Source organism: Streptomyces sp. NPDC001880 (assembly GCF_053594575.1).
The window spans coordinates 1-43,321 of record NZ_JBSFET010000053.1; the positions used below are offsets into that span (position 1 = coordinate 1).

The window sequence follows — 43,321 nt, forward strand, 5'->3', positions numbered from 1 at the left end:
AGGGACCGCAGCTCGGCGGGGGAGAGGGCCTCAGGCATTGGGGGCAAGGTCCGTTCCCGCGCCGCGACGGCGGACCGCCACCAGATCCGTACGGCCGGCCGGTGTGCGGTTGGGTGCCCGTAGCTGGTCGGCGTACATCCGGCGATCAGACCAACCGGATGCCGAGCTGGGAACCGAGCTCGCTGAAGCCCAGCGCGGTCGCCGCCTTCCTCGACGCAGGGATGCGGCCCGCCACTGCGGCAGAAGGTCCTGTGCGAGCGCATGCCGGACCGAGGCGGATCCACCCCGCCGGCAGCGGCGCATCCGGAGCGCGTTCGGCGCATTCGGATCAGTGCGCGCGCCCCTTCTCACCAGGGATGTTCCGCCCGGGGCTCAAGCCGCGAGGTCCGAGCGCTCTTTCCGAGGAAAGGGAGGTGGGCCACTCCCCACCCACCCACCCCGAGCGGCGAGTTGACCGTTTGTGACCGACTTGCCACCGACGGTGGCAACGCCCTAGCGTGCCGAATACGGAGCGACGCTCCACGACACAGAACGGCCCCTGCCGGTGCACGAACACCAAAAACAGGGGCCTGACCACTTCGATCGTTTCAAAGGAGCGATCTGATGGCTGACAGCCAGTCTAGTGCCACCCCGTGCGCGCCGCACGTATCCTCACCCGCACCGCCGACCCCGCATCCCATGGCCAATCCCGGCTACGGCAAGCGGTCCGCGCCCTCGCAACTTCCCCGTACCGACCGGGATTTCGCGCACCTTCCGGCGCGCGAGGCGTCCATCGCCGCGTACATCGACCGGCTGCCCGAGGGCTCCGACATCTCCGTGAAGACGCTCGCCAAGCACCTCCCGTACGGGCAGTGCGCGCTGCGCACCGCTCTCAACCGGCTGCAGGACGCCGGGCATCTGCGGCGCGGCAGCGAGTGTGTCGCCGACGACGAGGTGCTGCTCTGGGTGACCCGGACGTTCTTCTCCCGGACCGCACGGGACGACGAGTGGTGGGCGGCGTTCACCCGGGGCGACGTACCGGTCGAGCAGCCCCGACGCCCCACTCGATCCCGCGCGTTCGTGCTGCTCGCGGCGCTGGGCCGCACCGCCCCCGCGCTCACGCTGTCGGCAGCGGACTGCACGGCGCTGGAGCCGCAGGTCGGCGAGTGGTTCGAGCGCGGGGCCGGCGAGGCCGAGCTGCTGCACGCCCTCACCGACGGGCTCCCCACTCCCGTCCACCACCCGGCCGGCCTCGTCCGCAGGCGGCTCGCCGACAAGATGCCACCCGAACGAGTCGCTCCGGCACCGCGACGAACAGTGTTGCGCACCCTCGAATGCAGCGAATGCGGCTCACCGGGCAGCGCGGAGGCATTGATCGGCGGCCGGTGCAGGCCATGCCGGGGCGAAGCGGTCGCCGCACCCGCCGGGCCCGACGGAGCCGTACCGGCGAACGCCGTACGCGAGCGGATGAACGAGGTACGGGCAGGACTGGCCCGCCGGTCCGTCAAACCGCGTCACTCCAAGAGTCGGTGAGACCGCGCCTCCCCGACAGCCCATGAGGCCGCGCCGCCCCGACAGCCCATGAGGCCGCGCCGCCCCGACGACCCACGAGGCCGCACCCCCCTGGCGACCCGTGAGACCGCGTCGCCCCGGCGACCCGTGAGACCGCGCCGCCCCCACGGCCTGCGGGGCCGGACCGTCACCCGGTGTCCGAAACCGGCTCCCACCTGGGGGTGGTTTGATCCGCTTTCCCACGCCCGGGCGCTACGTTGCGTGTTCCTCTTGGCGCGCATCGTAATCAACCGGCCCAAAGGGGAACGAACCATGTCCGAACCGTCCCACGAGCAGATCGTTTCCGGACTCCGCGACAAACCCCCCATCGCTCTGGCTCCCGGCCCCCGCCTGGACGCCGAGAGGCCCAGCTCCCTTCCGTTGCCGCCCAGCGAGGTCTGGGATCTGCCGGGCGGTACCGCCTGGGTCTACTACGGCGAGGGGAACGCCGGTCTCGTACGGCCGGTCATCTTCGCCGACGGCTTCGGCTCGGGGCCGAGCGAGCTGGAATTCTCCTGGCAGATCATGGAGTTCGGTGACTACGCGTTCATCAGCGAGCTGCGCCGCCGTGGCCATGACGTCGTCCTTCTCGGCTTCCATGAGCGCAGCGCGTCGATTCTGGACAACTCCCGGACCGTGCGGGAAGCGATCACGCGGGCGATCGCGGAGCGGGAGAGCGACACGCCGCTGGCCGTCGGCGGGTTCAGCATGGGCGGGCTCGCCTCCCGGCATGCGCTGGCCAGGATGGAAACCGATCACATCGACCACCGGACGGCGCTGTACTTCTCGTACGACAGCCCGCACCGGGGCGCCTGGATCCCGGTCGGGCTCCAGGCGTTCGCCCACTACATCAAGGATCTCGACAGCCGGTTCTCCGACCAGATCAACAGCCCGGCCGCCCGCCAGCTGCTGTGGCGGCACATCGCGAAGTGGGACGACACACCGGACCAGAGCGACGAACGCGCCGCGTTCCTGGCCGAGATGGCGGCCGTCGGCGAGTGGCCGCAGCGGCCCCGGCGGATCGGCGTCGCCAATGGCGTGGCCGACGGCATCGGCACCGATGTGCGGCCGGGCGAACTGGCTCTGGAGGGAAAGGGCCTGTCGATCGTGGGGACCAAGCTCTACACCCAGGGTCCGGGGCGCGACGAACTCGCCGCGAATCTACGGGTGTTGACGTCGAAGACCAACGATGTCCGTACGAACGGACTCCCGTCGATCGACGGCGCACCCGGCGGCTCGCTGGAGGGCTTCGGCATCCTCGCCGACGCCTTCAACGCCCTGAATCCCTTCCTCGGCTTCAAGGCCGACGTACGCATCCGGTCGCACTGCTTCGTGCCGGCGGTCAGCGCGGTCGACATCCGCGATCTGGACACGGACGAGGAGCTGTACGCGGAGATCTCCTCGCTCCCGGAGGAGGACAGCGGACTCGACGAGTTCAAGCACGCTTCCCGCAACGAGGGACACACCCTCGTCACGGAGGAACTCTGCACCTGGCTGCTCGACCGCCTGCCGTAGGACCCCGCACCCGCACCACCACAGCCACAGAAGCAGTCACAGAAGCAGCCACGGCCACAGCTGTCATCAGAGCGGTGGAGCGGCGCAGTTCGGCGCAGTTCGGCGCAGTTCGGCGCAGTTCGGCGCAGTTCGGCGCAGTTCGGCGCAGTTCGGCGCGAAAACCGTATCGGCCCCCTGGACCAGCTGGTCCAGGGGGCCGATACGGCAAAGCTGTACAGGAACTACCGATCCGTCAGGATCAGAAGTCCATGTCACCGCCCGGCATGCCGCCCGGAGCGGCCGCAGCGGCCTTCTCCGGCTTGTCGGCGATGACGGCCTCGGTGGTGAGGAAGAGCGCGGCGATGGACGCGGCGTTCTGCAGGGCGGAGCGCGTGACCTTCGCCGGGTCGAGGATGCCCTCGGCGATCATGTCGACGTACTCGCCGGTCGCGGCGTTCAGACCGTGGCCGACGGCCAGGTTGCGCACCTTCTCGACGACGACGCCGCCCTCGAGACCACCGTTGACGGCGATCTGCTTCAGCGGGGCCTCCAGCGCCAGCTTGACGGCGTTGGCGCCGGTCGCCTCGTCACCCGAGAGCTCCAGCTTCTCGAAGACGGCCGAGGCCTGGAGCAGAGCCACGCCACCACCGGCGACGATGCCCTCCTCGACGGCGGCCTTGGCGTTGCGCACCGCGTCCTCGATGCGGTGCTTGCGCTCCTTGAGCTCGACCTCGGTCGCGGCACCGGCCTTGATGACGGCCACGCCGCCGGCCAGCTTCGCGAGGCGCTCCTGGAGCTTCTCGCGGTCGTAGTCCGAGTCGGAGTTCTCGATCTCGGCGCGGATCTGGTTGACGCGGCCCTGGACCTGGTCGCTGTCACCGGCACCGTCGACGATCGTCGTCTCGTCCTTGGTGATGACGACCTTGCGGGCGCGGCCGAGCAGGTCGAGACCGGCGTTCTCCAGCTTGAGGCCGACCTCCTCGGAGATGACGGTGCCACCGGTGAGGATGGCGATGTCGCCGAGCATGGCCTTGCGGCGGTCACCGAAGCCCGGGGCCTTGACGGCGACGGACTTGAAGGTGCCACGGATCTTGTTGACGACCAGGGTCGACAGGGCCTCGCCCTCGACGTCCTCGGCGATGATCAGCAGCGGCTTGCCGGACTGCATGACCTTCTCCAGCAGCGGAAGGAGGTCCTTCACGTTGCTGACCTTGGAGTTGACGATCAGGATGTACGGGTCGTCGAGGGACGACTCCATGCGCTCCATGTCGGTGGCGAAGTACGCCGAGATGTAGCCCTTGTCGAAGCGCATACCCTCGGTGAGCTCCAGCTCCAGACCGAAGGTCTGGGACTCCTCGACGGTGATGACGCCTTCCTTGCCGACCTTGTCCATGGCCTCGGCGATGAGCTCGCCGATCTGGGTGTCGGCGGCGGAGATGGAGGCCGTCGAAGCGATCTGCTCCTTGGTCTCCACGTCCTTGGCCTGCTCCAGGAGGGCGGCGGAGACGGCCTCGACGGCCTTCTCGATGCCCCGCTTGAGCGCCATCGGGTTGGCACCCGCGGCGACGTTGCGCAGACCCTCGCGGACGAGAGCCTGGGCGAGAACGGTGGCGGTGGTCGTACCGTCGCCGGCGACGTCGTCCGTCTTCTTGGCGACCTCCTTGACCAGCTCCGCACCGATCTTCTCGTACGGGTCCTCCAGCTCGATCTCCTTGGCGATGGAAACACCATCGTTGGTGATCGTGGGGGCGCCCCACTTCTTCTCAAGGACGACGTTGCGACCCTTGGGGCCAAGGGTGACCTTGACGGCGTCGGCGAGCTGGTTCATGCCGCGCTCGAGACCGCGCCGGGCCTCCTCGTCGAACGCGATGATCTTGGCCATGTGAAGTGGTCCTCCCGGACAGGGGTGGATTTCTCCGGACCGAGTGGCGCCCGCGACGGACGGCCTGCGTGACCGGTGGTTCCTTGCCCCACCGACCTGCGGGCCTCACCGGCCCGGTCCAAGTTCTGTCACTCTCACCTGGAGAGTGCTAACGCCAATGATTAGCACTCGACCCCCGAGAGTGCAAGCGTCCCCCTCGCGATGTGGACACCGCGCCGGGGTGCGCGGGGGGCGCGGGAGGCGCGGGCGAGGCACGCACGAGACGCACCGAGGGCCCGTACCCCCCGGGGTACGGGCCCTCAGCGCGTGAGTGCAGTGCGTGAGTGGTGTCGTTGGCCGACCGCTCGAACTCAGCCGACGGCGAGCTTGACCATGTCTGCCTGCGGCCCCTTCTGGCCCTGCGAGATCTCGAATTCAACTCGCTGACCCTCTTCGAGGGTGCGGTACCCGTCCATCTGGATCGCGCTGTAGTGGACGAAAACATCCGCACCACCGTCGACCGCGATGAAGCCGTACCCCTTCTCCGCGTTGAACCACTTGACGGTGCCCTGAGCCATGCCTAACTCCCCTATTACTGGCCCTTGCGCAGGACCGCACTTCGCGGACCCGGGTCAGAACCCACCCTCCGACAGGAGAGGGTGTGTGTGCGCCGGAACGCGTCGACCGCGGCTGAATGTATCTGCCCAACTGCCCTCTGCAACAGGTCAATCGGACGAGAATTCTCGGCAGCACCGAACGCCCGGATATGCGGAATTCATATGAATCCTGGGCAAGTCGGGCCAGGCAAAGGTGACTTATGCCTCAAGCGGATCGCGTACTTTGGCTGCATCTTGTCGTGGCCGGGCGCATTCTCGTATGCGGGCGGCACGGGCAGCTGGGGGGACTTCCCACACTCTACCGCGCTCAACCATGCAGAATTGCCCCCTCCGCGATTGAAGCGGAGGGGGCAATTCGATGGCGCGGTGGGCCGGACGGGGCGTCAGCAGCCGCCGGCCACGGCCGGGATGATCGAGATGCCGGCACCGTCCGGCGTGGCCGTCTCCAGACCGCCCTCGAAGCGCACGTCGTCGTCGTTGACGTACACGTTCACGAAGCGGCGCAGCTTGCCCTGGTCGTCCAGGACGCGGGCGGCGATGCCCGGGTGGTTCTGCTCCAGGGACTCGATGACCTGGGAGAGGGTCGAGCCCTCGGCCGGAACCTCGGCCCGGCCGCCCGTGTAGGTGCGGAGGATGGTGGGGATGCGGACCTTGACGCTCATGGTGGGTGTCCTTCCTGAAGTCTCGGGTGGTCAGCGGGTGGCGAGGCCGGCCGCGCGGAACGCGTCCAGGCTGGGACGGATCGTCGCGGTCGCCTGAGAGGTCTCGGCCACCGCGTCGAGGGTCTTGAGACCGTCACCCGTGTTGAGTACGACGGTGGTCAGCGCCGGGTCGATCAGACCGGCCTCGATGAGCTTCTTCGTCACGCCGACCGTCACACCGCCCGCCGTCTCCGCGAAGATGCCCTCGGTGCGCGCCAGCAGCTTGATCGCCTCGACGACCTGCTCGTCGTTCACGTCCTCCACGGCGCCACCGGTGCGGCGGGCGATGTCCAGGACGTACGGGCCGTCGGCCGGGTTGCCGATGGCGAGGGACTTGGCGATCGTGTTCGGCTTCTGCGGCCGGACGACGTCGTGGCCGCCCTTGTACGCGACCGAGACCGGCGAGCAGCCCTCGGCCTGGGCGCCGAAGAGCTTGTAGGGCTTGTCCTCGACCAGGCCGAGCCTGATCAGCTCCTGGAGACCCTTGTCGATCTTGGTGAACTGCGAGCCGGAGGCGATCGGGACGACCAGCTGGTCCGGGAGCCGCCAGCCGAGCTGCTCGCAGATCTCGTACGCCAGGGTCTTGGAGCCCTCGCCGTAGTACGGACGCAGGTTGACGTTGACGAAGCCCCAGCCCTCGCCGAGCGGGTCTCCGATGAGTTCGGAGCAGAAGCGGTTGACGTCGTCGTAGTTGCCTTCGATGCCGACCAGCTCGCCGCCGTACACCGCGGCCATGACGACCTTGCCCTGCTCCAGGTCGTGCGGGATGAACACGCAGGAGCGGAAGCCGGCACGGGCGGCGGCGGCACCGACGGCACCGGCGAGGTTGCCGGTGGAGGAGCAGGAGAGGGTGGTGAAGCCGAAGGCGCGGGCGGCCTCGATGGCCTGGGCGACGACGCGGTCCTTGAAGGAGTGCGTGGGGTTGCCGGAGTCGTCCTTGACGAACAGCTTGCCCTGCTCGACGCCGAGCTCACGGGCGAGGTTGTCGGCCTTGACGAGCTTGGTCCAGCCGGGGTTCAGGTTCGGCTTCTCGGCGACATCGGCGGGGACCGGCAGCAGCGGGGCATAGCGCCAGATGTTGGCCGGTCCGGCCTCGATACGCTTCTTCAGCTCTTCCGGGGAGCCGCTCGGCAGGTCGTACGCGACTTCGAGCGGTCCGAAGCAGGACGCGCAGGCGAAGATGGGGCCGAGCTCGAAACACTCGCCGCACTCGCGGCAGGAAAGGCCCGAAGCGGGACCGAGGTCGACGGCTTCGGCGTCGACGGAAGAATCGGTGCTTACTGCAACGGTCTGCACAGCCATGGTGGCGAGGCCCTTTCTCCTCATCTTCCTCGCGGCGCGTTTCGCCACGAGACGGAATTGGCACCTTCCTCACCGGACCTCGCGGTCGGTGGGGGGGTTGCCGGGACTTCAACGGGCCGTTCCCTCAGTCCCTCTGGATGAGCGCTGTGGCACCGGATCTTCGATCCGGGCATTTATCGGCGGACGGACCCCGGCATGCGATGGCCGTCCGCGTTGTTCAAGACTGTAACCGAAGCACCGGACTGTTGAGATAGCCGTCCGAACCGCGAGATGGATCACATACAGGGGAGTATCGACCGTGCTGGAAGAGGTCGAATGCTGGCTGTCCAGGCGTTCCTGGTCGGCCGCCGACCGCCCGCTGGACCACCTTCTGGCCGCCAGGGCCGCGGCCGGGGAAGCGGGCCGCGGGAGCGTCAGTGTCGTGCTGCCCGCGCTGAACGAGGAGGCGACGGTCGGCGAGATCGTCGCGACGATCCGGCGCGAGCTGATGGAGAAGGTCCGGCTGGTCGACGAGCTGGTGGTGATCGACTCCGGTTCCACGGACGCCACCGCGCAGGTCGCCCGGGAGGCCGGCGCCCGGGTGGTGCACCGCGACGCGATACTCCCCCGGATACCGGCCGTGCCCGGCAAGGGCGAGGTGCTGTGGCGGTCGCTCCTGGTCACCGGCGGTGACATCGTGTGCTTCGTCGATGCCGATCTGAGGGACTTCTCGGCGGACTTCGTCTCCGGCATCGTCGGCCCGCTGCTGACCGACCCGGACGTGCAGTTCGTGAAGGCGATGTACGACCGCCCCTTCGTCACCGGCCCCGACGAACCCGCCTCCGGCAGGACCACGGGTCAGGGCGGTCGCGTGACCGAGCTGGTGGCGCGTCCGCTGCTCAATCTGCACTGGCCGCAGCTGGCGGGCTTCGTCCAGCCGCTGGGCGGCGAGTACGCCGTGCGCCGCTCCCTGCTCGAACGGCTGCCCTTCCCCGTCGGCTACGGCGTGGAACTGGGCCTGCTGGTCGACGCGCTGCACACCGTGGGGCTGGACGCGCTGGCCCAGGTCGACGTGGGGGTGCGCAAACACCGGCACCAGGACGGGCAGGCGCTCGGCCGGATGGCGGCGGCGATCTACCGGACCGCGCAGCTCCGGCTGTCCCGCGGTCACTTGGTGCGCCCGGCGCTCACCCAGTTCGAGCGCGGCGCGAACGGCTTCGTACCGCGCACCCATGCCGTGGACACCGAGGAGCGGCCCCCGATGTGCGAGATCGAGGAGTACGTTTCGCGCCGCGCGGCCTGACTTCGCACGTTTGGGCGGTTCGTGATCCGGCTAGATTCCGCAACATGGTCTCCGAGCACGAAGCCCAGCTCTCCGCCCAGGTCCTCGTCGCCTCCAACCGCGGCCCGGTGTCGTACACCCTGGAGGCGGACGGATCGCTCGACTCGAAGCGGGGCGGCGGTGGTCTCGTCTCCGGGCTGAGCGCCGTCGAGGACAAGCTGTGGGTGTGCGCCGCGCTCGGTGACGGGGACCGGGAGGCGGTCCGGCGCGGGGTCGGTGAGCCGGGCGTGCGGATGCTCGACATCGACGCGGACGTCCACGCCGACGCGTACAACGGCATCGCGAACTCGGTGCTCTGGTTCGTCCACCACATGCTGTACCAGACACCGCTGGAGCCGGTCTTCGACGCGGAGTTCCGGCGGCAGTGGGCGTCGTACGAGAGCTACAACCGGGCCTTCGCCGAGGCGCTCGCCGAGGAGGCCGGGCGGAAAGCCGCGGTGCTGGTGCAGGACTACCACCTGGCACTGGTGCCGGGCATGCTCCGCGAGCTCCGCCCCGACCTGCGGATCGGCCATTTCTCGCACACCCCGTGGGCGCCCGTCGACTACTTCCGGCTGCTCCCCGACGACATCGCCGAGCAACTGCTGCACGGCATCCTGGGCGCGGACCGGGCGGCGTTCCTGACCCGGCGCTGGGCGGACGCGTTCATCGGCTGCTGCACCCAGATCCTGGGCGGCACCGGGCGGACCAGGATCGGGGTGCACGGGCTCGGCGCGGACGCGGACTTCCTGCGCCGCCGGGCGCACGAGGCGGATGTGGACGAGCGGATGGCGGTGCTGCGCGAGCAGGCCGGTCCAGGCCGGAGGACGATCGTGCGGGTGGACCGGACGGAACTGTCCAAGAACATCGTGCGCGGGCTGCTCGCGTACCGCGCGCTCCTGGACGAGCGGCCCGAATGGCGCGAGCGCGTCGTCCATGTCGCCTTCGCCTACCCCTCCCGGCAGGACCTGGCGGTGTACCGGGACTACACGGCCGAGGTGCGGCAGGTCGCCGACGACATCAACGCCGTGTACGGCACGGAGGGCTGGACGCCGGTCGTGCTGCACGTCAAGGACGACTTCGCCCGCTCGCTCGCCGCGTACCGGCTGGCCGACGTGGCGCTCGTCAATCCGATCCGGGACGGCATGAACCTGGTCGCCAAGGAGATCCCGGTCGTCTCCGACCACGGCTGCGCGCTGGTGCTGTCGCGGGAGGCGGGGGCGTACGAGGAGCTGGGCAGCGACGCGGTCGTGGTGAATCCGTACGACGTCTCGGCGACGGCGGCGGCGCTGCACGAGGCGCTGACGATGGCGGAGGACGAACGGGCCGCCCGCACCGAACGCCTGGCCGCGGCGGCGGTCGCGTTGCCGCCGCAGCAGTGGTTCCTGGACCAGCTGGACGCGCTGCGGCGGGAGTGAGCCGCCGGGGCCGGTCAGATCCGCCGGGCCAGTTCGGCCAGGAAGGCGACGACGTCGCCCGGTCCGCCGAGCAGCAGGTCGGCCCGCGCGGCCAGTTCGGGCACCTCCGCGCTGCCGCTGCAGACCAGCAGGCCGGGGATACCGTCGGGGCCCTCGGTCCGCAGCTTCTCCACCGCGGCGTAGGCGGCGAGGTCGCCGAGGTCGTCGCCCGCGTACAGCACGGACTCGGCGTCCGTCTCGCGCAGGTACTGGGCGAGCGCCACGCCCTTGTCCACGCCCGGCGGGCGCAGCTCCAGGACCATCCGGCCCGGCTCCACGATCAGTCCGTGCCGGGCGGCGAGCTCGCCGAGGGGGCTGCCCAGCGCCTCGAACGCGGCCTGCGGGTCGGCGGCCCGGCGGGTGTGGACGGCGATCGCCCGGCCCTTTTCCTCGATCCAGGTGCCGTGCCACGCGCCGGACCGGTCCAGCACGCCCGGGAGTTCGGCGCGGACCGCGGTGATGCCGGGGTGCGGGGCGGGGGCGTGGACGGTGCCGGAGGCGGCGTCCCAGCGTTCGGCGCCGTAGTGGCCGAGGACGACGAGGTGGTCGAGGCCGGACACTCCGGCGAAGCCGCCGTGCCGGACCGCGACGCCGGCCGGGCGGCCGGTGATCACGGCGATGGAGGCCACTTTCGGGGCGAGTGCGGCGAGGGCCTCGACGGCGCCGGGGTGGGCGCGGGCCTGTTCCGGGTCCGGGACGATGTCGGCGAGGGTGCCGTCGAAGTCGAGCGCGATGACGGCGCGGTCGGGGCGCGCGAGGATCGCGGCAAGGGCCTCGCGGCCGGGTCGGGTGGTGGGAGTCGGGAGCGCGGCTGCTTCGGAGTTGCTGCCCATGGGGGGAGCCTATAGCCGGGGCGGGGAGTTGGGGCGGTGCGGGCGTCCTCGGGGCGCGGTCCCCGGACCCCCGCTCCTCGATCGCCGAAGGGCCCTGGATTAGGGGCTTGGTCTTGCCGGAGGGCCCTGGTTCTACCGGAGGAGCCCGGTTCTGCCGCAGGGGCTTGATCCGGTGCTCAGCGGCGTCCGCGTTTCGCGTCTCTCACCCGGCGCAGCCGGTTGACCGTCACCGGGTCCTCCGCCAGGGCGCGACGGTCGTCGATCAGGGCGTTCAGGAGCTGGTAGTAGCGCGTGGGCGAGATGCCCAGCTGTTCGCGGATCGCCCGCTCCTTCGCCCCGGGGCCGGACCACGACTGCCGTTCCACGGCGAGCACGGCGCGGTCCCTGTCGCAGAGGCCGTCCGGTTCGTCGTCGTGGTCATTCGTGGGGGCGGTCATATCAGCCAACATATCGCCCGTCCGCAGGGCCGCCATCCGCCGGAACGACTCCCGAGGGCTGTCCGCCGCGGCCGCCGCGGCCGAATCACGCGCGATCTTCCCGAGGACGCCCTCGGGGCGGGGCACGTCCCGGACCACCCGCGCAACCTCTCGCGCAGCGTGATCCTTTCGCCCTGAGGCAGTCCGGGGCGGCCCGGTTCCCGTGCCCCTGCCATGCCGTGCATTTCATTTGCCGGGATTTTGTATGCATCCGCAACAAACCAGGATAGTGGACTAGACCTTTTTGGCTCCTCGGGCGAAACTGTTCCCCGTGAAACACGTCATCGCCCTCGATGTGGGCGGCACAGGAATGAAGGCCGCACTGGTCGGGGCCGACGGCGCCCTGCTGTACGAGGCACGGCGGGCGACCGGCAGAGAACGCGGCGCCGATGCGGTCGTGGAGTCGATCCTCGGTTTCGCCGCCGATCTGCGGGCGTACGGCGAGGAGCACTTCGGCGAGAGCGCCGTCGCGGCCGGTGTCGCCGTGCCCGGCATCGTCGACGCCGAGAACGGGATCGCGGTCTACGCCTCGAACCTGGGCTGGCGCGACGTACCCATGCGGCACCTGCTCGGCGAGCGGCTCGGCGGCGTTCCCGTCGCGCTCGGCCACGACGTACGCACCGGCGGGCTCGCCGAGGGCCGGATCGGCGCGGGCAAGGGCGCCGACCGCTTCCTCTTCGTACCGCTGGGCACCGGCATCGCCGGGGCCATCGGCATCGCGGGCACGATCGAGGCGGGCGCGCACGGGTACGCGGGCGAGATCGGGCACATCGTGGTCCGGCCGGACGGGCCCCACTGCAGCTGCGGACAGCGCGGCTGTCTGGAGACCCTGGCTTCCGCCTCCGCCGTCAGCCGCGCCTGGGCCGCCGCGTCCGGCGACCCCGAGGCTGACGCGGCCAACTGCGCGAAGGCCGTCGAGTCCGGCGACCCGGCGGCGGTGGAGGTCTGGCGGAACGCGGTGGACGCGCTCGCCGCCGGGCTGGTCACCGCGCTGACGCTGCTCGACCCGAGCACGCTCATCATCGGTGGCGGCCTCGCCGAGGCCGGGGAAACCTTGTTCACACCACTCCGTGCGGCCGTCGAGGAACGCGTCACGTTCCAGAAGCTGCCCCACATCGTCCCGGCGGCCCTCGGGGACACCGCCGGATGCCTGGGCGCGGGGCTGCTCGCCTGGGATCTTCTCTCCACGGAGGTATCCGTCTGATGGCCGGACGCGCAGACAGCACAGTTCTCGCAGGTGCCCGGGTGGTGCTTCCCACCGGGACCGTCGAGAACGGCCGGGTGATCGTCGAAGGCACCCGGATCGCGGGCAGCGCGGCCGAGGACGCCCGGACCCTCGACCTGAGCGGCCACTGGGTGGTCCCCGGCTTCGTCGACATGCACAACCACGGCGGCGGCGGCGCTTCCTTCACCTCCGGCACCGTGGACGAGGTCCTCACCGGCATCCGCACCCACCGCGAGCACGGCACCACCACGCTGGTCGCCTCCACGGTCACCGGCGAGATGGACTTCCTCGCCCACCGGGCCGGTGTCCTCTCGGAGCTGGTGGAGCAGGGCGACCTGGCCGGCATCCACTTCGAGGGCCCGTTCATCTCGCCGTGCCGCAAGGGCGCGCACAGCGAGGACCTGCTGCGCCACCCGGACCCGGCCGAGGTCCGCAAGCTGATGGACGCGGCGCGCGGCACCGCGAAGATGTTCACGCTCGCCACCGAACTGCCGGGCGGCATCGACTCGGTGCGGCTGCTCGCCGAGCACGGCGTCATCGCCGCGGTCGGGCACACCGATGCCACGTACGAGCAGACCGTCGAGGCGATCGACGCGGGCGCCACCGTCGCCACACACCTCTTCAACGCGATGCCGCCGCTCGCCCACCGCGAGCCCGGCCCGATCGCCGCGCTGCTGGAGGACGAGCGGATCACCGTCGAGCTGATCAACGACGGCACGCATCTGCACCCCGCGGCACTGGAGCTGGCCTACCACCACGCGGGCGCCCACCGCGTCGCGCTGATCACCGACGCCATGGACGCGGCCGGCTTCGGCGACGGCCTGTACCAGCTCGGCCCGCTCGCGGTCGAGGTCAAGGACGGCGTCGCGCGGCTGGTCGAGGGCAACTCGATCGCGGGCTCCACCCTCACCCTGGACACCGCCTTCCACCGGGCCGTGACCATCGACCGGATCCCGGTCGGCGACGTGGTGCAGTCCATCTCCGCCAACCCGGCCCGGCTGCTCGGCGTGTACGACCGGGTCGGCTCGTTGGAGCCGGGCAAGGACGCGGACCTGGTGGTCCTGGACGAGGACTTCGCGCTCAAGGGCGTCATGCGCAGGGGCGAATGGATCAAAGAGCCCAGGATCGGCTGATCTGCCCCGTTATTGACGGCGAGTCGAATACGTAACGAAGAGACGGCGGTTGGTCCACAGGTCTGGGCCGACCGCCGCCTCTTTGACATGATCGCCTTGAAAACAGCCAGCGAAAGCGCATTCCGCCCATGGTTTCGCGCTTCGGAGCAGGGATCGAGGGAGCGGCCGCGGTGATCCTCACGGTCACACTGAATACGGCACTCGACCTGACGTACGGCGTCCCGGCACTCGTCCCGCACGCCAGCCACCGGGTCAGCGAGGTGTCCGAGCGACCCGGCGGCAAGGGACTCAATGTGGCCCGGGTGCTCGCCGCCCTCGGCCACGAGACGGTGGTCACCGGCTTCGCCGGAGGCTCCACCGGGGCAGTGCTCCGCGAGCTGCTGGCCGGCCTGCCTACGGATGCCCCCGCGCCCGGAACAGCCCCCGCGCCGATCACCGACGCCCTCGTCACCGTCGCCGGGAACACCCGCCGCACCATAGCCGTCGTCGACCGGGCCACCGGCGACACCACCCAGCTCAACGAACCCGGCCCGCTCGTCGCCGCCGCCGAGTGGACCGCCCTCTTCGGCCGGTACGAGGAGCTCCTCGCCGGGGCCGACGCCGTCGCGCTCTGCGGCAGCCTGCCGCCCGGCATCCACGTCGGCGCCTACGCCGAACTGGTCCGCTCGGCCCGCGCCGCCGGTGTCCCCGTGCTCCTGGACACCAGTGGCGAACCGCTCCGCCGCGGCATCGCCGCCCGCCCCGACCTGATCAAGCCGAACGCCGACGAGCTCGCCCGGCTCACCGGCTCCCGTGAACCGATGCGCGCCACCCGCGACGCCCGCCGCCGCGGCGCCCACGGAGCCATCGCCTCACTGGGAGCGGACGGCATGCTGGCGGTCACCCCCGAGGGCAGCTGGCGGGCGGCGCCGCCCGCCAAGGTCCTGGGCAATCCGGCCGGCGCAGGCGACTCCGCCGTGGCCGGGCTGCTGTCCGGCCTCGTCGAGGGGCTGAGCTGGCCGGACCGGCTGCGGCGGGCAGTGGCCCTGTCGACGGCGACCGTGCTCTCCCCGACGGCCGGCGACTTCGACCGCGCGGCGTACGAGGAGCTGCTGCCGCGCGTCGACGTCGAGGAACACGCACCGGCGGCCCGAGAGACTGCCGGGTGACCTCTGATCGGGTGGCCACACACACCCTGGCACGCGCGCTTCCCGCGTTGCCGGGATGCCCTGGTAGCTCTGCTACGGGGCCATCCCAGCGCCTTGGAATCGCACGCACCAGACTGCGTCCGCTTTCCGATCGAAGGTCACCTGACAGCCTCTGAGAGGCCGCGCCCGCCCCGGACCGGCCCGCGGGCCGGTCCGAAAGAAGCAGCAAGAGGTCAGCATGCCGCTCGTCAGCACCGGTGAACTCGTCTCCGCCGCCCAGGCCCGGGGACGCGGGATCGCCGCCTTCAATGTCATCACGCTGGAGCACGCGGAGGCCATCGCGGCCGGTGCGGAGCGTGCCGGAGCCCCCGCCATCCTCCAGATCTCCGAGAACGCCGTGAAGTTCCACGGCGGACGGCTCTCCCCGATCGCCGCCGCGGCCGCCGCCGTCGCCCGCGCCTCCGGTGCCCCGCTCGCCCTCCACCTCGACCACGTCGAGTCCGTGGAGCTGCTCCACCAGGCGCACACCGAGGGCTTCGGCTCCGTCATGTTCGACGCGTCCAAGCTGTCGTACGAGGAGAACGTGCGGGCCACGGCCGAGGCGGTGGCCTGGGGTCATGAGCGCGGCATCTGGATCGAGGCCGAGCTCGGCAAGGTCGGCGGCAAGGAGGGCGAGGCCCCGCTCGACGCCCACGCCCCCGGTGTCCGTACGGACCCGGCCGAGGCCGCCGCGTACGTCCGCGACACCGGGGTGGACGCGCTGGCCGTCGCCGTCGGCTCCTCGCACGCGATGACCGAGCGCACCGCCGCCCTGGACCACGAGCTGATCGGCCGGCTCCGCGAGGCCGTCCCGGTCCCGCTGGTGCTGCACGGCTCCAGTGGCGTCCCGGACGAGGAGATCCGCCGGGCCGTCGCGTCCTCCGGCATGGTCAAGATCAACGTGGGCACGGCCCTGAACACCGCGTTCACCGGCGCGGTGCGGTCGTACCTGGCCGAGAACACCACGGGCGTGGACCCGCGCAAGTACATCGCCCCGGGGCGCGAGGCGATGGCGGCGACGGTGGCGAATTTTCTGGCGATCTTGGTGGATTCGGCCAACGCGTGACTCAAATGCGCGTTCGATTTTGATCAATCATGAAATAGGTTCGATTCATCGACACTTCAGAGAAGGAGCACAGTGAGAAAAACCATTCTGGGAGGGGCGATTCTGTCCGCCGCCCTGCTGACCGTCACCGCTGCAAACCCCGCCCAGGCCGCAAGCTCGGTCGCCTCGACGATCGTAGGTTGCAGCACAGCCGGTTCATCCGGCTCGATCACGATCGAAAACTGGACCGGCCCCGGCGCCACGGTGAAACTGACCATCAGCCTGTACGACACCGCGGCCGACGGTCACCACTCTCGGATCCGACTCGTGTCCAAGGACACATTCGGCAAGATTCATAACTGGTCGTGGCGGATGAACTATGACGGCCAAGGCAACGGCAATACCTGGACGACCACCGCTTCGCACACCAACGGCCTCTTCGAACTTGGTGTGAACGTGGCCACGTTCGAAGGCGACACGATGCTGAATGCCTGCTCGGACTGGTCGTAACCGCAGAACAGCCTGTTTACTCGTTGGCGGCGCTTCCCGCGCCACCAACGAGCGGTTGATCACCTTTTGACATGCCCTGGCTTGAGCGACAGCTGATCGAGATACGTTTCGCACGAATCCCCTTGCTCGCAGGAGAGCTTGATGGTGTTCGGGCCCTCCTTGAGATTGATCCAGCCAAACGTGGTCGTCCAGCCCATTTCCCAGTCACCTTCCGCCGCGTTCGCGTAGTTCTCCATGCTGATAGACCGGGGCTTCTCGTCGTTGACCGACAGCGACGTCTTGGCATCCTTGCCGGGCACGGAGTAGGTCACAAAGACCGTGTACGCGCCCCCCTTTGGCACCTCGACCGACCAGGTGACAGACCGGCCGAGTTCGTTGAGGTCAACATACGCGCCGCCCGCGCCCTTCGCTCCCTTGACGTTGTTACCCAGGACCGCCGTGCCGCCGAGCTTCAGCGTCGCCGCGTCCTGCTCGGGCATCTCGGCCGGGGCCTCGGAGCTGGGGGACTGCTGGGGCTTCGGGGACTCCTCGACCTGGTCGCCGGGGCCCGCCGAGGAGGTGGCCTCGTCCCTCTTCTCGTCCTTGTCCGGGTCACCGGTGATCAGCGCGGCGCCGATGCCGATGAGCACGACCAGGACCACCGCGACCGCGCCGATCAGCAGGCCCTTGGTGTTCGGACCGCCCTTGCCGGGGCCGCCGGAACGGCCGCGGCCGCCCTGCTGCGGGATCTGCCCGGGGCCGCCGGGGTACGTCTCCGGGGCGGCGTACTGGGCGTTCGGCTGGCCGTACGCCTGCTGCTGGCCGTACGCCTGCTGCGGTGCCTGCTGGCCGTACTGGCGCTCGCCGACGGTGCGTACCTGGTTGTACGAGGTCCGGGGCACACCGGGCTGCGGTGCCACCGGCGGGTAGCCGTAGCCGCCCTGCCGCGGCGGCTGGGCGCCTGCCGCCTGTCCGTCCTCGTACAGGTAGCCGAACGGATCGTCGTCCTCGGGCGTGTTTGCGCCGTTGTTCCCGGCCGTCATCCCTGGGTCACTCCTCACCATGTCGCCAGCCGTCGCCGAATATTGCCAGCCGTGGCCGACCGGCCGAGCCTACCCCGAACGGCCCACACCAAGAATTGCCGTCGCGGGTACCGGAACGGCGTCGGAGCGCGGGAACAGCGCCGCCGTCAACGTCAGCCGGCCCTGCGATGAACCTTGGAACGGGACCGCTTCTCCACGTACATCCGCTGGTCGGCGGAGGCCAGCACCTCTTCGGCGGTCATGCCGCAGGCGGCCCAGCCGATGCCGAAGCTCGCCCCCACCCGCACCGCCCTGCCGTCGACCCGGATCGGCGGAATGATGGCGTTGCGCAGGCGTACGGCCAGGTCCGCGGCGTCCGCGTCGCCGAGCCCGTCGGCGAGGACGACGAATTCGTCACCCCCGAGCCGGGCCACGGTGTCGCCGTCACGGACACCGGTGGTGAGCCTGCGGGCGACCTCGATCAGCACCGCGTCACCGGTGTGGTGGCCGAAGCGGTCGTTGATCGACTTGAAGCCGTCGAGGTCGCAGAAGAGGACCGCGAGCCCCTTCGCCCCGTCGTCGTGCTCGGTGTCGGGGGCGACGACGTGCACATGGTGGTCGTAGGGGCCACCGGGTGCCGGGTCGACCTCGTAGCCGCGCGTCCGCGCTTCCGGGTCGTCGAGGTCGCCGTAGGCCGCGTCGAGCGCCTGCACCGGGGTGGTGACCGCCGCGTTCGGGCGCTCGCAGAGCCGGGCACCCAGCCGGGAGCGCAGCTCGGCGCTGTTGGGCAGGCCGGTGAGCGCGTCGTGCGAGGCCCGGTGCGCGAGATTCAGCTCGTGGCGCTTGCGCTCCTCTATGTCCTCGACATGGGTGAGCAGGAAGCGGGGGCCGTCCGCGGTGTCGGCGACGACGGAGTTGCGCAGCGAGACCCAGAGGTAGGTGCCGTCGCGCCGCCCGAGCCGCAGCTCGGCGCGACCGCCCTCGGCGGAGGTGCGCAGCAGGGTGCCGATGTCCTCGGGGTGGACGAGGTCGGCGAAGGAGTAGCGGCGCAGCACGGACGCGGGCCGGCCGAGCAGCCGGCACAGGGCGTCGTTGGTGCGCAGCAGCCGGCCGTGCTGGTCGCCGCCCATCTCGGCGATGGCCATGCCGCTGGGCGCGTACTCGAAGGCCTGGCGGAAGGACTCCTCGCTGGCCCGCAGCGCCTGCTGTTCCCGTTCCAGACGGACCAGCGCCCGCTGCATGTTTGCTCTGAGCCGGGCGTTGCTGATCGCAATGGCGGCCTGTGACGCGTACATCTGGAGGGCCTCGCGGCCCCAGGCGCCGGGACGGCGGCCGTTGCGCGGGCGGTCCACGGAGATGACACCCAGCAGATCGGCACCGCCGCCGGAGGCGTACATCGGGGCGTAGAGGCGGTCCTCGGGGTGCCACTCGTCCTCGAAACGGGGGTCGGGCCCGTCGGTGTGCCACTGCGGCACGTCGTCGTCGAGGAGGACCCAGCCGTCGGTGTGGGGTATGAAACGGAGCTCGTCCCAGGCCTGCCCCATGGTCAGTCGGCGCTCCCAGGAGGCGCGCGAGCCGACCCGGCCGGTGATCAGGGCTTCCGCCGCACTGTTGCCCGCGAAGGCGGCGACCACGAGATCACCGTCGGGGCGGACCAGGTTCACACAGGCCAGCTCGTAGCCGAGACCGGTGACGATTCCGTCGGCCACGGTCTGCAGAGTGTCGGCCAGGCTCCGCGCCGTGTTGAGATCGGCCACGGCCTGGTGCAACTGCCGCATCGTCGCAAGACGGACGTACGGCTCCGACTCGGCCTCCATTGCTCGCACTCCCCGAGACCTCGACAGCACTCCAGGTTTCATATCGACGTACTTACTGCAGTGTCACGGCAACTGAATCACAGTGAGCTGTGCCGTCGGTACACAGGGTCAACGAATATTGCACTCTGTGACTCAAGTCACAACAGATGGTAAAGAGTCGCGAGTGCCGTACGGATTCGCCCCATACTTTTCTTGAACGCAAATCCGGACGTTGCAGCGCCGACCGCACCCGCCCCCGTGGACCACGGCCCGCGCCCACCCCGCGAACCACGGGTCCTAGGACCCGGCTGGTCCCTTGGCCCGATGCGGAGGTGTGCGCTCCACGGCTAGCGTGCCCGATGTGCTGCAGACGACGACCCCCGCCCCGCGCCCCCGGCCCATCCCCCATGCTGAGGGGGTGAGCAACGATGAGTTCCGAGGCGCCCTCGCCCGGCTTGCCGCCGGCGTCGTGCTGATCACCGCCCAGGAGCCGCCGCTGGACGAGAACGGACGGGGCGAGGACGTCGGCATGACGGCGACCGCCTTCATGTCGGTCTCCCTGGACCCGCCGCTGGTGATGGTGAGTCTGCGCAACGGCTCCCGGATGGACGACCTGCTGTCGGAGCAGCCGCTGTGGGCGGTGTCCGTGCTCGCCGAGAGCCAGCGGCACGTCGCCGGGCGGTTCGCGATGAAGGGCCGGATCAGCGACCGGCTGCTGTTCGAGGACATCCCCTACACCCGGGGCGAGGTCACCGCCGCGCCGTTGATCGGCGGCGCGCTGGCCACGCTGGAGTGCCGTACCGAGCAGCGGGTCCTGGCGGGCGACCACACGCTGGTGATCGGGCGGGTGCTGAGTGCGGCCCTGCCCAGCGCGGAGGGGGCGCCGCTGACGTACTTCCGGGGGCGGTACCGGCAGCTGGGGTGAGGGCGGCGGGGACCGGGGCCAAGGGCCCGGTCCTCACCAGTCGCGGCCGGAGCGGCCGCGCTTGGTCTCGCCGCGCTGCTTCTTCTCGCGCAGCCGTCGTTCGTTGATGCCCCGCGGGATCCGTGTCTTGCGGCGCGGCCTCGGGGGCGGCGCCGTCGCCTCGGCGAGCAGGGAGGCGAGCCGTACGAGAGCGGTCTCGCGGTTGCGCCACTGGGAGCGGTGCTCGGAGGCCCGTACCGCGATCACCCCGCCCACGAGCCTGCTCTCCAGACGCTGGAGCGCCCGCTCCTTCCACACCTCGGGGAGCGACTCGGTCGCCGCGAGGTCGAAGCGGAGCTCCACCTGGGAATCGCTGGTGTTGACGTGCTGCCCGCCGGGTCCCGAGGACCGCGAGAAACGCCACATGAGCTCGGCCTCCGGCAGGGAGACCGAACCGCGGATGACATAGGGCCCGGACATGACACCCATGTTCCCCGGACCGGAGGGTGTTCGTCACCTTCTTTTGTCGTACCGGCCGTCCGGCCGGCCGGAGGATTTCGGTAAAGAAAGCAAAGGGATCAGGAACCTCCTGGTCCCTTGTCCGCGTTAAGACCTGTGACGGAAGCTTCGTGATGGCATGGAGCCCGCAATCCACGATGAAAGGGACTTCCCATGGCTGTAAGCCTGTCCAAGGGCGGCAACGTCTCCCTCACCAAGGAGGCCCCGGGCCTGACCGCCGTCACGGTCGGCCTCGGCTGGGACGTCCGCACCACCACCGGCACCGACTTCGACCTCGACGCCTCGGCGATCGCGGTCACCCCCGCCGGCAAGGTCGTCTCCGACGGTCACTTCGTCTTCTTCAACAACAAGTCGACGCCCGACCAGACCATCGTCCACACCGGTGACAACGTCACGGGCCAGGGCGAGGGCGACGACGAGCAGATCAACGTCAACCTGGCGGGCCTGCCGGCCGACGTCGACAAGATCGTCTTCCCGGTCTCCATCTACGACGCCGAGTCCCGCAGCCAGAACTTCGGCCAGGTGCGCAACGCGTTCATCCGCATCGTCAACCAGGCCGGCGGCACCGAGATCGCCCGCTACGACCTGAGCGAGGACGCCGCCACCGAGACCGCCATGGTCTTCGGCGAGCTGTACCGCAACGGCGCCGAGTGGAAGTTCCGCGCCGTCGGCCAGGGTTACGCCTCCGGCCTGCGCGGCATCGCCCAGGACTTCGGCGTCAACATCTGACGCACGGGCACATTAGCGAAAGCCCCCGGCCGCCCGGCCGGGGGCTTTCGTGTGCGCACGGCGGGAGCGGACACATAGCGCCCGCTATGCGGTGCCACCGGACATCTGCGCCCAACTCCCGTCAATTAACGGGCACATGTGTATTCCATTCGGACAAGAAGAGGTCAAATAAATGTGAGGCATTTGTTAGTGCACCGTCAATCCTGGTCATTCGGTGGCACGCTCTCGGCTCGTAACCCCCCACGGAACGAGCAACGGAGAGCGCATGACCCCCCACATGAACACCCGTCGCGCCGCAGCCCTGGCCGCAGTGACCGCGATGGTTGTCGTAGGCATGCAGACCGGTGCGGCGAACGCCGTGCCCGACAACGGCAATGGCGGTCACTCCGCCACTCGCAGCGTCGTCCCCTTCAGCGCGAACAAGGCCTCGCAGCGCACGGCCGCCATCAAGTCCGCGCAGAGCGAAGCCTCTTCGACCGCCGACTCGCTCGGACTGGGCGGCCGGGAGAAGCTGATCGTCCGTGACGTGATCAAGGACGCCGACGGCACGGTCCACACCCGTTACGAGCGCACCTACGACGGACTGCCGGTGCTCGGCGGCGACCTCATCACCCACACCGCCCCCGGTGGAAAGCTCAAGGGCGTCACCAAGGCGACCGAGGCCCGGATATCGGTGCCGTCCACGACGCCGAAGATCAAGACCGCGGCCGCCGCCCGCAAGGTGATCTGGGCGGCCTCCGGCAAGCCCGTCCTCGCCCTGGAGACGGTGCGGACCGGGGTGCAGAAGGACGGCACGCCGAGCCGGGTGCACACCATCACCGACGCGATCACCGGCAAAAAGCTCCAGAGCTACGAGGCGGTCGAGACCGGTGTCGGCAACAGCCAGTACAGCGGTGAGGTCGAGCTGTCGACCACCGCGTCCGGCTCCGGCTTCGAGCTCACCGACGGCGACCGCGGCGGCCACAAGACGTACGACCTCAACCAGGGCGAGAGCGGCACCGGCGACCTGGTCACGGACGACGACGACACCTGGGGCGACGGCACCGGCGACGACCGCCAGACCGCCGCGGTCGACGCCGCCTACGGCGCCGCGCAGACCTGGGACTTCTACAAGTCGGCGTTCGGCCGCGACGGCATCGCCGGTGACGGCAAGGCCGCGTACTCGCGGGTCCACTACGGCGACTCGTACGTCAACGCGTTCTGGGACGACAGCTGCTTCTGCATGACGTACGGCGACGGCGCCGACAACAAGAGCGCGCTGACCGCCCTCGACGTCGCGGGCCACGAGATGAGCCACGGCCTGACCGCGTCCACCGCCAACCTCGACTACTTCGGTGAGTCCGGCGGCCTGAACGAGGCGACCAGCGACATCCTCGGCACCTCGGTCGAGTTCGCCGCCGACAACAGCACGGACATCGGCGACTACCTCATCGGCGAGAAGATCGACATCAATGGCGACGGCACCCCGCTGCGCTACATGGACAAGCCGAGCAAGGACGGCGGCTCGGCCGACTACTGGGACAGCAGCGTCGGCGACCTCGACGTGCACTACTCCTCCGGCGTCGCCAACCACTTCTTCTACCTGCTGTCCGAGGGCAGCGGCGCGAAGACCATCAACGGGGTCGACTACGACTCCCCGACCGCCGACGGCTCGACCGTCACCGGCATCGGCCGGGACAAGGCCGTCCAGATCTGGTACAAGGCCCTCGCCGAGTACATGACGTCGTCCACCGACTACGCGGGCGCCCGTGAGGCGACCGAGAAGGCGGCGACCGACCTGTACGGCGCGGACAGCGCCGAGCTCGCGGCCGTCGGCGCCGCCTGGAGCGGTGTCAACGTGAAGTAGTACGGCCTGCGTTGCCCCACCGGGAGCCGGTCAGCCCTCCGAGGCGGGCCGGCTCCTGCCGTACAGCCAGGTGTCCCACAGCTCCGTCAGGTCCTTCCCGGTCGTCTTCTCCACATAGGCGGTGAAGTCGGCGGTCGACGCGTTGCCGTGCCGGTGGGCCTTCGTCCAGCCCTTGACGAGCTCGAAGAAACGCCGGTCGTCGTCCACAGCCTGCCGGACCTTGTGGACGACCATCGCCCCGCGCCCGTACACCGGCGCCTGCGAAATGTCCGCGGCCGTCGGCGGATCGGCCGGCGGGAAGGCCCAGTTGTCGTCGTCCTCGAAGGCGGCGTCGAACAGGTCCTGCATGGGACGGCCCTCCTTGTCGGCCTCCCACAGCCACTCCGCATAGGTCGAGAAACCCTCGTTGAGCCACATGTCCCGCCAGCTCACAGGGGTGACGGAGTCCCCGAACCACTGGTGGGCCATCTCATGGACGAGCAGCCCCACGTCCGGCGTCCCTGGGAAGACGGGCCGGGTCTGGGTCTCCAGGGCGTAGCCGGAGTCCTCGGAGCGCTCGACGATCGCGCCCAGGGCGGAGAAGGGGTACGGGCCGAACCGCTGCGCCTGCCACTTCACGACCTCGGGAACACGGGCGAGAATCCGCGCGCTGTCCGCCGCCACCGTCGTGTCCGCGGCGTTGAACACCTTGATGCCGTCCGGGGTCGTCGATGTCTTCGTGTCGAAGCGGCCGATGGCCACGGTCGCGAGATAGCTCGCCATCGGTTCGGGGGCGTGCCAGCGGAACGTGGTGGTGGTGCCCGACGTGCGCTGGGAGACCGGCTCGCCGTTGGACACCGCCGTCAGCCCCTTGGGGACGGTGACGGCGATGTCGTACGACGCCTTGTCGCTCGGGTGGTTGTTGCCGGGGAACCAGGCCATCGAGCCGGTCGGCTGGCCGAGCGCGACCGAACCGTCCGCGGTCCTCAGCCAGCCCTCCTCGGACCCGTCGGCATCGGTGAGGGTCCGCGGCGAGCCCGAGTAGCGGACGACCGTGTGGAAGGTGCCGCCCTTGCGCAGATGGCTCCTCACCTCGGCGTCGGGGCGCAGCGTCAGCTCCTGCCCCGCCCGGTTGACGGCGGCGGGGCGGCCCTCGACGGTCGCCGAGTCCACGGTGAGTCCGACGAGATCGAGATTGAAGGCGCTGAGGTCCTGGGTGGCGCGCGCGGTGATCGTGGCGGTGCCGCGCAGCCGGTGGGCGGCCGGGTCGACGTCGAGCGCGAGGTCGTAGTGCGTGACGTCGTAGCCGCCGTTGCCGAGCTTCGGGAAGTACGGGTCGCGCAGGCCGGCGGCGCCGGGCTTGCCCTCGACCCCGCCGGTGCAGCCGGTGGAAGCCGTCAGCGCCAGCAGGACGAGAGCGGCGACGCGGGCCGCGCGGCGTACGGGTGTTCGCTGATCCACATCGGCGATCCTAGGCGCGGAATGCCCGATTGGCGGGATATCGGCTCAGAGGAACGCGATCCCCAGCGGACGGGTGCCCGCGGCCAGCTCGAACGGCCGGTGCTCGCCGGTGAGATCGACGACGGTGACGCCGTTGCCGTACCCGTCGCGGGTGAGGCCCTCGGGGACGTAGGCCGTGCGGCCGTCGCCGGACACCGCGACGTCCTCGTACGGCCGCCGCCATGGCCAAGGAGCAGCGACTGCTGTCCTGAAACCGGTCAGCAGGTCTCCGGGCACCGGCGCGCCTTCGGGCATGACACCATCGAGGCGTGCTCGACATCGGCTACTCCCTCTCCCGGCGCTTCCCCGACCCCCCGCAGACCGACTACCGCCGCGCGGACGTCCACGCCCTGCGGCACGATCTGTTCTCCGGGGACGTCTACCTCGCGGACACCAAGGAGGACCGCGAGGTGTCCACGGCCTGGGGATGGGTGCCGGTGCTCGACTTCGCATGGGCGCTGTGCGACATCGTCGAGCAGATCGACCAGGACCCGCGCGGCAACCGCTCGCACCGGCGGCAGTTCGCCGAACTGGACTTCACCGAATCGTCCGACCGGATGCTCTTCGAGCGGCGCTTCGGCTGGGTCGACATCGAGGCGGACTGGATGCCCGGCGAGGAGCCCCCGCTCACCTTCAGCCACTCGCTGCTGCGCCGCGAGGCCCGCGACTTCCTGCACGATCTGATCGCCGACCTCGCCGACATGCACGAAGGTCTCGCCGACAACCCCGTGATCTGGGACCTCCAGGCCCGCTTCCCCCGTGTCTGACCCCCTTCTCCGCCTCTCCGCTACGGCTCCACGCGCACCCCGATCTGCGCCGCGAACGCCGGCGCCAGCTCCATCAGCTGCGCCGGGCTGATCACCGCACCCGCCAGTCGCTCCACCCCGCGCGCGATGTCCAGCTCCGCGACCGTGCGCAGGTCCACCGACTCCATCCGTACGGAGCTGAAGTCGGCCCGCTTCAGCACACAGTCGCGGAACTCCACCCGCACCAGCCGCGCGTCCCCGAAATCCGGCTCGGAGAGCACACAGCCCTCGAACACCACGTCCTTGAGCCGGGCCTTCCGCAGATTCAGGTAGTCGATCTTCCCGCCGCGCACCAGCACCCGCTCCAGCACCGCGCCGTGCAGCTGCACCCCGCCCAGCCGGGCGTCCACCACCTCCACGTCACGCAGCGACGCCCCCGCGAGATCGGTGCCCACACCCCGTACACCCGTCAGCACCGAGTCGATGAAGCGGGCCCTGACCAGCTCCGCGCGGTCCAGCGCGCAGCCGTCCAGCGCGCAGTCCATGAACCGGGCTCCCGGACCCGACTCGTCCGCGAGATCCGCCCCCTCGAACCGGAGCCCGTCGTAGTCACCGTCCGGCTCCAGGCCCGCGCCGTCGTACGGAACGAGCGGTGGGAGCCGCACCTGTGGCCGCCGGGCGGCCGGGACGGTGTCCGTCTTACTGCTGTTGCCGCGTGCCATGCCGTCCATCGTGACCCATGGCACTGACAACGCCTCCGAGGGCCGATGCCACGAATGACAACGCCCCCGGGGCGATGCCACGGCCCTGCGCGGGCCGGGGCAAAAGGACCGCCGCCCGCCTACCGCTGCCCGCCGAGCTCCGCCAGCGCCTCGTCCGTCAGCCGGTACACCGTCCACTCGTCCTGCGGGCGCGCGCCCAGCGACTCGTAGAAGGCGATGGACGGGGCGTTCCAGTCCAGCACCGACCACTCCAGGCGCTCGTAGCCGCGCTCCGCGCAGATCCGCGCCAGCTCCGTCAGCAGCGCCTTCCCGTGACCGCCGCCGCGCCGCTCCGGGCGTACGTACAGGTCCTCCAGGTAGATGCCGTGCACCCCGCGCCAGGTCGAGAAGTTCAGGAACCACAGCGCGAAGCCGACCGGCTCGCCGTCGTCCGACTCGGCGATGTGCGCGTACGCGGCGGGCCGCTCACCGAACAGCGCCTCGTGCAGCTGCTCCTCGGTGGCCTTCACCTCGTGCAGGGCCTTCTCGTATTCGGCCAGCTCACGGACCATGGCGTGGATGACGGGGACATCGGCGGGGACAGCGGTACGAATCATGGGAGCAGCGTAAGCAGAGCCACGGCAGCACCTTCACCGACCTCGGCCACTTCATCGCCGTACTCCTCGGCCCCGCCTGCTACCCACTGATCCGGTCCCGACACGGGACGGGAACGCCCGTCGCGCAGTAACGTCCCGCCCTAGCCAACAGGGCTTCACACCGGACAAAGCAGGGGCAACATGAGCACCGTCAGCACCGTCAACGGCGGCATATCGTTCTGGTACGCGGACCAGGGCACTCCCCTGGCCCGGGAGCCCCTGGCCGGCGACGTCACCGCCGACATCTGCATCGTCGGCGGCGGGTACACCGGGCTGTGGACCGCCTACTACCTCAAGAAGGCCGTCCCCTTCCTCAACATCACCGTCCTCGAAGCCAAGTTCTGCGGCTACGGCGCCTCCGGGCGCAACGGCGGCTGGCTCTACAACGGCATCGCGGGCCGCGACCGCTACGCGAAGCTCCACGGCCACGAAGCCGCCGTCCGGCTCCAGCAGGCGATGAACGAGACGGTCGACGAGGTCGTACGGGTGGCCGCCGAGGAGCACATCGACGCCGACATCCATCAGGGCGGCGTCCTCGAAGTCGCCTACACCCCCGCACAGCTGGCCAGACTCAAGGACTTCCACTCCGTCGAGATCGCCTTCGGCGAGACGGACCGCGTGCTGCGCGGTGCCCGTGAGACCTGCGAACGCGTCAACGTCACCGGAGCCGTCGGCTCCTCCTGGACCCCGCACGGCGCCCGGCTCCACCCGGTCAAACTCGTCCAGGGTCTCGCAGCGGCCGTCGAGGCGCTCGGCGTCACCATCCACGAGTCGACGCCCGTCACCGAGATCAAGCCCAAGCACGCGCACACCCCGTACGGCACCGTCCGCGCCCCGTACATCCTGCGCTGCACCGAGGGCTTCACGGCGAACCTCAAGGGCCAGCGGCGCACCTGGCTCCCCATGAACTCCTCGATGATCGCCACCGAGCCGCTCCCCCAGTCGGTCTGGGACACCATCGGCTGGGAGGGCCGCGAGACCCTCGGTGACATGGCCCACGCCTATATGTACGCCCAGCGCACGGCCGACGACCGCATCGCGCTCGGCGGCCGCGGCGTCCCGTACCGCTTCGGCTCGGGCACCGACAACGACGGCCGCACCCAGCCCGCCACCATCGAGGCCCTCCGCGACATCCTGGTCCGCTTCTTCCCCGGCACCGCGGGGGCCAGGATCGACCACGCCTGGTCCGGCGTCCTCGGCGTCCCCCGCGACTGGTGCGCCACGGTCACCCTGGACCGTTCCACCGGGCTCGGCTGGGCGGGCGGCTACGTCGGCTCCGGCGTCGCCACCACCAATCTCGCCGCCCGCACCCTGCGCGACCTGATCCAGCAGGACTCCGGCCAGTCGGGCCCCACCGATCTGACCACCCTCCCCTGGGTCGGCCACCGGGTCCGACGCTGGGAGCCGGAGCCCTTCCGCTGGATCGGCGTCCACGGCATGTACGCCGCCTACCGCGCCGCCGACCGCCGCGAGCTCACCTCGCCACGGGCCGGCACGGACCCGGTGGCGAAGGCCGCGGACCGGTTGGCCGGGCGGCACTGACCGGAGGGCCGGACGGGCACCCGCCACCGGGCGATGGCGGGTGCCCGCGCTCGGCGTGACGTCAGCCGGCGAGGCGGCCACCACCCCGACAACTGAACAAACGTTCAGCACCTGCACGCATTGACATGGGCGCTCCACACTCCAAATACTGACTACTCATTCAGTAAGGAGCCTGTGCAGTGCCTGGACACCCCATGCCGGAACCGCCCGCGACCACCCACACCCGGCCACCGCGAGACGACCTCACCGGCGGCGAGGTCCTGGTACGGGCGCTCGCCGCGCACGGGGTGACCCAGGCCTTCGGCATCCCCGGCACCCACAACCTGGAGATCTACCGGCACCTGGCCGCCCACGGCATCGGCCACCTCAACCCCCGCCACGAACAGGGCGCGGGCTACGCCGCCGACGCCTACGCCCGGGTCAGCGGCCGGCCCGGCGTGGCGATCACCACCACCGGCCCGGCCCTGCTGAACATCGCGGCCGCCGTCGGCCAGGCGTACTCCGACAGCGTCCCGCTGCTCGTCGTCTCACCCGGCATGCCACTGCGCCACCCCCGGCAGTCGACCGGACTGCTGCACGAGATGCGCAGCCAGACCGAGGCGCTGCGGGGCGTCGCGGCCGTCAGCCACCGGGTGTCCTCGGCCGAGGAGATCGGCGTGGCAGTCGCCCGCGCCTTCACCCTCTTCCGTACGCGACGCCCCCGCCCCGTACACATCGAGATACCCCTGGACCTGCTCACCGCCGTGGAACCGGCCGGGCCGGTACGGACCGCCCCGCCCCTCTCCCCCGCGACGGCGGACCCGGACGCGCTCTCGAAGGCGGCCGCGGCGCTGCGCTCGGCCGCCCGGCCCGGGATCGTGCTCGGCGGCGGGGCGCGCACGGCCGCCGCCGAGTGCCTGCGACTGGCCGAGGAGCTGGGCGCCCCCGTGGTGACCTCGGCCAACGGCAAGGGGATCGTCGCGGAGACCCACCCGCTGTCGCTCGGCGCCTCCCTGCACAGCCGGGCCGTCCGGCGCTGGCTGACGGAGCGCGACGTGGTGCTCGCCGTCGGCACCGAACTCGCCGAGTCCGACCTGTGGGAACCCCTGCCCGCGCTCGGCGGCACCCTCGTCCGGGCCGACATCGATCCGGCGCAGATGTACGCGGGCCCGCCCGCAGACCTCCCTCTGGTCGGCGACGCCCGCCACACCCTGCGCTCCCTGCTCGCCGCCCTCCCCTCCTCCACCGAGAACACGCACCCCGAAGTCCACCGGGCCGTCGCCGCGCTGCGCGAGGAGCGGAACGCCGAGACCCGCGGCGAGGACGCGCACCTGCTGCCGTATCTGGCGGCGATCGGATCGGTGCTCCCCGCGAACACGGTGCTCACCTCCGACAGCGCCCAGTGCTGCTACTACGGCGCGATCCCGCACCTGCCCATCGCCCCCGAGGGCCGCTATCTGCACCCGACGGGCTTCGGCACGCTCGGCTACGCACTGCCCGCCGCCATCGGTGCCAAGGTCGCGGACCCCGCCCGGCCGGCCGTAGCACTGAGCGGCGACGGGGGCCTGCAGTTCTCCGTGCAGGAGCTGGCCACCGCCGTACAACTGGGGCTCCCGCTGCCCGTCGTGGTCTTCGACAACGGCGGCTACGGCGAGATCCGCGACGAGATGGCATCGCGCGGCGACCGCCCCACCGCGGTCGACCTGCCGCCGGTCGACCTGCCCGCCCTGGCCCGCGCCTACGGCGGCCACGGCGTACGCGCCGACTCGCCCGAGGCGCTCGCCGGGGCCCTGCGCCGGGCCCTGGACACCCCGGGCCCCACCCTCATCGCCGTCCCCCAGGAGCTCCCCCGATGACCACCTCCCCCACCACCCCCCTGATCTCCCTCACCTGGACCGACCAGGAGACCGGGCACCAGGGGCACCTGGTCATCGACCGTCTGGTGCGCGGCGTCTCCAGCGGCGGCCTGCGGATGCGCGCCGGCTGCACCCTGGAGGAAGTGGCCGGCCTGGCCCGCGGCATGACGATGAAGGAGGTGCTGCACTACAACCCCCAGGGCCGCTACATCCCGTTGGGCGGCGCCAAGGGCGGCATCGACTGCGATCCGCGCGACCCCGCCGCCTACGGCGTCCTGGTCCGCTATCTGCGCGCCGTACGGCCTTACATCGAGCAGTTCTGGACCACCGGCGAGGACCTCGGCCTCACCCAGGACCTGGTCGACCGGGCCGCCGCCGAGGCGGGCCTGGTCTCCTCCGTGCAGGCGGTCTACCCCCTGCTCGACGACGAGGAGGCCGCCCGGCGGCGCCTCGCCGACGCATTCGCCATCGACGTGGACGGCATCGGCCTGGACGAGCTGGTGGGCGGCTGCGGGGTCGCCGAATCGGTACTCACCGCCCTGGACCGGGCCGGCGTCGCCCACTCCGGCACCCGCGTCGCGGTACAGGGCTTCGGCACCATGGGCGGCGCCACCGCCCGCTTCCTGGCCCGTGCCGGACTCCGCGTCGTCGCGGTCGCCGACATCAAGGGCACCGTGGCCAACCCCGCCGGCCTGGACGTCGAGGCGCTGCTCGCCGCCCGCGACGGCCACGGCACCGTGGACCGTGCCGCGCTCCGCGCCGAGGACCGTGAGCTGCCGGCCGACGCCTGGCTGACCGCCGACGCGGAGGTGCTGGTCCCGGCCGCCGTCTCGTACGCCGTGGACACCGCCAACCAGGCGGGGATCACCGCTCGTTGGATCGTCGAGGCCGCCAACATGCCGGTGGTGCCCGAGGCGGAGGCCCTGCTGGCCGCCCGCGGCATCACCGTACTGCCGGACGTCGTCGTCAACTCCGGTACGAACGCCTGGTGGTGGTGGACCCTGTTCGGCGACATCGGCGCCGACGCCGACGAAGCCTTCGCGTACACCCGCCGGTCGATGCGCGCCCTGGTCGATGGGATCCTGGCCCGCGCCGAGGCCGAGGGCAGCACCCCCCGAGCCGCCGCACACGCCCTGGCCGCGGACCGGCTGCCGGTCGTCGCGGAACGCTTCGGATCGTTCCGCTGACGAAGTCCCGACGCGCCCCGGGCCGCGCTTCCGCCCTACGCCTCGTACTCGCCCGGGTCCGCCGACGGGATGGGGGTGTCGTCCGGGCACCACGGGTCGATGGGCGCGCACTCCCGGCGCCGCCCGAGATCGTCCAGAATCCAGCCGAGCCGTTTCACCGTGCGCAGCACGACGGCGTGCTCGACGATTTCGAACTCGGGCAGGGCGGCGGTGATCCGCTCCTCCAGCTCGTGCGCGCCGGCGGTGGAACGCAGCCAGGTGGACACCCGGAAATTGGTGCCGCCGCTGGTGGCCATCAGCAGGCGGATCTCGGGCATGCGGGCCAGTCGTTCGCTGACCCGCATGCGGTCACCCGGCGGGACCCGGCCCCACAGCAGCGTCGTCACCGGCCAGCTCGTGAGGTGCTGGGAAATCTCGCAGCGGAAGGAGATGGCGCCCGATTGCTCCAGCCGGGACAGCCTGCGGCGGGTCGCCGTGTGACTGGCGCCGGTGCGTTCGGCGAGCTCGGTGAGCGGCAGTCTGCCGTCCGGAGCCAGTGCGAGCAGGAGAGTGCGGTCGGCGGGTGACAGCCACCCGTTCTGCACCGGCCGACTCGGCGCGGTCACGGGTTGCAGACGCTCGCGCTGGGTGCGGGACAGGGCGTCCAGCCGCCAGGCAGTTCCCGACATATAGGTGTGCGTACTGATCTGCACATCGACCTCCACCACCCCGGGGAGGCGGCTGACCTGATCCAGGACGAAGCGCGACAGTGCGTGCAGATCGCTGGTGATGACGTTGACATGCAGATCACGGCCGCTGGCGACCTCCATCACCGACTTGGTTCTCGGATCGCGGGCCAGGGCGAGTGCCACCCGGCCGCGCTGCGCCGGATGGCACCGGATGTCGAGAAAGGCATCGCACAGCGAGCGCCACAGACTGGCACCTCCGGTCGCGGTGACCCATGCCTGCCCTGTGGCGGCCAGCCGCCGCCAGCGCCGGGCCGCCGTGGCGGCGCTGACCCCCAGGACGTCGCCGAGCGTGGCCCAGGAGGCACGTGGCGCGATCTGCAGGCAGTTGGCGAGCGCGAGGTCGGCCTCCTCCAGGCGGCCGTCCGGGAGCGGGTCGGCGAAATCGTGCATACAGGGCCTCCAGAAAGCGATTCTCGACGATTTTCGGCCCAGGTGGCCGTAAATGCACACGATGATGCAACGCGGTCGTCCACCCCGAAACGGCGGTCCGGATCTCGGCCGAATCACCCCCTTTTTCACTGCCCCGTTTACCTTCGCGCGGAAAGGTTCCCTTTTGCGATGCCCCATGAGCTGACCACCGAAGAGGTGGCCCCGCAGCCGAAGGTGCTGCAGGTAGCCTTCCGCAGCTTCGCCGTGATCGAGAGGGTGGGCAACAAACTGCCTCATCCCTTCTGGCTGTTCTGGATGCTGGCACTGCTTGTCATCGTGCTGAGCGCGGTCCTGTCCGCGGCGGATCTCGGCGCCGTCCAGCCCGGAGGCGACGAGACCGTCGCGGTACGCAGCCTGCTCAGCCGGGACGGCATCACGATGATGGTCGAGGAGGCGGTGGAGAACTTCGCGAGCTTCCCCCCGCTGGCCACGATCCTCACGGTGATGTTCGGTATCGCGGTGGCCGAGCGCAGCGGGCTGTTCAGTGCCCTGCTGCGTCGCCTCGTCGCACGGGTACCTGGCAAGTACCTGACGTTCGCCCTGTCCATGACCGCGATGGTCGGCCACGTCGCCGGCGACGCCGCTTACGTGACGCTCATCCCCCTGGGCGCCCTGGTGTTCCGCGCCGCCGGCCGCAGCCCCGTACTCGGCTGCATCGTCGCGTTCGTCTCCATCTCGGCGGGCTACGACGCCTCGCCCTCGCTGACGACCACCGACGTACTGCTGTCCACGATCTCCACTGCCGCCGCGCAGACGATCGACCCGAACTACGTCGTCACTCCTGTGGCGAACTACTACTTCAGCCTTGCGTCCTCGGTGCTCGTCGCCCTCGTCATCACCCTGGTCACCGAGAAGGTCCTGGCCCGCCGCCCCGATCTGGAGACCGACGCCCCCGCCTCGGACCTGAGCGCCGAGGAACTGGCCGATGTCGAGGTCACCTCCGTCCAGCGCCGCGCCCTGCGGGTGACCGGACTGGTCGCGCTGGCCTTCGTGGCCGCTCTGGTCCTCGTCATGCTGCCGACGGAGTCCCCGCTGCGCGGCGAAGGGGGCAGCATCGTCCAGTCCCCGCTGTTCTCGGGCATGGCCCTTCTGCTGGGCATCTTCTTCGCGCTTCTGGGCACCGTGTACGGCCGGATCACCGGATCCCTTCCCGGGTCCCGGGACGTGGTGGCGGCCATGATCGAGGGCGCCCGGTCCATGGCGCCGATCCTGGTGCTGTTCTTCGCCATCTCCCAGTTCCTCGCCTACTTCAAGTGGAGTCACATCGGCGAGGTGCTCGCGATACGCGGCGCGGAGGCACTGCAGAACCTCGGCGTGCACGGGTGGGTGGTCCTGCTGGGCATAGCCGTCCTGGTCACCTTCATGAACCTGGCCATCACCAGCGGATCCGCGCTCTGGGCGCTGGCCGCACCGGTGTTCATCCCCATGCTCATGCTCATCGGGATCAGCCCCGAGGCCACCCAGGCCGTCTACCGGGTGGCCGACTCCGTCAGCAACTGCATCACCCCCATGAGCCCGTACTTCGCCATGGCTCTCGGCTTCATCCAGCGCTACCGGAAGTCGGCGGGGATCGGCACGCTCGCCTCGTTCACCATCCCGCTGGCCGCTGTCGTCTGGGTGGTGTGGGTCAGCTTCGTGCTGGCCTGGTATCTGCTCGGCATCCCATTCGGCCCCGGCGCCTGACCCCCATCCCCCGCATTCCCCATCCCCACGGAGCCACCGCACCATGATCTCCGAGCTCGCCCGCAGCGCCGCCGCCGCCGCTGCGGACATCCTCACCGACATCACCGACCTCGTCGCCTGCGAAACCCACAGTTACGACCTCACCGGCCTCGGTCACGGGCTTGAACTGCTGAGCACTCTCGTCACCCACCGGCTCGGAGCCCCCACGGAGGAGGAACGGCACCCGGGCGGCGAGCAGGGCGACACCCTGGTCCTCACCTACGAAGGGGACGGGCCAGGGCGTGTCGCGATCGTCGGCCACTACGACACCGTGTGGCCGCAGGGCACACTGGCGAACTGGCCGATCGCCTCCCACATCGACGAAGACGGCCGGCAACGTCTGAGCGGACCCGGCATCTTCGACATGAAGACGGGCCTCGCTCAGGGCATCTGGGCTCTCAAACTGCTCCGCGAGAGCGGTGCGGCAGTGCCCACGGTGATCTTCGTCCTCAACGGCGACGAGGAGATCGGCTCCCCCTCGTCCCGGCCGGTGATCGAACGGGTCGCGGCATCCGTGGACGCCACGCTGGTACTTGAGGCGAGTGTGGACGGTGCCGTCAAGACAGGTCGCAAGGGCGGGGGCATCTTCACGGTGACAGCCACCGGAGTGGAAGCACACGCCGGACTGAACCCCGAGGACGGTGCGAGCGCGATCCACGCGCTCGCCGAGTTCATCACGGACGCGGCGGCCACGGCCGCACCCGCGGAGGGCACCACGGTCAACGTGGGGCGCATCAGCGGCGGATCCGGAACGAACGTCGTGGCCGGACAGGCGTCCGCGAGCATCGACATCCGGATTCTCACCCGGGCGGAGCAGGACCGCGTGGACGCCGCGTTCGACGCGATCCAGGTGAGCGACCCGCGCATCCGCATCGATGTCCAGCACGGCTGGAACCGGCCGCCGATGACGCTGAACGCCGCGTCAGAACCCCTGCTGAAGACCGCGCGAGCGGTGTCGGAGGAACTCGGCCGCCCGCTCGCCGATGTCACCGTCGGTGGCGCCAGCGACGCGAATTTCGTCGCCGGCCTGGACCTTCCCGTGCTCTGCGGCCTGGGAGCGGTGGGCGGGGGCGCCCATGCGAGGCACGAGTTCATCTTCCCGGACACGGTGGCCCACCAGACCGCGCTGGTCGCCGGGATACTGCACCGGCTGGCCGACACCGCCTGACGCGCGGCCCCACCGGCGCGCCCCACGCGGCGGCCACCGGGGCCCACCCTGCATGACATCCGAAAACGCACCGCAGAAGACCCAGGCCGGACAACGTTCCGGCCTGGGTCTTCTGCGAAGCCCGCTCGGCCGTCTGTCCGGCGTGGTTCGCCACTGCCCTGGCCTGCGGCGAGACCGTTCCTGCGCCGTCCTCCAGGATTCGCCCTCCCGGGCAGCTGGTGCGGGAAAGGGATGCGTGGACGGAATCCGGTACGGCTCGTCAGCCCTCACGGGGTGCCGCGTTGCCGGGAGAGCAGTCGGCCGGCTCGGATCCATCCGGAAGGCCGCTTTGCGCAACATCCCCGTCGGGGTCCGTGCCGCAGGAGCCCCCGACGATGTCGCGGTGTTTCCTCTTGGCGAGCAGGTCCGGGATCCACTCCGCCGGCTCAGAAACCATGGGGGAGCGCATCCTCCTGTGAAGGGTGAGGCATGTCGAGAGGACGCTGCGGGACGCGTGCCCGGGTGTTCGGGGCGTCCCGCATTCCGTTGTGGGGTCAGACGTGGTGTCAGATCCGGTCGGCGGCGATCAGCAGGTACTGGAAGCTGCCGTTCTTGTACGCGGTCAGGAAGGAATCCTCGATGCCGGTGGCCAGGGAGGACTGGGCGCGCAGCTCCCAGTACGGGATGGTGGCCGCGGTGAGGTCCACCACGCTGATCGGCACGAGCCGGTTGTTCGCCATCTCCCTGAAGTAGGCGGAGCGGGGGTGGATGTCGCAGATGTAGTGGGCGTTGATCGTCGAGACCTCGCGGGACGGCAGTCCGTAGGTGTCGTTGTAGCAGCCGGTGATGGTGACATACCGGCCGCCGCGTGTGAGCAGGCGGGCGTATTCGGCGAAGAGCGACGACAGATCGACGTACATCGTGGACTCGTTGTTCCAGATGGCACGGAACGAGCCGGTTCCGAAGCCGGTGTCGAGCATGTTCTTGAGGTGGAACCGCACTTTGTCGTCCACGCCGCGCTTCTTGGCCTGTTCGGTGGCGAAAGCCACCTGGGTCTCGGAGATGGAGATCCCGTCGACGTGACAGTCGAACCGCTTGTTGGCAACCAGACTGCCACCGCCTCGGCCGCAGCCCGAGTCCAGGAGCCGGTCATCGGCGGTGACGGCACCGAGGTGGTCGGCGAGGAAGTCGGCCTGGGCGCTCTCCAGGCGGTGCAGTTCGGCGACGACGCGCTCGTCGCGGGTGTCCTGCGGACCCTGCAGGACCGACCAGTCGACATCGCCGATGCCGTAATGGTGGTGGTAGAAGCCGTCGACCTCACCCAGCCGGAGGTTGACGGGATTCTTCTCGCGGTTCCAGTAATCGGCCACCGACGCCTGGTAGTGGCTGATGGCAGGAGCTTCCGTCGCGCTGGTGCGGAGCGCTGTGGTGGTGGTCATGTAGGTGTCTTCTCTCACCAGTAGTTGGGCAGGGAGTAGCGGTACGTGTTCGTGTGGTGCCATTCGTGGTTGCCGGCGACCCACGCGGCGAGGCCGGTGGTGTAGCGGGCCAGGACCGGGTTCTCGGCGGCCAGGACGAGGGACTCGTCCTCGAAGGCATGCATGATCTCGTTGTGGATGTCGATGGCCTTCAGGTACGCGTCCTTGAGGCCTCGGCCCTCCTCGGCGGCGAGCACCACTGGAAGGTTCAGATGGTGCTCGTCGATGGCCATCTCTTTGGTGAAGGAGTACAGGTCGTTGACGAGCGTGGTGGCATTGCAGGCCAGTGCGGTGACGCGCTGGACCTCGGGCCGGGAGTAGAGCGGCTCGGGCAGTTCGTAGCCGTCCACGGCGTCCACGATGGACAGGCAGGGGCGGAAGTTGTTGAACTGCCGCATCACCAGGTACTGCCACACCGGTGGTGTGGTGCGGGTCTGCGCCCAGGCACCCTCGGCGAGGTACCCCAGGTGCAGGCGCGCGGCATCGTGGATGAACCGGGTGACCTGGCTGGGAGTGGCGATGTCCCGGAAGGCACGGATCGCGGCGGCGTACGAACGCAGCGGAGCGTCCGACCCCAGCCCCTCGTGCCACTGCTGCTGGTAGCCGTCCGCGGTGTGCAGGGGATCCAGGGCGCTCTGCGCGATGACGAGCCGACTGCCCAGGCCGATCGGGGATCCGCCGTAGTCCTCGCAGTAACAGTCGTCGACGACGTTCTCCGCAACCAGCAGTTTGCCCGCGACGACGAGGCGCTCCAGGTCGGCTGCTGCCGGGTGCTGGAGGACGACCGCCCGGCCGACCTGGAAGCCGGCGAAGTCTCCGGCCCATTCAGGGGGAAACAGGCTGAGCTCCCGGGCCCAGGCTTCGAGCCGGCGGTCCACCTCGGCGATCCTGGCCGGATCGGCCGGCACGGCGGGCGGGCAGTGGAGACCCGGAATCGGATCACCGGCTCGAGGCGGGGTCGCGGGGCCCGGCCCGGACCCCTCGTGCTCCGTCGGCGGCGGGAGAAGTTGCCTGGCCGCCGATGTGCCCAGGCCGGTGGGCCCGGTGGGGAGCCACGCCGCCGTCCGTTGCCCCGAGGACGCGAGCCGCTCGGCCGTCAGGTCCGGCAGGTCCTGTTCCCCGGGAGGTGCTGCCGGGTCGGACCGCGAGGCGCTTACCGGATCCGCCATCCCGTGAGCCGTGGGCGCGGCGAACACGCCGGACAGCAATGACATCGCTTCAGCCCTTCCTCGTTCGCCCGGCCCGGTTCTCAGCCACGCGGCCGCACCTCGACGTTCTCGAGAATGCCGATCGCATCCGGGACCAGGACGGCGGCCGAGTAGTAGGTGCTGACGAGATAGGAGATGATCGCCTTCTCGTCGATGCCCATGAACCGGACGTTGAGTCCGGGCTCGACCTCGTCGGGCAACCCGGTCTGGTACAGGCCGATGACGCCCTCGTTGTCCTCGCCCGTACGCACGGCGATGATCGACGAGGTCTGGTGATCCGAGACCGGGATCTTGCCGCACGGCAGGATCGGCACGCCCCGCCACGCGGGGATGTGGTGACCGTCGACGTCGGCGCTGCCGAGGGAGATGCCCCGCTTGTTGCACTCCTTGCCGAACGCGGCGATGGCACGCGGGTGGGCGAAGATGTAGTTGGTACCGCGGCGCATGCTCAGCAGGTCGTCGAGGTCGTCCGGGGTGGGCGGGCCGGAGCAGGTCGGGATGCGCTGGTCGAAGTCGGTGTTGTGGAGCAACCCGAACTCGGGGTTGTTGACCATCTCCTTCTCCTGCCGCTCACGCATTGCCTCAATGGTGAGCCGCAGCTGCTGCTGCGTCTGATTCATCGGCTGGTTGTAGAGGTCGGCGACCCGGCTGTGCACCTTCAGTACCGTCTGCGCCACACTCAACTCGTACTCACGCGGATGGAGTTCGTAGTCGGCGAATGTGGTCGGCAGGATCGGCTCGCCGTCGTGGCCGGACAGCAGCTCAATGGCGGCCTCACCACACTTGTTCGCCGGCTTCTGCGCCTCGGCACTGCGCTTCATGACATGCGACCGCAGCGCCTCGTGCTGGCCGACGACCGTCTTGTACGCGCTGTGGGGCAGCGCCAGGACAGTGGTTGCGGTCACCGCACGAGCCGTGAAGTCCCACTTGCCGTCGGCTCCCGCCAGCACACTGCCGCCGAAGCTGTCGCCGTCCGACAACCGGCCCATGATGGACTCGCCGTCGTACTTCGCGGGCCTGACCTTGTCCACCCTGCCGTGCACGATCAGATAGACGTGATCGGCCTTGCGCCCCTCCTCCACGATCACCTGACCGAGGTCGAATTCCTTCTGGACGAACTTGTCGGCGAGCGCACCCAACGCCGGACCGTCTTCGAACCCCTGCAGCAGGGGAAGCTCGGCCAGCTCCTGCGGGATGACGCGAACCTTGGACCCGTTCTTCTCGAACGACACCTTCCCGTCCCCGACCGTGAACGTCAGGCGCCGGTTGACCCGGTAGGCAGCACCCGGGACGTTGACCCACGGCAGCTTCCGCAGCAGCCACCGCGAGCTGATCCCCTGCATCTGGGGTTCGGACTTGGTGGTGGTGGCGAGGTTCCGCGCAGCGGCAGTGCCGAGACTGAGCTGCTCCTGCGCTTGGTCCTGTGCCGTCGCGGTTTTCGACGGGCTCGTCTCGACAGTCATCGACTACCTCTCAGTTCATGAGATGACCCGCCTGGCTCCAGCAGGACAGAATTCACCAACAGCAAGCGGGTATTACATTGCGTGTCCCTTTTCTAACGCTTTGTGAGCACCGGGCGGCACAGGCGCGCCCGCTCCACATGCTCATGAAATTCCCAATTCGCCCCAATTTCCACAATTCCCGTAAAACGGGCGCGAGTTGGGCGTTGACACGGAGCAAGGAGCGATAGTTCCGCACATAAAATTCGCGTAAATTCACATTCGCTCACGTAAGTATTGAGTCAACCCAATATGAAAATTTTGCCCAGTTTCGGCGGCGCGAAGTACAGCAGGGGCGCAGCAGTCACCGCTCGATGCCCGGCGCCTTGCCAGTGGCGTAGTTCTCCGGGATCAGGGGGACTTCGAGACCGTCGCCGACTTCCCGATCGAGCTTGGTCAGGAACGTCTTGACTCCGCTGCCCGGTGACGGCGGTTCAGCGAGCCGAATCCCCTGCAGGCGGCACTGCTCGGCGACCGCCTGTGCGGATGGAGCGACGATCGGACAAATTCCGCCCCCAGCCCCCTCCTGGGCACCGCCACTGCACGCCTCTCCCACGTTCGGCCACCGGCCGGCACATGAGAGGACGTCCAGGCCGGCACACCCGCATCGCGAGGCCATGAGATGCAGAAAGACCCAGGTCGGAGGAGTCCGGCCTGGGTCTTCGCGGAGCCCCCTGTCGGATTCGAACCGACGACCTACGCATTACAAGTGCGTTGCTCTGGCCAGCTGAGCTAAGGAGGCATGTCGGAGCAGTGTAACCAACACTGCACCCTGCGCGGTCCCAAAATTTCGCGCTCTTCGAACTACTGACAGATTCAAAATGGCCAGGTAGCGTCGCTGAAGGTTCACTCAAGTGGACCAGACCACTCCCGTCACTCGGATCGTCCGGCACGTTCCTGCCGGTGGAGGAGAAGATCCAGCATGGCCAGTGTCACGTTCGACAAGGCGTCCCGCGTCTACCCCGGCTCCACGAAGCCGGCCGTGGACCAGCTCGAGATCGACATCGCGGACGGCGAGTTCCTCGTCCTCGTCGGTCCTTCCGGTTGCGGCAAGTCGACCTCCCTGCGCATGCTCGCGGGCCTTGAGGACGTCAACGGCGGCGCGATCCGCATCGGTGACCGCGATGTCACGCATCTGCCCCCGAAGGACCGGGACATCGCCATGGTGTTCCAGAACTACGCGCTGTACCCGCACATGACCGTCGCGGACAACATGGGCTTCGCGCTCAAGATCGCCGGGGTCAACAAGACCGAGATCCGGGCGAAGGTCGAAGAGGCCGCCAAGATGCTGGACCTCACCGAGTACCTGGACCGCAAGCCGAAGGCGCTCTCCGGTGGTCAGCGTCAGCGTGTCGCGATGGGCCGTGCCATCGTGCGTGAGCCGCAGGTCTTCCTCATGGACGAGCCGCTGTCGAACCTCGACGCCAAGCTCCGTGTCTCCACCCGTACGCAGATCGCCTCGCTCCAGCGCCGCCTGGGCATCACGACCGTGTACGTCACCCACGACCAGGTCGAGGCCCTGACCATGGGTGACCGTGTCGCGGTCCTCAAGGACGGGCTGCTCCAGCAGGTCGACTCGCCGCGCAACATGTACGACAAGCCGGCGAACCTCTTCGTGGCCGGCTTCATCGGCTCCCCGGCCATGAACCTGGTCGAGGTCCCGATCACCGACGGCGGTGTGAAGTTCGGCAACAGCGTCGTCCCGGTCTCCCGCGAGGCGCTCTCCGCCGCCGCGGACAAGGGCGACACGACCGTCACGGTCGGCATCCGCCCGGAGCACTTCGACATCGTCGAGCACGGCGGCGCCGCCGCGAAGTCCCTCTCGAAGGACAGCGCCGACGCCCCGGCCGGCCTGGCCGTCTCGGTCAACGTCGTCGAGGAGCTCGGCGCCGACGGATTCGTCTACGGCTCCGCGCGGGTCGGCGGCGAGGACAAGGACCTGGTCGTCCGCGTCGGCGGCCGCGCCGTCCCGGAGAAGGGCACCAAGCTGCACGTCGTGCCGCGCCCGGACGAGCTGCACGTCTTCTCGACCTCGACGGGTGCCCGTCTCACCGACTGACGCCCGCACACCCGCGACACAGCTGCCCCGCACGTTCCGCGTGCGGGGCTGTTTGCGCGCCCTCGGGCCTGATCGGGTTTGGATCCGTACGGCGCCGGATTCCCCGGCACACCGGTCATTTCGCCACTGTTCGTCAACACCGGATTCGAAAAGCACCCTCGAACCATCCCCCTCAAGGGTGACGAAACGTCGCCATATCATTACCGACCGCTACGCTCGCTGCGTGACCCACACTGCGCGCCGCATCGGCCGATCCCTCGCCTTCGTACTGCCCGTCGTGATGGTCCTCTCCGGGACCCTCGCCGTCACCAGCGTGCCGTGGGCAGCGCACAACTCCGAGCCCCAGGTCCTGACCGCGTCGGCCCACGACATCTCCACGCGCGCCAAGACGCGCACCCCGCAGGACGCCCTCCGCGACCGGCTGCTCGTGGAGCTCCGTGAGAAGGACCCGGGTGTCGCGCTGACGGACCTCCAGCGCTCCGTCGAGGGCCGCCCCTCGCTCGCCCGGCACTGCATGTCGATCGCCAGGGCACTGGGCCGCGCGGCCGTCGAGAAGTACGGCCCCACGCGCGCCCACCGGTTCTCGCGCCCCGTCTGCGACACGTCCTTCGCCTCGGGCGTCGCCCGGTTCAGCTGACCGGCCGTTCCGGGCACCGCATATCGTGCCTGGCATGCATACGTATCCGACGCAGGCCGTGGTTCTGGCGGGTGGCCAGGGATCGCGGCTGCGCCCGTACACCGACGACCGCCCCAAGCCGATGGTCGAGATCCCGGGCACCGGGACTCCGATCATCGGCCATCAGCTTTCCTGGCTGGCCGCCGAGGGCGTGACCGACGCCGTGGTGTCGTGCGGCCATCTGGCCGAGGTGCTGCAGGAGTGGCTGGACTCGGCGGTGCTGCCGCTGCGCGTGACGACCGTCGTGGAGTCGGAGCCGCTGGGCCGCGGCGGCGGGCTGAAGTACGCCGCCGCCCGGCTGCCCGCCCCCGAGCAGCCCTGGTACGCCACCAACGGCGACATCTGGACGCGCTTCTCCCTGCGCGAGATGGCCGCGTTCCACACCGAGCGCGATGCGACCGCCACCCTGGCCCTGGCCCGTCCCCGTATCCCGTGGGGTGCCGTCGAGACGGACGCGTTCGGGCACATCACCGACTTCATCGAGTCGCCGCCCTCGCCGTATCTGATCAACGCCGGTGTGTACGTCTTCTCCCCGGAGTTCACGACCCTGCTGCCGGACCGGGGCGACCACGAGCGGACGACGTTCCCCCGGCTGGCGCGCGAGCGCAGGCTCGCCGGCTACCCGCTCCCGCACGGCGCGTACTGGCGGGCCATCGACACGGCGAAGGACCTCACCGAGGCCGCCAAGGAACTCGACGGGCAGTAGGAGATATCTGGCCGAACATCTCGGCGACCTTGGCGGCCTCGGCGTGGGTGTCGCGCACGGGCTTGCCGGTGGTGGCGG

Annotated in this window: 37 protein-coding genes, 1 tRNA gene, 2 pseudogenes and 1 riboswitch; of the genes and pseudogenes, 22 read left to right on the plus strand and 18 right to left on the minus strand. The window is 69.9% G+C overall.

Going from position 1 to position 43,321, the window contains the following annotated elements:
• The first annotated feature begins 678 nt into the window (after nucleotides 1-678).
• Nucleotides 679-1,512, plus strand: coding sequence for a hypothetical protein (locus ACWCQ6_RS24540; RefSeq protein WP_451092606.1), 834 nt, complete (start codon nucleotides 679-681; stop codon nucleotides 1,510-1,512).
• Nucleotides 1,513-1,803: 291 nt separating this feature from the next.
• Complete coding sequence (locus ACWCQ6_RS24545) at nucleotides 1,804-3,045, plus strand: esterase/lipase family protein (RefSeq protein ID WP_451092538.1); 1,242 nt, start codon at nucleotides 1,804-1,806, stop codon at nucleotides 3,043-3,045.
• 238 nt (nucleotides 3,046-3,283) lie between these two features.
• Here ACWCQ6_RS24545 and groL read toward each other — a convergent pair whose 3' ends face one another.
• The 4 genes from groL to thrC form a co-directional block, all read right to left on the minus strand.
• Complete coding sequence (gene groL, locus ACWCQ6_RS24550) at nucleotides 3,284-4,906, minus strand: chaperonin GroEL (RefSeq protein ID WP_072487928.1); 1,623 nt, start codon at nucleotides 4,904-4,906, stop codon at nucleotides 3,284-3,286.
• Nucleotides 4,907-5,256: 350 nt separating this feature from the next.
• On the minus strand, nucleotides 5,257-5,463 hold the full coding sequence (locus ACWCQ6_RS24555) for a cold-shock protein (RefSeq protein ID WP_003967346.1): 207 nt from the start codon (nucleotides 5,461-5,463) through the stop codon (nucleotides 5,257-5,259).
• Between the two features lie 422 nt (nucleotides 5,464-5,885).
• Nucleotides 5,886-6,164: a MoaD/ThiS family protein gene (locus ACWCQ6_RS24560; RefSeq protein ID WP_266913776.1), complete on the minus strand. Its 279-nt coding sequence runs from the start codon at nucleotides 6,162-6,164 to the stop codon at nucleotides 5,886-5,888.
• A 30-nt stretch (nucleotides 6,165-6,194) separates the two neighbouring features.
• Complete coding sequence (thrC, locus tag ACWCQ6_RS24565; protein ID WP_451092541.1) at nucleotides 6,195-7,505, minus strand: threonine synthase; 1,311 nt, start codon at nucleotides 7,503-7,505, stop codon at nucleotides 6,195-6,197.
• 17 nt (nucleotides 7,506-7,522) lie between these two features.
• Nucleotides 7,523-7,649, minus strand: a riboswitch (SAM riboswitch).
• A gap of 154 nt (nucleotides 7,650-7,803) precedes the next feature.
• Between thrC and ACWCQ6_RS24570 the strand changes: the two genes are divergently transcribed.
• Together ACWCQ6_RS24570 and ACWCQ6_RS24575 are read left to right on the plus strand one after the other, a co-directional pair.
• On the plus strand, nucleotides 7,804-8,787 hold the full coding sequence (locus ACWCQ6_RS24570; protein ID WP_451092543.1) for a glucosyl-3-phosphoglycerate synthase: 984 nt from the start codon (nucleotides 7,804-7,806) through the stop codon (nucleotides 8,785-8,787).
• 44 nt (nucleotides 8,788-8,831) lie between these two features.
• Nucleotides 8,832-10,223 (plus strand): alpha,alpha-trehalose-phosphate synthase (UDP-forming), encoded by a 1,392-nt coding sequence (locus ACWCQ6_RS24575; protein ID WP_451092545.1) that lies wholly within the window; start codon nucleotides 8,832-8,834, stop codon nucleotides 10,221-10,223.
• A 14-nt stretch (nucleotides 10,224-10,237) separates the two neighbouring features.
• Here ACWCQ6_RS24575 and otsB read toward each other — a convergent pair whose 3' ends face one another.
• Complete coding sequence (otsB, locus tag ACWCQ6_RS24580) at nucleotides 10,238-11,095, minus strand: trehalose-phosphatase (protein ID WP_451092547.1); 858 nt, start codon at nucleotides 11,093-11,095, stop codon at nucleotides 10,238-10,240.
• Between the two features lie 176 nt (nucleotides 11,096-11,271).
• Nucleotides 11,272-11,532 (minus strand): DUF3263 domain-containing protein, encoded by a 261-nt coding sequence (locus tag ACWCQ6_RS24585; RefSeq protein WP_451092549.1) that lies wholly within the window; start codon nucleotides 11,530-11,532, stop codon nucleotides 11,272-11,274.
• Nucleotides 11,533-11,842: 310 nt separating this feature from the next.
• On the opposite strand from ACWCQ6_RS24585, the gene ACWCQ6_RS24590 reads away from it, so the two are divergent.
• The 5 genes from ACWCQ6_RS24590 (at nucleotide 11,843) to ACWCQ6_RS24610 (ending at nucleotide 16,650) form a co-directional block, all read left to right on the plus strand.
• Nucleotides 11,843-12,775, plus strand: a complete 933-nt coding sequence (locus tag ACWCQ6_RS24590) for an ROK family protein (RefSeq protein ID WP_451092551.1) — start codon at nucleotides 11,843-11,845, stop codon at nucleotides 12,773-12,775.
• The gene (gene nagA / locus ACWCQ6_RS24595; protein WP_451092553.1) at nucleotides 12,775-13,929 is read left to right on the plus strand and encodes an N-acetylglucosamine-6-phosphate deacetylase; all 1,155 of its coding nucleotides are present in this window, start codon (nucleotides 12,775-12,777) and stop codon (nucleotides 13,927-13,929) included. The genes ACWCQ6_RS24590 and nagA overlap by 1 nt, the downstream gene beginning before the upstream one ends.
• 170 nt (nucleotides 13,930-14,099) lie before the next feature.
• Entirely contained in the window at nucleotides 14,100-15,077 is a 978-nt protein-coding gene (locus tag ACWCQ6_RS24600) for a 1-phosphofructokinase family hexose kinase (RefSeq protein ID WP_451092608.1), read from the plus strand.
• Nucleotides 15,078-15,294: 217 nt separating this feature from the next.
• Nucleotides 15,295-16,161, plus strand: a complete 867-nt coding sequence (locus ACWCQ6_RS24605; protein ID WP_451092555.1) for a class II fructose-bisphosphate aldolase — start codon at nucleotides 15,295-15,297, stop codon at nucleotides 16,159-16,161.
• Nucleotides 16,162-16,233: 72 nt separating this feature from the next.
• Nucleotides 16,234-16,650 (plus strand): hypothetical protein, encoded by a 417-nt coding sequence (locus tag ACWCQ6_RS24610; RefSeq protein ID WP_451092557.1) that lies wholly within the window; start codon nucleotides 16,234-16,236, stop codon nucleotides 16,648-16,650.
• 59 nt (nucleotides 16,651-16,709) lie between these two features.
• Here the strand turns inward: ACWCQ6_RS24610 and ACWCQ6_RS24615 are convergent, their stop codons facing one another.
• Together ACWCQ6_RS24615 and cdgB are read right to left on the minus strand one after the other, a co-directional pair.
• Complete coding sequence (locus tag ACWCQ6_RS24615) at nucleotides 16,710-17,672, minus strand: carbohydrate-binding protein (RefSeq protein ID WP_451092559.1); 963 nt, start codon at nucleotides 17,670-17,672, stop codon at nucleotides 16,710-16,712.
• A 152-nt stretch (nucleotides 17,673-17,824) separates the two neighbouring features.
• Nucleotides 17,825-19,468: a diguanylate cyclase CdgB gene (gene cdgB / locus ACWCQ6_RS24620; RefSeq protein WP_451092561.1), complete on the minus strand. Its 1,644-nt coding sequence runs from the start codon at nucleotides 19,466-19,468 to the stop codon at nucleotides 17,825-17,827.
• A 397-nt stretch (nucleotides 19,469-19,865) separates the two neighbouring features.
• On the opposite strand from cdgB, the gene ACWCQ6_RS24625 reads away from it, so the two are divergent.
• On the plus strand, nucleotides 19,866-20,372 hold the full coding sequence (locus ACWCQ6_RS24625; RefSeq protein ID WP_451092563.1) for a flavin reductase family protein: 507 nt from the start codon (nucleotides 19,866-19,868) through the stop codon (nucleotides 20,370-20,372).
• A 33-nt stretch (nucleotides 20,373-20,405) separates the two neighbouring features.
• Here ACWCQ6_RS24625 and arfB read toward each other — a convergent pair whose 3' ends face one another.
• The gene (arfB, locus tag ACWCQ6_RS24630; RefSeq protein WP_093540299.1) at nucleotides 20,406-20,840 is read right to left on the minus strand and encodes an alternative ribosome rescue aminoacyl-tRNA hydrolase ArfB; all 435 of its coding nucleotides are present in this window, start codon (nucleotides 20,838-20,840) and stop codon (nucleotides 20,406-20,408) included.
• Between the two features lie 183 nt (nucleotides 20,841-21,023).
• Between arfB and ACWCQ6_RS24635 the strand changes: the two genes are divergently transcribed.
• Nucleotides 21,024-21,599 (plus strand): TerD family protein, encoded by a 576-nt coding sequence (locus tag ACWCQ6_RS24635; RefSeq protein ID WP_451092565.1) that lies wholly within the window; start codon nucleotides 21,024-21,026, stop codon nucleotides 21,597-21,599.
• Between the two features lie 265 nt (nucleotides 21,600-21,864).
• Complete coding sequence (locus ACWCQ6_RS24640; RefSeq protein WP_451092567.1) at nucleotides 21,865-23,445, plus strand: M4 family metallopeptidase; 1,581 nt, start codon at nucleotides 21,865-21,867, stop codon at nucleotides 23,443-23,445.
• A 30-nt stretch (nucleotides 23,446-23,475) separates the two neighbouring features.
• Here the strand turns inward: ACWCQ6_RS24640 and ACWCQ6_RS24645 are convergent, their stop codons facing one another.
• Both ACWCQ6_RS24645 and ACWCQ6_RS24650 read right to left on the minus strand, forming a co-directional pair.
• A complete protein-coding gene (locus tag ACWCQ6_RS24645; protein WP_451092569.1) occupies nucleotides 23,476-24,885 on the minus strand; it encodes a M1 family metallopeptidase in 1,410 nt (469 codons plus the stop codon).
• A gap of 45 nt (nucleotides 24,886-24,930) precedes the next feature.
• Nucleotides 24,931-25,110, minus strand: a pseudogene (locus ACWCQ6_RS24650) (hypothetical protein); the annotation flags it as partial.
• Nucleotides 25,111-25,193: 83 nt separating this feature from the next.
• Between ACWCQ6_RS24650 and ACWCQ6_RS24655 the strand changes: the two are divergent.
• On the plus strand, nucleotides 25,194-25,691 hold the full coding sequence (locus tag ACWCQ6_RS24655; protein WP_451092571.1) for a hypothetical protein: 498 nt from the start codon (nucleotides 25,194-25,196) through the stop codon (nucleotides 25,689-25,691).
• Nucleotides 25,692-25,711: 20 nt separating this feature from the next.
• On the opposite strand, the gene ACWCQ6_RS24660 is transcribed toward ACWCQ6_RS24655, so the two are convergent.
• Nucleotides 25,712-26,392: a pentapeptide repeat-containing protein gene (locus tag ACWCQ6_RS24660; RefSeq protein WP_451092573.1), complete on the minus strand. Its 681-nt coding sequence runs from the start codon at nucleotides 26,390-26,392 to the stop codon at nucleotides 25,712-25,714.
• A 119-nt stretch (nucleotides 26,393-26,511) separates the two neighbouring features.
• Nucleotides 26,512-26,988 carry an N-acetyltransferase family protein gene (locus tag ACWCQ6_RS24665; protein WP_451092575.1) on the minus strand — a complete coding sequence of 159 codons (477 nt, stop codon included), beginning with the start codon at nucleotides 26,986-26,988 and terminating at the stop codon, nucleotides 26,512-26,514.
• Between the two features lie 29 nt (nucleotides 26,989-27,017).
• Between ACWCQ6_RS24665 and ACWCQ6_RS24670 the strand changes: the two are divergent.
• The 4 genes and pseudogenes from ACWCQ6_RS24670 to ACWCQ6_RS24685 all read left to right on the plus strand — a co-directional run.
• Nucleotides 27,018-27,119 (plus strand): annotated as a pseudogene (locus ACWCQ6_RS24670) (rhomboid-like protein); the annotation flags it as partial.
• Between the two features lie 49 nt (nucleotides 27,120-27,168).
• The gene (locus ACWCQ6_RS24675) at nucleotides 27,169-28,569 is read left to right on the plus strand and encodes an NAD(P)/FAD-dependent oxidoreductase (protein ID WP_451092577.1); all 1,401 of its coding nucleotides are present in this window, start codon (nucleotides 27,169-27,171) and stop codon (nucleotides 28,567-28,569) included.
• Between the two features lie 179 nt (nucleotides 28,570-28,748).
• Nucleotides 28,749-30,404, plus strand: coding sequence for a 5-guanidino-2-oxopentanoate decarboxylase (locus ACWCQ6_RS24680; protein ID WP_451092579.1), 1,656 nt, complete (start codon nucleotides 28,749-28,751; stop codon nucleotides 30,402-30,404).
• Complete coding sequence (locus ACWCQ6_RS24685) at nucleotides 30,401-31,591, plus strand: Glu/Leu/Phe/Val dehydrogenase dimerization domain-containing protein (protein ID WP_451092581.1); 1,191 nt, start codon at nucleotides 30,401-30,403, stop codon at nucleotides 31,589-31,591. The genes ACWCQ6_RS24680 and ACWCQ6_RS24685 overlap by 4 nt, the downstream gene beginning before the upstream one ends.
• Nucleotides 31,592-31,626: 35 nt before the next feature.
• Here the strand turns inward: ACWCQ6_RS24685 and ACWCQ6_RS24690 are convergent, their stop codons facing one another.
• On the minus strand, nucleotides 31,627-32,709 hold the full coding sequence (locus ACWCQ6_RS24690) for an AsnC family transcriptional regulator (RefSeq protein WP_451092583.1): 1,083 nt from the start codon (nucleotides 32,707-32,709) through the stop codon (nucleotides 31,627-31,629).
• Nucleotides 32,710-32,877: 168 nt separating this feature from the next.
• On the opposite strand from ACWCQ6_RS24690, the gene ACWCQ6_RS24695 reads away from it, so the two are divergent.
• A complete protein-coding gene (locus ACWCQ6_RS24695; RefSeq protein WP_451092585.1) occupies nucleotides 32,878-34,431 on the plus strand; it encodes an AbgT family transporter in 1,554 nt (517 codons plus the stop codon).
• Nucleotides 34,432-34,474: 43 nt separating this feature from the next.
• The gene (locus ACWCQ6_RS24700) at nucleotides 34,475-35,638 is read left to right on the plus strand and encodes a M20 family metallopeptidase (RefSeq protein ID WP_451092587.1); all 1,164 of its coding nucleotides are present in this window, start codon (nucleotides 34,475-34,477) and stop codon (nucleotides 35,636-35,638) included.
• A 545-nt stretch (nucleotides 35,639-36,183) separates the two neighbouring features.
• Here ACWCQ6_RS24700 and ACWCQ6_RS24705 read toward each other — a convergent pair.
• From ACWCQ6_RS24705 to ACWCQ6_RS24720, 4 genes are all read right to left on the minus strand, one after another.
• Nucleotides 36,184-37,056 carry a geranyl diphosphate 2-C-methyltransferase gene (locus ACWCQ6_RS24705; RefSeq protein ID WP_451092589.1) on the minus strand — a complete coding sequence of 291 codons (873 nt, stop codon included), beginning with the start codon at nucleotides 37,054-37,056 and terminating at the stop codon, nucleotides 36,184-36,186.
• Nucleotides 37,057-37,070: 14 nt separating this feature from the next.
• Nucleotides 37,071-38,309 (minus strand): family 2 encapsulin nanocompartment cargo protein terpene cyclase, encoded by a 1,239-nt coding sequence (locus ACWCQ6_RS24710; protein WP_451092591.1) that lies wholly within the window; start codon nucleotides 38,307-38,309, stop codon nucleotides 37,071-37,073.
• 35 nt (nucleotides 38,310-38,344) lie between these two features.
• The gene (locus tag ACWCQ6_RS24715; protein ID WP_451092593.1) at nucleotides 38,345-39,766 is read right to left on the minus strand and encodes a family 2B encapsulin nanocompartment shell protein; all 1,422 of its coding nucleotides are present in this window, start codon (nucleotides 39,764-39,766) and stop codon (nucleotides 38,345-38,347) included.
• A gap of 704 nt (nucleotides 39,767-40,470) precedes the next feature.
• Nucleotides 40,471-40,544: transfer RNA gene (locus tag ACWCQ6_RS24720), tRNA-Thr, on the minus strand.
• 180 nt (nucleotides 40,545-40,724) lie between these two features.
• Between ACWCQ6_RS24720 and ACWCQ6_RS24725 the strand changes: the two genes are divergently transcribed.
• The 3 genes from ACWCQ6_RS24725 to ACWCQ6_RS24735 all read left to right on the plus strand — a co-directional run bounded on the left by ACWCQ6_RS24725 (nucleotide 40,725) and on the right by ACWCQ6_RS24735 (nucleotide 43,243).
• Nucleotides 40,725-41,861, plus strand: a complete 1,137-nt coding sequence (locus ACWCQ6_RS24725; protein WP_404110853.1) for an ABC transporter ATP-binding protein — start codon at nucleotides 40,725-40,727, stop codon at nucleotides 41,859-41,861.
• 223 nt (nucleotides 41,862-42,084) lie between these two features.
• The gene (locus tag ACWCQ6_RS24730) at nucleotides 42,085-42,498 is read left to right on the plus strand and encodes a hypothetical protein (protein WP_451092595.1); all 414 of its coding nucleotides are present in this window, start codon (nucleotides 42,085-42,087) and stop codon (nucleotides 42,496-42,498) included.
• 34 nt (nucleotides 42,499-42,532) lie between these two features.
• The gene (locus ACWCQ6_RS24735; protein WP_451092597.1) at nucleotides 42,533-43,243 is read left to right on the plus strand and encodes a nucleotidyltransferase family protein; all 711 of its coding nucleotides are present in this window, start codon (nucleotides 42,533-42,535) and stop codon (nucleotides 43,241-43,243) included.
• Nucleotides 43,244-43,321: the final 78 nt, after the last annotated feature.

What these genes read in the sequence shown, in the direction of transcription:
- ACWCQ6_RS24540 (WP_451092606.1), top strand. Translation starts at nt 679, where the DNA reads ATGGCCAATCCCGGCTACGGCAAGCGGTCCGCGCCCTCGCAACTTCCC.
- ACWCQ6_RS24545 (WP_451092538.1), top strand. Translation starts at nt 1,804, where the DNA reads ATGTCCGAACCGTCCCACGAGCAGATCGTTTCCGGACTCCGCGACAAA.
- groL (WP_072487928.1), bottom strand. Translation starts at nt 4,906, where the DNA reads ATGGCCAAGATCATCGCGTTCGACGAGGAGGCCCGGCGCGGTCTCGAG.
- ACWCQ6_RS24555 (WP_003967346.1), bottom strand. Translation starts at nt 5,463, where the DNA reads ATGGCTCAGGGCACCGTCAAGTGGTTCAACGCGGAGAAGGGGTACGGC.
- ACWCQ6_RS24560 (WP_266913776.1), bottom strand. Translation starts at nt 6,164, where the DNA reads ATGAGCGTCAAGGTCCGCATCCCCACCATCCTCCGCACCTACACGGGC.
- thrC (WP_451092541.1), bottom strand. Translation starts at nt 7,505, where the DNA reads ATGGCTGTGCAGACCGTTGCAGTAAGCACCGATTCTTCCGTCGACGCC.
- ACWCQ6_RS24575 (WP_451092545.1), top strand. Translation starts at nt 8,832, where the DNA reads ATGGTCTCCGAGCACGAAGCCCAGCTCTCCGCCCAGGTCCTCGTCGCC.
- otsB (WP_451092547.1), bottom strand. Translation starts at nt 11,095, where the DNA reads ATGGGCAGCAACTCCGAAGCAGCCGCGCTCCCGACTCCCACCACCCGA.
- ACWCQ6_RS24585 (WP_451092549.1), bottom strand. Translation starts at nt 11,532, where the DNA reads ATGACCGCCCCCACGAATGACCACGACGACGAACCGGACGGCCTCTGC.
- nagA (WP_451092553.1), top strand. Translation starts at nt 12,775, where the DNA reads ATGGCCGGACGCGCAGACAGCACAGTTCTCGCAGGTGCCCGGGTGGTG.
- ACWCQ6_RS24605 (WP_451092555.1), top strand. Translation starts at nt 15,295, where the DNA reads ATGCCGCTCGTCAGCACCGGTGAACTCGTCTCCGCCGCCCAGGCCCGG.
- ACWCQ6_RS24615 (WP_451092559.1), bottom strand. Translation starts at nt 17,672, where the DNA reads ATGACGGCCGGGAACAACGGCGCAAACACGCCCGAGGACGACGATCCG.
- cdgB (WP_451092561.1), bottom strand. Translation starts at nt 19,468, where the DNA reads ATGGAGGCCGAGTCGGAGCCGTACGTCCGTCTTGCGACGATGCGGCAG.
- arfB (WP_093540299.1), bottom strand. Translation starts at nt 20,840, where the DNA reads ATGGGTGTCATGTCCGGGCCCTATGTCATCCGCGGTTCGGTCTCCCTG.
- ACWCQ6_RS24635 (WP_451092565.1), top strand. Translation starts at nt 21,024, where the DNA reads ATGGCTGTAAGCCTGTCCAAGGGCGGCAACGTCTCCCTCACCAAGGAG.
- ACWCQ6_RS24640 (WP_451092567.1), top strand. Translation starts at nt 21,865, where the DNA reads ATGACCCCCCACATGAACACCCGTCGCGCCGCAGCCCTGGCCGCAGTG.
- ACWCQ6_RS24660 (WP_451092573.1), bottom strand. Translation starts at nt 26,392, where the DNA reads ATGGCACGCGGCAACAGCAGTAAGACGGACACCGTCCCGGCCGCCCGG.
- ACWCQ6_RS24665 (WP_451092575.1), bottom strand. Translation starts at nt 26,988, where the DNA reads ATGATTCGTACCGCTGTCCCCGCCGATGTCCCCGTCATCCACGCCATG.
- ACWCQ6_RS24675 (WP_451092577.1), top strand. Translation starts at nt 27,169, where the DNA reads ATGAGCACCGTCAGCACCGTCAACGGCGGCATATCGTTCTGGTACGCG.
- ACWCQ6_RS24685 (WP_451092581.1), top strand. Translation starts at nt 30,401, where the DNA reads ATGACCACCTCCCCCACCACCCCCCTGATCTCCCTCACCTGGACCGAC.
- ACWCQ6_RS24690 (WP_451092583.1), bottom strand. Translation starts at nt 32,709, where the DNA reads ATGCACGATTTCGCCGACCCGCTCCCGGACGGCCGCCTGGAGGAGGCC.
- ACWCQ6_RS24695 (WP_451092585.1), top strand. Translation starts at nt 32,878, where the DNA reads ATGCCCCATGAGCTGACCACCGAAGAGGTGGCCCCGCAGCCGAAGGTG.
- ACWCQ6_RS24700 (WP_451092587.1), top strand. Translation starts at nt 34,475, where the DNA reads ATGATCTCCGAGCTCGCCCGCAGCGCCGCCGCCGCCGCTGCGGACATC.
- ACWCQ6_RS24705 (WP_451092589.1), bottom strand. Translation starts at nt 37,056, where the DNA reads ATGACCACCACCACAGCGCTCCGCACCAGCGCGACGGAAGCTCCTGCC.
- ACWCQ6_RS24710 (WP_451092591.1), bottom strand. Translation starts at nt 38,309, where the DNA reads ATGTCATTGCTGTCCGGCGTGTTCGCCGCGCCCACGGCTCACGGGATG.
- ACWCQ6_RS24715 (WP_451092593.1), bottom strand. Translation starts at nt 39,766, where the DNA reads ATGACTGTCGAGACGAGCCCGTCGAAAACCGCGACGGCACAGGACCAA.
- ACWCQ6_RS24725 (WP_404110853.1), top strand. Translation starts at nt 40,725, where the DNA reads ATGGCCAGTGTCACGTTCGACAAGGCGTCCCGCGTCTACCCCGGCTCC.
- ACWCQ6_RS24735 (WP_451092597.1), top strand. Translation starts at nt 42,533, where the DNA reads ATGCATACGTATCCGACGCAGGCCGTGGTTCTGGCGGGTGGCCAGGGA.